Annotated in this window: 69 protein-coding genes and 2 tRNA genes (2 of these 71 running past the window's edge); 8 read left to right on the plus strand and 63 right to left on the minus strand. The window is 69.4% G+C overall.

From position 1 onward, the window contains the following. The 4 genes from IFU40_RS06145 to IFU40_RS06160 all read right to left on the minus strand — a co-directional run. Positions 1-77, minus strand: partial view of a DNA modification methylase gene (locus IFU40_RS06145; RefSeq protein ID WP_342343491.1) — the 5' end (the start) only. The gene continues 1240 nt to the left of window position 1, outside the view; 77 of the gene's 1317 nt are visible here — the first part of the coding sequence; the start codon lies at positions 75-77; the stop codon falls past the left edge of the window. 137 nt (positions 78-214) lie between these two features. After that, positions 215-568 carry a hypothetical protein gene (locus tag IFU40_RS06150; protein WP_191925750.1) on the minus strand — a complete coding sequence of 118 codons (354 nt, stop codon included), beginning with the start codon at positions 566-568 and terminating at the stop codon, positions 215-217. Then, entirely contained in the window at positions 565-924 is a 360-nt protein-coding gene (locus tag IFU40_RS06155) for a hypothetical protein (protein ID WP_191925751.1), read from the minus strand. Before IFU40_RS06155 ends, IFU40_RS06150 begins: the two co-directional genes overlap by 4 nt. Then, positions 921-1265, minus strand: coding sequence for a hypothetical protein (locus IFU40_RS06160; protein WP_191925752.1), 345 nt, complete (start codon positions 1263-1265; stop codon positions 921-923). The genes IFU40_RS06155 and IFU40_RS06160 overlap by 4 nt, the downstream gene beginning before the upstream one ends. Before the next feature lie 70 nt (positions 1266-1335). Here IFU40_RS06160 and IFU40_RS06165 point away from each other — a divergent pair, with 70 nt between their 5' ends. Beyond that, positions 1336-1614, plus strand: coding sequence for a SinR family protein (locus IFU40_RS06165; protein WP_191925753.1), 279 nt, complete (start codon positions 1336-1338; stop codon positions 1612-1614). A gap of 16 nt (positions 1615-1630) precedes the next feature. Here the strand turns inward: IFU40_RS06165 and IFU40_RS06170 are convergent, their stop codons facing one another. Together IFU40_RS06170 and IFU40_RS06175 are read right to left on the minus strand one after the other, a co-directional pair. Next, positions 1631-1987 (minus strand): hypothetical protein, encoded by a 357-nt coding sequence (locus IFU40_RS06170; RefSeq protein WP_198424678.1) that lies wholly within the window; start codon positions 1985-1987, stop codon positions 1631-1633. A 200-nt stretch (positions 1988-2187) separates the two neighbouring features. After that, positions 2188-2532: a hypothetical protein gene (locus IFU40_RS06175; protein WP_191925754.1), complete on the minus strand. Its 345-nt coding sequence runs from the start codon at positions 2530-2532 to the stop codon at positions 2188-2190. 101 nt (positions 2533-2633) lie between these two features. On the opposite strand from IFU40_RS06175, the gene IFU40_RS06180 reads away from it, so the two are divergent. After that, positions 2634-3143, plus strand: coding sequence for a hypothetical protein (locus tag IFU40_RS06180; RefSeq protein WP_191925755.1), 510 nt, complete (start codon positions 2634-2636; stop codon positions 3141-3143). Between the two features lie 108 nt (positions 3144-3251). Here the strand turns inward: IFU40_RS06180 and IFU40_RS06185 are convergent, their stop codons facing one another. The 31 genes from IFU40_RS06185 to IFU40_RS06335 all read right to left on the minus strand — a co-directional run bounded on the left by IFU40_RS06185 (position 3252) and on the right by IFU40_RS06335 (position 19720). Beyond that, on the minus strand, positions 3252-3509 hold the full coding sequence (locus tag IFU40_RS06185) for a hypothetical protein (protein ID WP_191925756.1): 258 nt from the start codon (positions 3507-3509) through the stop codon (positions 3252-3254). Positions 3510-3803: 294 nt separating this feature from the next. Next, positions 3804-4145, minus strand: coding sequence for a hypothetical protein (locus IFU40_RS06190; RefSeq protein ID WP_191925757.1), 342 nt, complete (start codon positions 4143-4145; stop codon positions 3804-3806). Further along, the gene (locus IFU40_RS06195) at positions 4138-4419 is read right to left on the minus strand and encodes a hypothetical protein (RefSeq protein WP_191925758.1); all 282 of its coding nucleotides are present in this window, start codon (positions 4417-4419) and stop codon (positions 4138-4140) included. The genes IFU40_RS06190 and IFU40_RS06195 overlap by 8 nt, the downstream gene beginning before the upstream one ends. Continuing rightward, a complete protein-coding gene (locus tag IFU40_RS06200) occupies positions 4416-4628 on the minus strand; it encodes a hypothetical protein (protein ID WP_191925759.1) in 213 nt (70 codons plus the stop codon). Before IFU40_RS06200 ends, IFU40_RS06195 begins: the two co-directional genes overlap by 4 nt. Further along, entirely contained in the window at positions 4625-4771 is a 147-nt protein-coding gene (locus IFU40_RS06205; RefSeq protein WP_191925760.1) for a hypothetical protein, read from the minus strand. The genes IFU40_RS06200 and IFU40_RS06205 overlap by 4 nt, the downstream gene beginning before the upstream one ends. Next, complete coding sequence (locus tag IFU40_RS06210; RefSeq protein ID WP_446724820.1) at positions 4768-5043, minus strand: WhiB family transcriptional regulator; 276 nt, start codon at positions 5041-5043, stop codon at positions 4768-4770. The genes IFU40_RS06205 and IFU40_RS06210 overlap by 4 nt, the downstream gene beginning before the upstream one ends. After that, a complete protein-coding gene (locus tag IFU40_RS06215) occupies positions 5043-5261 on the minus strand; it encodes a hypothetical protein (RefSeq protein WP_191925761.1) in 219 nt (72 codons plus the stop codon). Before IFU40_RS06215 ends, IFU40_RS06210 begins: the two co-directional genes overlap by 1 nt. Further along, positions 5258-5863, minus strand: a complete 606-nt coding sequence (locus IFU40_RS06220) for a hypothetical protein (protein WP_191925762.1) — start codon at positions 5861-5863, stop codon at positions 5258-5260. The genes IFU40_RS06215 and IFU40_RS06220 overlap by 4 nt, the downstream gene beginning before the upstream one ends. Beyond that, a complete protein-coding gene (locus tag IFU40_RS06225; protein ID WP_191925763.1) occupies positions 5860-6099 on the minus strand; it encodes a helix-turn-helix domain-containing protein in 240 nt (79 codons plus the stop codon). The genes IFU40_RS06220 and IFU40_RS06225 overlap by 4 nt, the downstream gene beginning before the upstream one ends. Continuing rightward, entirely contained in the window at positions 6096-7967 is a 1872-nt protein-coding gene (locus tag IFU40_RS06230) for a DNA cytosine methyltransferase (protein WP_191925764.1), read from the minus strand. Before IFU40_RS06230 ends, IFU40_RS06225 begins: the two co-directional genes overlap by 4 nt. Continuing rightward, positions 7964-10594, minus strand: a complete 2631-nt coding sequence (locus tag IFU40_RS06235) for a DNA methyltransferase (RefSeq protein ID WP_191925765.1) — start codon at positions 10592-10594, stop codon at positions 7964-7966. Before IFU40_RS06235 ends, IFU40_RS06230 begins: the two co-directional genes overlap by 4 nt. Then, positions 10591-10869 (minus strand): glutaredoxin domain-containing protein, encoded by a 279-nt coding sequence (locus IFU40_RS06240; RefSeq protein WP_191925766.1) that lies wholly within the window; start codon positions 10867-10869, stop codon positions 10591-10593. Before IFU40_RS06240 ends, IFU40_RS06235 begins: the two co-directional genes overlap by 4 nt. Next, positions 10866-11366, minus strand: a complete 501-nt coding sequence (locus IFU40_RS06245) for a hypothetical protein (RefSeq protein WP_191925767.1) — start codon at positions 11364-11366, stop codon at positions 10866-10868. Before IFU40_RS06245 ends, IFU40_RS06240 begins: the two co-directional genes overlap by 4 nt. A gap of 170 nt (positions 11367-11536) precedes the next feature. Then, on the minus strand, positions 11537-11797 hold the full coding sequence (locus tag IFU40_RS06250) for a hypothetical protein (RefSeq protein ID WP_191925768.1): 261 nt from the start codon (positions 11795-11797) through the stop codon (positions 11537-11539). Further along, positions 11794-12012 (minus strand): hypothetical protein, encoded by a 219-nt coding sequence (locus tag IFU40_RS06255; RefSeq protein ID WP_191925769.1) that lies wholly within the window; start codon positions 12010-12012, stop codon positions 11794-11796. Before IFU40_RS06255 ends, IFU40_RS06250 begins: the two co-directional genes overlap by 4 nt. After that, on the minus strand, positions 12012-12398 hold the full coding sequence (locus IFU40_RS06260) for a single-stranded DNA-binding protein (protein WP_191925770.1): 387 nt from the start codon (positions 12396-12398) through the stop codon (positions 12012-12014). The genes IFU40_RS06255 and IFU40_RS06260 overlap by 1 nt, the downstream gene beginning before the upstream one ends. Beyond that, complete coding sequence (locus IFU40_RS06265) at positions 12389-13726, minus strand: replicative DNA helicase (RefSeq protein ID WP_191925771.1); 1338 nt, start codon at positions 13724-13726, stop codon at positions 12389-12391. Before IFU40_RS06265 ends, IFU40_RS06260 begins: the two co-directional genes overlap by 10 nt. Continuing rightward, on the minus strand, positions 13719-14087 hold the full coding sequence (locus IFU40_RS06270; protein WP_191925772.1) for a hypothetical protein: 369 nt from the start codon (positions 14085-14087) through the stop codon (positions 13719-13721). Before IFU40_RS06270 ends, IFU40_RS06265 begins: the two co-directional genes overlap by 8 nt. Next, positions 14084-14857 carry a hypothetical protein gene (locus IFU40_RS06275; protein WP_191925773.1) on the minus strand — a complete coding sequence of 258 codons (774 nt, stop codon included), beginning with the start codon at positions 14855-14857 and terminating at the stop codon, positions 14084-14086. The genes IFU40_RS06270 and IFU40_RS06275 overlap by 4 nt, the downstream gene beginning before the upstream one ends. After that, positions 14854-15261, minus strand: coding sequence for a hypothetical protein (locus IFU40_RS06280; RefSeq protein ID WP_191925774.1), 408 nt, complete (start codon positions 15259-15261; stop codon positions 14854-14856). Before IFU40_RS06280 ends, IFU40_RS06275 begins: the two co-directional genes overlap by 4 nt. Further along, on the minus strand, positions 15261-15743 hold the full coding sequence (locus IFU40_RS06285) for a hypothetical protein (protein ID WP_191925775.1): 483 nt from the start codon (positions 15741-15743) through the stop codon (positions 15261-15263). The genes IFU40_RS06280 and IFU40_RS06285 overlap by 1 nt, the downstream gene beginning before the upstream one ends. Next, positions 15740-16114, minus strand: coding sequence for a hypothetical protein (locus tag IFU40_RS06290; RefSeq protein WP_191925776.1), 375 nt, complete (start codon positions 16112-16114; stop codon positions 15740-15742). The genes IFU40_RS06285 and IFU40_RS06290 overlap by 4 nt, the downstream gene beginning before the upstream one ends. After that, entirely contained in the window at positions 16111-17175 is a 1065-nt protein-coding gene (locus tag IFU40_RS06295; RefSeq protein ID WP_191925777.1) for a hypothetical protein, read from the minus strand. Before IFU40_RS06295 ends, IFU40_RS06290 begins: the two co-directional genes overlap by 4 nt. 1 nt (position 17176) lies before the next feature. Next, positions 17177-17521 carry a hypothetical protein gene (locus tag IFU40_RS06300; protein ID WP_191925778.1) on the minus strand — a complete coding sequence of 115 codons (345 nt, stop codon included), beginning with the start codon at positions 17519-17521 and terminating at the stop codon, positions 17177-17179. 91 nt (positions 17522-17612) lie between these two features. Then, positions 17613-17921, minus strand: a complete 309-nt coding sequence (locus IFU40_RS06305; RefSeq protein WP_191925779.1) for a hypothetical protein — start codon at positions 17919-17921, stop codon at positions 17613-17615. Continuing rightward, positions 17918-18394: a RusA family crossover junction endodeoxyribonuclease gene (locus IFU40_RS06310; RefSeq protein ID WP_191925780.1), complete on the minus strand. Its 477-nt coding sequence runs from the start codon at positions 18392-18394 to the stop codon at positions 17918-17920. The genes IFU40_RS06305 and IFU40_RS06310 overlap by 4 nt, the downstream gene beginning before the upstream one ends. Further along, positions 18391-18588: a hypothetical protein gene (locus IFU40_RS06315; RefSeq protein ID WP_191925781.1), complete on the minus strand. Its 198-nt coding sequence runs from the start codon at positions 18586-18588 to the stop codon at positions 18391-18393. The genes IFU40_RS06310 and IFU40_RS06315 overlap by 4 nt, the downstream gene beginning before the upstream one ends. Positions 18589-18691: 103 nt before the next feature. Beyond that, a complete protein-coding gene (locus IFU40_RS06320; protein WP_191925782.1) occupies positions 18692-18946 on the minus strand; it encodes a hypothetical protein in 255 nt (84 codons plus the stop codon). Next, complete coding sequence (locus IFU40_RS06325; protein ID WP_191925783.1) at positions 18943-19218, minus strand: hypothetical protein; 276 nt, start codon at positions 19216-19218, stop codon at positions 18943-18945. Before IFU40_RS06325 ends, IFU40_RS06320 begins: the two co-directional genes overlap by 4 nt. Beyond that, the gene (locus tag IFU40_RS06330) at positions 19215-19463 is read right to left on the minus strand and encodes a helix-turn-helix transcriptional regulator (protein ID WP_191925784.1); all 249 of its coding nucleotides are present in this window, start codon (positions 19461-19463) and stop codon (positions 19215-19217) included. The genes IFU40_RS06325 and IFU40_RS06330 overlap by 4 nt, the downstream gene beginning before the upstream one ends. Continuing rightward, complete coding sequence (locus tag IFU40_RS06335) at positions 19460-19720, minus strand: helix-turn-helix domain-containing protein (protein ID WP_191925785.1); 261 nt, start codon at positions 19718-19720, stop codon at positions 19460-19462. The genes IFU40_RS06330 and IFU40_RS06335 overlap by 4 nt, the downstream gene beginning before the upstream one ends. An 89-nt stretch (positions 19721-19809) precedes the next feature. Between IFU40_RS06335 and IFU40_RS06340 the strand changes: the two genes are divergently transcribed. The 3 genes from IFU40_RS06340 to IFU40_RS06350 all read left to right on the plus strand — a co-directional run bounded on the left by IFU40_RS06340 (position 19810) and on the right by IFU40_RS06350 (position 21992). Next, a complete protein-coding gene (locus tag IFU40_RS06340; RefSeq protein ID WP_191925786.1) occupies positions 19810-20313 on the plus strand; it encodes a hypothetical protein in 504 nt (167 codons plus the stop codon). A 19-nt stretch (positions 20314-20332) separates the two neighbouring features. Continuing rightward, positions 20333-20758, plus strand: coding sequence for an ImmA/IrrE family metallo-endopeptidase (locus tag IFU40_RS06345; RefSeq protein WP_342343503.1), 426 nt, complete (start codon positions 20333-20335; stop codon positions 20756-20758). A gap of 61 nt (positions 20759-20819) precedes the next feature. Continuing rightward, positions 20820-21992, plus strand: coding sequence for a tyrosine-type recombinase/integrase (locus IFU40_RS06350; RefSeq protein ID WP_191925788.1), 1173 nt, complete (start codon positions 20820-20822; stop codon positions 21990-21992). Between the two features lie 50 nt (positions 21993-22042). Here IFU40_RS06350 and IFU40_RS06355 read toward each other — a convergent pair. The 3 genes from IFU40_RS06355 to IFU40_RS06365 form a co-directional block, all read right to left on the minus strand. Continuing rightward, positions 22043-22116 (minus strand) — tRNA-Ile (locus IFU40_RS06355). Positions 22117-22192: 76 nt separating this feature from the next. Next, positions 22193-23173: a methyltransferase family protein gene (locus tag IFU40_RS06360; protein ID WP_191925789.1), complete on the minus strand. Its 981-nt coding sequence runs from the start codon at positions 23171-23173 to the stop codon at positions 22193-22195. Positions 23174-23178: 5 nt separating this feature from the next. Next, positions 23179-24141: a DMT family transporter gene (locus tag IFU40_RS06365; protein ID WP_191925790.1), complete on the minus strand. Its 963-nt coding sequence runs from the start codon at positions 24139-24141 to the stop codon at positions 23179-23181. 41 nt (positions 24142-24182) lie between these two features. Between IFU40_RS06365 and def the strand changes: the two genes are divergently transcribed. After that, positions 24183-24749, plus strand: coding sequence for a peptide deformylase (gene def, locus IFU40_RS06370; RefSeq protein WP_082509726.1), 567 nt, complete (start codon positions 24183-24185; stop codon positions 24747-24749). A gap of 15 nt (positions 24750-24764) precedes the next feature. Here the strand turns inward: def and IFU40_RS06375 are convergent, their stop codons facing one another. The 12 genes from IFU40_RS06375 to recO form a co-directional block, all read right to left on the minus strand. After that, positions 24765-26069, minus strand: a complete 1305-nt coding sequence (locus IFU40_RS06375) for a glutathionylspermidine synthase family protein (RefSeq protein WP_055940380.1) — start codon at positions 26067-26069, stop codon at positions 24765-24767. Further along, entirely contained in the window at positions 26069-26443 is a 375-nt protein-coding gene (locus tag IFU40_RS06380) for a tRNA-dihydrouridine synthase (RefSeq protein WP_191925791.1), read from the minus strand. The genes IFU40_RS06375 and IFU40_RS06380 overlap by 1 nt, the downstream gene beginning before the upstream one ends. A gap of 116 nt (positions 26444-26559) precedes the next feature. Beyond that, on the minus strand, positions 26560-27489 hold the full coding sequence (gene glsA, locus IFU40_RS06385) for a glutaminase A (protein ID WP_191925792.1): 930 nt from the start codon (positions 27487-27489) through the stop codon (positions 26560-26562). Positions 27490-27526: 37 nt separating this feature from the next. Continuing rightward, a complete protein-coding gene (locus IFU40_RS17175; RefSeq protein WP_191925793.1) occupies positions 27527-29875 on the minus strand; it encodes an acyltransferase family protein in 2349 nt (782 codons plus the stop codon). A 207-nt stretch (positions 29876-30082) separates the two neighbouring features. Further along, positions 30083-30155, minus strand: a tRNA-Asn gene (locus IFU40_RS06395). Between the two features lie 62 nt (positions 30156-30217). Further along, the gene (locus tag IFU40_RS06400; protein WP_055837073.1) at positions 30218-30991 is read right to left on the minus strand and encodes an ATP-binding cassette domain-containing protein; all 774 of its coding nucleotides are present in this window, start codon (positions 30989-30991) and stop codon (positions 30218-30220) included. A gap of 45 nt (positions 30992-31036) precedes the next feature. Continuing rightward, positions 31037-32890, minus strand: a complete 1854-nt coding sequence (gene dnaG, locus IFU40_RS06405; RefSeq protein WP_191925794.1) for a DNA primase — start codon at positions 32888-32890, stop codon at positions 31037-31039. Beyond that, positions 32890-34212, minus strand: a complete 1323-nt coding sequence (locus tag IFU40_RS06410) for a deoxyguanosinetriphosphate triphosphohydrolase (RefSeq protein WP_191926043.1) — start codon at positions 34210-34212, stop codon at positions 32890-32892. Before IFU40_RS06410 ends, dnaG begins: the two co-directional genes overlap by 1 nt. A 1-nt stretch (position 34213) precedes the next feature. Then, positions 34214-35380, minus strand: a complete 1167-nt coding sequence (gene dusB, locus IFU40_RS06415) for a tRNA dihydrouridine synthase DusB (protein WP_070407940.1) — start codon at positions 35378-35380, stop codon at positions 34214-34216. A gap of 80 nt (positions 35381-35460) precedes the next feature. Further along, on the minus strand, positions 35461-36144 hold the full coding sequence (locus tag IFU40_RS06420) for a DsbA family oxidoreductase (protein ID WP_191925795.1): 684 nt from the start codon (positions 36142-36144) through the stop codon (positions 35461-35463). Between the two features lie 57 nt (positions 36145-36201). Next, a complete protein-coding gene (locus IFU40_RS06425; RefSeq protein WP_191925796.1) occupies positions 36202-37005 on the minus strand; it encodes an isoprenyl transferase in 804 nt (267 codons plus the stop codon). Beyond that, the gene (gene recO / locus IFU40_RS06430; protein WP_055837054.1) at positions 37002-37730 is read right to left on the minus strand and encodes a DNA repair protein RecO; all 729 of its coding nucleotides are present in this window, start codon (positions 37728-37730) and stop codon (positions 37002-37004) included. Before recO ends, IFU40_RS06425 begins: the two co-directional genes overlap by 4 nt. 328 nt (positions 37731-38058) lie before the next feature. On the opposite strand from recO, the gene IFU40_RS06435 reads away from it, so the two are divergent. Further along, positions 38059-38763, plus strand: a complete 705-nt coding sequence (locus IFU40_RS06435; protein ID WP_191925797.1) for a trimeric intracellular cation channel family protein — start codon at positions 38059-38061, stop codon at positions 38761-38763. A gap of 25 nt (positions 38764-38788) precedes the next feature. Here the strand turns inward: IFU40_RS06435 and IFU40_RS06440 are convergent, their stop codons facing one another. The 3 genes from IFU40_RS06440 to leuA form a co-directional block, all read right to left on the minus strand. Then, complete coding sequence (locus IFU40_RS06440; protein WP_191925798.1) at positions 38789-39571, minus strand: MOSC domain-containing protein; 783 nt, start codon at positions 39569-39571, stop codon at positions 38789-38791. A gap of 90 nt (positions 39572-39661) precedes the next feature. Continuing rightward, positions 39662-40450 (minus strand): methyltransferase domain-containing protein, encoded by a 789-nt coding sequence (locus IFU40_RS06445; protein ID WP_191925799.1) that lies wholly within the window; start codon positions 40448-40450, stop codon positions 39662-39664. Between the two features lie 23 nt (positions 40451-40473). Continuing rightward, positions 40474-42234: a 2-isopropylmalate synthase gene (gene leuA / locus IFU40_RS06450; protein ID WP_191925800.1), complete on the minus strand. Its 1761-nt coding sequence runs from the start codon at positions 42232-42234 to the stop codon at positions 40474-40476. Positions 42235-42471: 237 nt separating this feature from the next. On the opposite strand from leuA, the gene IFU40_RS06455 reads away from it, so the two are divergent. Further along, positions 42472-46545: a hypothetical protein gene (locus tag IFU40_RS06455; RefSeq protein WP_206754870.1), complete on the plus strand. Its 4074-nt coding sequence runs from the start codon at positions 42472-42474 to the stop codon at positions 46543-46545. A gap of 263 nt (positions 46546-46808) precedes the next feature. On the opposite strand, the gene IFU40_RS06460 is transcribed toward IFU40_RS06455, so the two are convergent. The 8 genes from IFU40_RS06460 to dnaJ form a co-directional block, all read right to left on the minus strand. Beyond that, positions 46809-47756, minus strand: a complete 948-nt coding sequence (locus tag IFU40_RS06460; RefSeq protein ID WP_191925802.1) for a quinone oxidoreductase family protein — start codon at positions 47754-47756, stop codon at positions 46809-46811. Positions 47757-47833: 77 nt separating this feature from the next. Continuing rightward, positions 47834-48727 carry a GTPase Era gene (era, locus tag IFU40_RS06465; RefSeq protein WP_055837036.1) on the minus strand — a complete coding sequence of 298 codons (894 nt, stop codon included), beginning with the start codon at positions 48725-48727 and terminating at the stop codon, positions 47834-47836. Next, positions 48724-50034 (minus strand): hemolysin family protein, encoded by a 1311-nt coding sequence (locus tag IFU40_RS06470; protein ID WP_070407932.1) that lies wholly within the window; start codon positions 50032-50034, stop codon positions 48724-48726. The genes era and IFU40_RS06470 overlap by 4 nt, the downstream gene beginning before the upstream one ends. Next, positions 50031-50498 carry an rRNA maturation RNase YbeY gene (gene ybeY, locus IFU40_RS06475; protein WP_055939972.1) on the minus strand — a complete coding sequence of 156 codons (468 nt, stop codon included), beginning with the start codon at positions 50496-50498 and terminating at the stop codon, positions 50031-50033. Before ybeY ends, IFU40_RS06470 begins: the two co-directional genes overlap by 4 nt. Further along, on the minus strand, positions 50495-51517 hold the full coding sequence (locus IFU40_RS06480; protein WP_194716928.1) for a PhoH family protein: 1023 nt from the start codon (positions 51515-51517) through the stop codon (positions 50495-50497). The genes ybeY and IFU40_RS06480 overlap by 4 nt, the downstream gene beginning before the upstream one ends. A 49-nt stretch (positions 51518-51566) precedes the next feature. Next, the gene (locus IFU40_RS06485; RefSeq protein WP_070407930.1) at positions 51567-51914 is read right to left on the minus strand and encodes an HIT domain-containing protein; all 348 of its coding nucleotides are present in this window, start codon (positions 51912-51914) and stop codon (positions 51567-51569) included. Positions 51915-52124: 210 nt separating this feature from the next. Beyond that, positions 52125-52859 (minus strand): 16S rRNA (uracil(1498)-N(3))-methyltransferase, encoded by a 735-nt coding sequence (locus IFU40_RS06490; protein WP_191925804.1) that lies wholly within the window; start codon positions 52857-52859, stop codon positions 52125-52127. Between the two features lie 2 nt (positions 52860-52861). After that, on the minus strand, positions 52862-53882 hold the 3' portion of the coding sequence (gene dnaJ, locus IFU40_RS06495) for a molecular chaperone DnaJ (protein WP_055939967.1). 107 nt of this gene lie beyond the right edge of the window; the window shows 1021 of its 1128 coding nt (coding positions 108-1128); its start codon lies beyond the right edge, outside the window; its stop codon occupies positions 52862-52864.

Genomic DNA, 53882 nt, shown 5'->3' on the forward strand with positions numbered 1-53882 from the left:
TGGAACAGCGACAGCTCCCCCACACCGAACTGGACGACCTGCAGGCGGCTCAGCGTCGATTCGTCCACCCAGATCACCGCCCTTTCGAAGTCTCGTGCGTGCGCGCGTGCGCGATGGGGGTACCCGCAACCCCAGGGGAGAGAGGAAGCGAGTCCGGAGGTCGCGTCCGTCCCTGGTCGGGATGCTGGATTTTCTGAGGGGGGCGGTTTGGTGGTCAGGAGCGGATGATCTCGGCGTGCTGGGAGCCGTTGAGGGAGGCGCACAGGGACTCCCACGCGTGCGTGTCGCGTACCAGGGCGTCCACTCCCTCGTCGAGGTACAGGACGTAGGCGCTCATACCTCGGGTGCCTTGACGGTAGGAGCGGATGATGACCTCTCCCCCGGTGGTGGGGTAGCTGACTCTCTCTGCGCCGTTGGCTCGGCGGACGGTGACGTCGACGCCGAGGGGTGCGGCCTGGGCGATCTGGTCGAGTGCTTCTCGCGAGAGCGTCGTGTCTTGGGTGACGACGATGATCCGCTTCCCCTTGAAGGCGTCCGCGTTGATCCCTGCGGCGGCGTATCGGTTCATCGGTTCCTCTTCTCCTGGCCGCAGCGTTCGCAGCGGATGGTGGCGGGTGCCTGGGTGTAGGCGTTCCCGGAGTACCCCCATCGGTGGATACCGAGCGCGCAGCGGAGGCCGAGCGTGTTGGGCTTCGTCCACCGGCCGCCGTACTCGCGTCGCCATGAGGGCTCAGGTGTCACCCGCACGGGCAGGCGGTCCCACTGCTTCGCCTCGTGCGGGCCGGCGGGATACGCAGGCTCGGGAGGCCAGTTCAGCATCGTGCGCTGCTGCGGCGGCAGATACAGCGCGTGGGCAGCCTGCTCCCACGGGTGCTCGGCATGGTAGCTGTCCGTGCCGTCAGGCTCGAACTCGCGGCCGCTCATGAGAACCAGGCATCCCCTGCAGGCCCGTCGAGATGCATGACCTGGACGGCGTTCTCCTTGGTCGCGTGCTCCTCGCACAGCACGGCCATGCTGTACCCGTCGCCCGCGATCTCGAACACGCGCTGCGCGGGCCGATCGCAGCCCTTGAGCATGCAGCTCGTCCACCGGGCACGGCCGCGCTCGCGCACCTGATCACGCTGATACCGACCGAAGCACTCGCGCGCTTCCGCCTCGGTGGCGTGCGGGTCGTGGTCAGCGCAGTAGCCCACCGGGTGGCGGCCGTTGACGACCATGTGGAAGCCCGAGTGGTCTGCGCGCTCGCGCACCGTGCGGTGGTTCATGACATGTCCTCCTGGTCTAAGGCCGGGTACCGGTGCCAGACTCAGGGCACACGAAATTGGGGGGAAACCTGTGGCGAAATATCTGCTGTCCTACGATCTGTCCAGCCCGGTGCGGAACTACGACGACCTGATCAAGCACCTGGAGAGCACCTATGGTGCGGACGGACACGTGCTTGAGAGCGTCTGGCTCATCGACTCGCAGGACTCCATAGGGGATGTCCGCGACGCGGCTAGGGAGTTCATCGACGCAAACGACAAGCTCATGGTGGTTGCGTTGAAGGAGAATGTGGGCCACCGATGGGCCACGGCAAATCTTGACAGCGTTTCCCGCTGGTTCAAGGGACACTGACCCACCTGCGACGCGTTCACCACCAGTCGGGGACGAGCTCGCCGAGCCCTCCCCCGTCGATCGCGCCGTTGCCTCTGGTCTTGTTGCAGAGGTCGTGGCTGTGGCGGAAGTTGTCCCAGTCCTCGTACAGCTCGGGGTGCGTCGAATACGCGTGGTAGTGGTCGAGGTTGTGGGACTCGGGTGTCGTGCCCGCGCCGGCGTCGTAGTCGATGCGGCCCTTGCAGATGTGGCAGTTCGCTTCCGGGTCGCCCTCAGCGTCGAGGCGCTTCCCCTCTTCGAAGAACTGCTGGCGCAGCTCGTGCATGCGGCGGCTGTCGCTGCGGGCCCTGACGGCGCCGGGGCCGAGGGTGGCCGTGTCGGAGTACTCGTCCATCAGCACCTCCGAAGATGTGAGGGGCGCCGGCGCCGTGGTCGGTCCATCGGCGCCCCTCAGATGTGGCGCAGGTACCCCGCGGGGGTCCTTCGCGGCAGGCAGCTCCGCGTTGACGCCAGTCAGACACCGGCCGGAAGGAGTGGGAGGCGCGTCCCGATCATGCGCGCCTGCTCCGAAGTCTCGAACTCCCGGCCGGTGGATCAGATGGCGACGTGGTCGCCCAGGTTCGTGGTGGCCGTGTGGCCGTCCAGGTCGATCACGACGCCCTCGAGCGGGTAACCGTCGCGTTCGTACCGGAGGATGTCGCCGACTCGAATGCCACGCGCGTCGCCCACGGTGAGGGTGCGGGGTGCGGTGGCGTCGAGCCAGTCGACGGCGGCGCGGGCCTCCCGTGCGAGGGCGGGCCCGTCAGGGTGGGGCGACGTGTCGAGCACGTCGGCGAGTTGGGTGAGCCCGGCGCGGTCTCGCTCTTCCTGCAGGTGGGTCAGGTTGGCCCGGTTGATGGAGGCGAAGATGCCATGTCGGGGGTCGCGGATAGGCTCCACGGCAGCCCTCCGATCGATTGCAGTCGATGGTCGGGTTAGGTCCCGGCTGGCGTTGCAGCGCTGGTCGGGACCGTCTGAAAAATGAACGGAAGCGGGAGAACATGATCGAGATTGTGGTGACGACCGGTGGGGAGAGCGGAGCGACCGTTCTGGACTGGTTGCCCATTGTCATCTCCGGTGGCGCATTCGTCGTGGCGCTGAGCGCGCTGATGTACACGGTTGTCGCTCGAGCGGTGCCTGTCCTCGACGCTTTCGACAGCGTGGATGAGGACGGAGTTCTGGTCGCGCATGGTGTCCACGTCTACAACGTGGGTAGACGGACGCTTGCGCTCCGCCGGATAGGTCTGGTCCAGCCCGACGGCAAGTTGCGGTACGCAATCGATGACCATCCCGACGGTCTGGCCTCAGCAAATCCCGAACTTCCAATCACGATCGCGCCGGGAGAGGTGAAGGTCTTCGTCATGCCCCTATTGATGCTCGTCGACCCTGCTCGCACCTCCTGGACGTACAGAGCTCTCTATGTGACCGGCCGACGACGCAGTGGAGAGCCGAAGGTGGGGCGGATCGAAGCAACCCGTCGGAAGCCCGATGACGTCAAGATGCCCTGGTAGCTCGAAGGCCCCGGACCGGATGTGCTCGGCGGGGCCTTCGGGGTGGTGTCCGTGTCAGACACCTTGCTAACCATGAATGTAGGGGCGGCCAACGGGATGCTGTCAACATCAGCTCGAAATTGGTTCTGGGGAGTCCTGTCCGGCTGTCTCCGCGGCTCGTTTCGCTCGGAGGCGCTGCTGGTGCACGGGGTCGTTCTTGAGCCTCTGTCGCCACCAGGCGAGCAGCACGGCCAGCTCGACGACGCGCACCCGCTGGCCGTCTCGGACCTCCCACCCCATGCGCATGCCGTTGAGGTGCCAGCGGCGGATGGAGCGGCGGGACCGCTTCACCCGTGCGGCGGCCTCACGGTAGGTGAGCTTCGTCATGGCTCCCGTTCGATTGCGAGATGCCATCGGTCGTGAGCAACCGCATCGAACACGACCGCTGCGCACCTGATGCACACGTCGACATCGATGCGATCACAACTACCGCGGAAGTGCCCCGGCACCACCTCCAGTGCCTTGCGCTCCGTGATCAACTCGACCTTGATCTTGTTACTCGCCATCACGACTCCCGTTCGCTCGATCCGGGAGGGCAGTCGCCCTTACCGTTGTGGGCGGCCAGCGCGTCGGACAGATCGCACCGCGGGCACCCGGTCAGGTGCGAATCACTCGATCCGGTCACCGCGACACGACCGTCAGCGGGAAGCGATCCGCGTTCTCCTGGTGCTCGTCGGCCCACGAGATGTACCAACCCTCAGGGCCGTCAGGCGGCGAGGTGACGACCGCCCACACGTGCTGAACGTCCTTCGCCGCGTACGCCAGGTCGGGATCGTCGTATCCGCCCATCTCCCGGTCGTAGTCGTTCACGACGGCCGCGTAGGTCTCGGGGTCGATGTGGCCGTGCGCGAAGACGTACGACGCGCTCTCGTCCTCCACGATGGGCACGTCGCGGTAGCTGTAGCCGGAGCCGAGGGCGAATTCCTCGGCGGTCAGCGGTTCGTAGATCATCTCGTCAGACATCGGTCGTGCTCCTGTTCGTGTGGTCCTGTGCGCTCGATCCGGTGCGCTCCCGCTCCTGCTGCCACCAGGTATTCCAGTCGAATGCCCTGTCGCGGTGGTCGGGGCAGAAGTCCTGCAGGACGACACGGTAATCGGGGCCCATGCGGTGCACGGTGTTGACCCAGCCCGCCTGACTCGTCAGCGATCGCGCGGTGGTCAGACCGACTCCGCTCGTGATCGATGCCGAGCAATCGAAGTCGTCGCACGACACCTTGACGCGCTGCTCGACGCTCATGCCCACCCCGATGTGAGGCCCCAGAGCACGGCGACGAACGCGATGATCACGACGAGCACGAGGCCGACGAATAGTCCCCGCGCCGCGGCGACCGCGGGCCCGGACGTGATGCCGCGCGGTTCGGCCCACAGGGCGATAGCGAAGACGGCCACGACGACGGTGACCGCGATGACGCCGCAGGCGATGAGCAGTGCGAGGGGCGCGCTCACGGTCGCCCCCACACGCTCAGCAGGGTGTCCCATCGGCGGAGCGAGCGGTACGCCCGACGCTCCGCCGACGACTTGGACGCCGACAGCGGCACCCAGCGGTCCGCGGCCGCATCCCTCCGACGGATCAACCAGCGTTCGATCATGATGTCCTCCTCAGCAGTGCGCCCCGCTCTCGAGGCGACTTCCCTCCCCAGATGCCACTGGGCTCTTTCGTTCTCAGCGCGTACGCCAGACACTCCGGCTGCACCGGGCACGAGCGGCAGATGCGCTTCGCGTCGACCGTCGAGTCGCCCCGCTCCGGGAAGAACGCCTCCGGGTCCATCTCCGCGCAGGCAGCCTCCGCCACCCACGGCTCGGGCGTCAGCATCCCGCCGTCGGACCATGCGCGCCGCGGCTGCCCCTCGGTGGCGAACATCAGCGGGGCCCCGCCGCCAGGTCGGCGCGGCGCGCGGCCTCGCAGTCGGAGCACGAGACCGCGCCCCACTCCGAGGTCGACTTCGCGGGTGTCGTCTTGCGGCCGCAGTAGCCTCGCCCCGTGTCCTTCACGCGGACGCACACCCGCGCGTTGTCCGCCGTCGACGAGAACGCCACGGTGTGCGCGCGCCGATCCTGCGCGATCGGCCCCGCGCTCACGCGTCGCCCCCGGGGCGGTGGTGGCACACCTGGCACGAGCGGAGCAGCACGGGACCGTCGGGGCCTTCCTCCCAGTCGACGGTCACGCCGGCCTCGCCGCAGAGCTCGCACACGGCAGGGCGGGCGCGGCGGACGGTGCCGGTGTCGAGGCGGGTCCGCGCGCGGCGGATAAGGCGGAACAGCTCACCCTCCTTCTCGGCGAGGTCGGGCCAGCTCAGGATGTGCTCGACCCACGCCGCCATCCACTCGTTCGCAGCGAAAGCCCACTGACGCGCGAGGTCCGGTTCGTCCGGGAGCGACGGCGGCAGCGCGGGCGCCTCCACGCCGAGTCGGGATGCTGCGACCGAGAGGTAGGCGCGGAGGGCCTGCCAGACCGCGGCCGCGTTGCGGGACTCCGGGCCGTCGACGACCGGCATGTTGTCGATGAACCCTCCGCCCGAGACACGCTCGCGGAGCTGCGCTGCTCGAAGACGCTGCGGCGCCATGGCGACGGTTCCGACGGCCTGGACGACGTTGGGAAGCTGGTCGACGTGCCAGAGGTACTGCTCGACCCACTGGCGGTATCCGGCTTCCGGGTCGATCGCGTCGAGGGGGATGGTCATGCGTTTCCTCGCTTCGCTGGCGCGATCTCACAGTGGAGTTTGAACAGCTCCGCGTTGCGTCGGATGTGCTGGAAGTCGGCGCGCCACGCCGCGGCCTGAGCGGGGTTCGCCGCCACGGCCAGCCGGATCGTGTTCGGGTGCACGCCGAGGTCTTCCGCGATCCACGTCGCGGGCATGCCCTCGGCGCGGAGTGCTTCGATTCGGGCGCGGTCGGCGTCCGTCAGGTGGCGGCTCATGCTGCGAGCGCCAAGGTCGAGCGGACGTCGTAGCCGAGGGACTCAACGCACGCGGCGATGATGTCGCGGGCGGCGTTCGGCGTGACCGCGTTCCCCGCCATGCGAACCTGCTCGCGCTTATTACCGAGCAGCACGTACCCCGAAGCGAAGGCCATGCCGCGCTTGATCTCGTCGGGCTCGAGCATGCGGAACTCGGCGTCGTAGACGAGCTGCCAGATCTCGTCGTCGGTCAGCGTCGTCTCAACGACAGGCGGGTGCTCGGTGTCGATGAGCGACTGGTGCCCGCCGGTCGTGAGCGTACGCAGCGGCTCCGCGGCCGCCGTGGTCTGCCAGCCGGACTCGGCCGGGCCACCGTTGTTCCGCATGACGAGTGCGTGGTGGTTGCCGGATGCCGCGACGGTGTCGATCGGCTCGGCGGCGGTCTTGGCGGTGCCGTGGTTCCGGAGCGGGACGACGAGCGACTGCGACACGGTGCCCGCGACGACCGTCTTCATCGGGTCCGATGTCGGCGCCGCGGTGCCGTGGGTGCGCAGTGGCACGAGCAGACCCGTCTCGTTCCTCGTCGACTGCGTGCGCATGGGCCCGGATGCCAGACGTGCGGTCTTGCCGTCGCGACCTTCCATCGGAATCAGCAGCGAGTGGACGCCGGACGCCGTGAGCGCGCCAATCGGCTCGGTGACCGGCTTCGACATCTGGCCTTGATCGCCGCGGGCCGTCATGTTGCGCATGATGAGCGGTGGGGCCGCGAGGAACTGCGACCCGGCCGCCGTGATGGCGCCGATGGGCTCCTCGACGGCGCGCGCGGGCGTCGTATTCCCCTCCCCACGGACGATGAGGCCCTTCGACGACGTCGTGTGCAGGGTGCGGAGCGGCTCGTCGGCGGGCCAGGCGCGGTAGTAGGCGTCCGGGTCGAGGTGCTGCGGGTGCCGCGGGCTCGTGGCGTCGTACGTGTTCCCGGCGGCCTCGATGACCATCGGCTGCGCCCAGTGGCGGCGCACGCCGTGGAAGGTGCGGAGCATGGTCTTCTCCGCGAGCTCGTCCATGCCGCGCGTCTTGCGGTCGCCGATGCGGATGCCACGCTTCGACCAGTCGATGATCGTGTCAGCTCCGGCGACGGCGGGGAACACCTCGGTATTGCAGGCGACGTTGGGGCAGCGCAGCGTGTACTGCGCGCCGTAGGTCTTCATGGGCGACCCCTTCGGCTTCAGCACCTGGGCCGAGCGGATCAGGCCGTGCTCGGGGCAGATGGCCTCGGGGCGGATCCAGCCGTCGAAGTCGGGGCGGCGGTTCCCGGCCTTCCAGAAGACGATGTAGACGCGGTCGCGGGACTGCGGCGCGGCGGGACCGGCGCCGGCGGCGTGCATGCTGTTGAGCCAGATGACCTCGTGGAGGTAGCCGAGGTCGTGCATGCTGCGGAGCCACGCGCCCCACTGGACGCCCTTGACGACGCGGGGCACGTTCTCGACGATGACGATCTCGTATCCGTGGTGCGCGGTGAAGCGGGGCACGTCCCACATGCCCATGCGGGAGCGGTCGGCGGCCTCGTTCGGGACGCTGTCGCCGAAGAAGTCCCACGCGAGCTGCCCGTCGGGGAGCTTCTCGCCGCGCGCCTGCGACCAGTAGGTGCACTCGGGTGAGAACCAGCCGATGGTGGTGCGCGGGTAGCGGGCGGGGTCGGCCTTGTTGATGTCGGCCTTGTCGTGGTCGGTGTCGGGGTGGTTGGTGTTGTGCGTGGCGATCGCCAGGTCCCAGTGGTTGACGGCCATGGCGACGCGGACGCCGACGGCGACGGCGCCCGTCGACGATCCGCCGGCTCCGCAGTAGTAGTCCGACATGGTGACGTCGCTGGTGCCGATGCGCGGGGTCATGCTGCAGTCCATTCCTGGTCGAGCAGGTCGAACAGGGTCGGGACGCCCTGCTCGCGGTCGTGGCGCTCGAGGTAGACGAGCGAGTCGGCGACGGATGCCGGGTTCAGCTCGGACCCGTAGCCGCGGCGGCCCTGGCGCACGGCTTCGAGCACGGTCGACCCGAGCCCGCTGAACGGGTCGTAGACCAGGTCGCCTGGGTTCGAGTACGTGCGGATCAGACGCCGTGGGATGTCGAGCGGGAACGGGCAGATGTGGTTCTCGACGGCGCGGCGCTTCTGCTCCCCGTTGAGGGTTTCGATGCGGAGGATGTCGTGCCAGACGTTCGGCGCCGGCGAGCCGGGCACGAGCGCGGCGAAGGTTCCGGGCAGCGCGTTGACGGCCAGCATCCGCTCGGCGAGGGCGACGTGCTGCTCGTGGTCATAGACCGACCGGAGCGACTGCTCGGTGAAGAGCTTCGTGCGCGCGCCGGGCGACAGCGCGGCGATCTCGTCGAGGGTGAGCAGACGGTCGCCGGATACACGCCAGTCCGCGGCCGCGTCGATCTGCCACCGGCCGACGGAGTACTGCGCGCGTTCCTTGACGACGCGGACGTCGCCCCAGCCCTTCGAGCGGTCGCTCTGCGGCTTGTGGAACAGCAGCACGTACTCGGGTGAGCCGACGCCCATCGGCGTGTGGTCCTTCAGCATCTTCGAGTACGCCAGCCGGTAGGTCTGGTTGTTCTCGCGGACGACGTCGGTGGTGACGGTGATGGCGCCGTAGTAGTCGAACCCGTGCTGGCGGTAGTGCGCGATCGCTTCGGCGTGCAGCTCGCTGACGGTGTAGACGCCGGCGCCGGTGACGGAGCCGAAGAGCTGTCGGTCCTTGACGTGCACGGCGAGGATCCGGCCGGGCATGAGCGCGCGGTAGAGCGACGGGGTGAGGTAGTCCATCTGCCACCAGAAGTGGGCGTTGTCGTCGGTGTGGCCGAAGTCGGCGTAGTTCGGGGAGTACTCGTAGTGGTTGCCGAACGGGATGCTGGTGACCATCAGGCCGACGGATTCCGCCTCGAGGTGGTCGCGGGCTTCGACGACGGAGTCGTTCAGCGCGATCGTCCAGTCGTTGCCGGTGTGCGCCTGGCGCTCGACGCCCATCGCGCGGGTGAGCTCGGCGGAGATCGCGGATGCCGACAGGCCAAATTCGCGGAGGACGTCGGACATGGTGTCGGTGAGGCGATCGTCCTCGACCCACTTCGTCTCGAGCACGGCGCGCACCTCCGACTCGGTCTCGGCGTAGATCAGGTGCACGTCGCACTCCTGGATCTGGCCGAAGCGGTGGATGCGGTGCACGGCCTGGACGACCTGCTCGTACTTGTGCGTGATGCCGACGAACACGGCGGTGCTGCACTGCTGCAGGTTGAGTCCGCGGCCGAGCTGCACGGGCTTGCCGATGAGCGCGTACGTCTCCCCCGCCAGCCATGCGCCGAGCTGCTGCTCGATCTGGTCATCGGTGAGGCCCCCGTGCACGGACGAGTAAGTGAGGCCCTCGTCGGCGAGCGCCCGCTCGAGCGCTGTCTGCTCGTCGTTCAGGTCGCACCAGAGCAGGATCTGACCCGGCAGGGGTCGCCCGAAGTGCTCGCGCACGATCGTCATTGCCCGGGCGACGCGGGCGTCGAGGGTGCGGCGCTTCTCGCGCGCGGCGTCCACGAGCGACATCGCGCCGCCGCGGACGAGCACGCCCTGCCCGTCGCGGTCGACCTGATCGGAGAGGATGCCGACCTGCACCTCGTCCCAGTGCACACGCAACTCGGGGAGCGCGTAGCCGGCGTCGGAGTAGCCGAGGTCGGACGGCCGCTGCAGGAAGCATGCCCAGGTGTTGAGCCACAGCCAGAACTCGCGCTTCTTGTGCGGGTAGAGGGTGAGGTTCCCGGCCTTGGACGAGTCGCGCTGGAAGAACCGGGTGAGGGCGGCGCCGGTGTCCATGATGCCGAGGAACCCGGCGTAGTGGATCAGCTCCTTGTGCCGGTTCGGTGACGGGGTGGCGGTGGCTACGAACCGGAACGGGGTGTCGGCGAAGAGGACGAGGAACCGCTGGTAGGTCTCGGATCCGAACGAGCGGAGTACTGCGGCCTCGTCGAGGGAGACGGCGGTGAACAGGTCGACGTCGAGCTTCCCGTCGCGGACCGACTCGTAGTTCGTGACGTATAGGCCCGACCAGGTGGGGTCGACCTCGGCGGTGGTGCGGACGAAGCGCACCTCGACGTCGAGCAGGTCGCGGCCGTCGCGCACGATGTCGAAGCGGACACCGAGCGGCGCAACGATGAGGCCGCGGCGCACGAGCCGCCCGAACGCGTCAGGGGTGCCGTGATCTGTGGCGTGCTCGACGATCAGGCGGAGTACTTCGAGCTGCATGACCGACTTGCCGAGCCCGTAGCGGGCGAAGATCGCGCGCCGGCCGCCCTCGACGGCCCAGTGGACGACCGCGGCCTGGTGCGGCTGGTAAAGCGGGTGCTCGGGCTGGAAGATCGGCGACAGCGCGTCGTCGGGCACGGTGAAGCCGTACGACCGGTCGAAGCGGACCTTCTCGCGGAGGAAGCCGTCGTAGTCGAGGGAGCCGTCGTTTCCGGTGTCGAGCTTGAGGAGGGTGTTCATGTCTGCTCCACGGGGTGGTCGGATCGCCACAGGTCGATGACCTCGCGGATCTCGGTGGGGAGGAAACCGGGCACGGCCTTGTCGCCGTACTCGGTGATGGGCGCGGATGCCAGGCCGATGCTGCGGAAGTACTTCAGGTCGTCGGCGGCATCCGGCGCAGTGAGGTCGCGCTCGACGAACGGGACCTTGGCGGTGGTGAGTGCGGCCTTCACTGCGGTGCACGGCCCGCAGATGGGCTTGGTCCAGACGGTGACCACCTTCGCGGCGACGCTCACAGCAGACCCGCTTCTCGCAGCTTCGCCTCGGCGAGCGACACTCGCTGGAACGTCGCGTCGTCTCCGCCGTGGTCGGGGTGTGCCTTCCGCTGCGCGCTTCGGAGCAGCACCTTGGGCGTCACGGTGGCGGCGCCAGGCACGTTCGGATGGAAGCTCGCGAGGAAGCGCAGAGCCTCGTTTGCGTCAGCGAACCCAGCCGGTGCCGCGGTCGCTTCGAGTGCGAGGAACCCGCGGTACTGCTCACCGCGTTTCGTCACGCCGTAGCGGTCGACCTTCCGAAGAGCTTCGAGCGCGAGCGCCACGGCCCGCAGGTTCGATTCCCACGTCGTGAACGTGTCGCACGGGTACGACACCGTGCCCACCTCCGGGATCTCGAAGGTGAGGATCACGCCGGGGTGCGCAGCCTTGGCGTTCGCGTAAGGGCGGCCGTCGATGCGGAACTGCGCAGCGTCGATCGCCACCAGCAGCTCGACGTTCTTCGCGCCGAGCTCCCTCAACTCCCGATCGAGATCCCGAAGGGTCTGCCCAAGCGGTACGGGGGTGCCAGGGACTCTTCTCCCGTCGACGTACTTGGGTGGGCGATTGAACGGGGACGAAGTGCGCGAGGTGCTCAGCTTCCCCGGCCATTCCCGGATCGGGCCGACCTCCATCGTCGAGGGCCAGTCGCTCATGACTGCACCGGCCAATCGATATCGAAGCCGTGCGTCGCCGTGGCGTCCACCCGCGCGACGTCGTCCACCGCGCGCGCCTCGTTCGCCGTGGCCGCGGTCAAGCGCAACTCGTCCGCGAGCTCCCCCGCCTGGGCGGGCGTCAGCGAGATCGTCGCCTGATCGCCCGTCAGCGGGTCCGTCGTCGTCAGCTCGACGTCGTAGTCGTCGCCGACCTCGACCTTCGCGAGCGTGACCGTGATGTCGGTCTCGATGCTCATGACTGCTCCCATCCGAGGGCGGCGCGCACGTCAGCGCGACGCTGGTTCTTCTCGTCGACCGCGGTCTGCGTGACCGGGTTCGTGTACGTCTTCGGGTCGTGCTTCAGCACCGCCGCGGGGAGGGCAAGAGCGTTGAGCTGGTTACTGAGACGGATCTGCGCGGTGAGATCGTCGAGCGCCTCGACCTGTGTACGGCGCGGCTTCGCGGCGGCCATCAGAACGGCTCCCCCGAGTTCGTCGGGGTGTTCCATCCGCCGCCGGCGGGGGCCTGCTGCTGCGCGGCCTCGCGGACCACGGTGCCGACGCTGGTCGCGCGGACCACGGTCTTGCGGACCTGCTTGCCTTCGCGGTTCTCGTACGACGCGTCGCGCTCTTCCCCGAGAACGATCACGAGCGTCCCGCGTGCGAGCTGCGCGAGAGCGTTCGGCGCAACCCACGACTCGACGTCGTGCCAGATCGTGAACTCGTCCTCCCAGTCGTTCTTCTCGCGGCTGAAGCGACGCTTCGTCTCCGCGACGCTGAACGTCGCGACGTGCTTGCCTCCGGCGGCCCGGACCTCGGGGACTCCCCCGAGACGGCCGACGATCGTCTTCACTGCCATGTGCTTGCTCCTCCGTTGTCGTCGACGAGCGTCGACGGTGACCATGCGCGCGACACCACGCGGGAGAAAGTGCCCTCCCACTGCAGCGACATGCGCCCTTGCTGCCCCTGCCGGTTCTTGGCGATGTCCAGGTCGAGCCGGGACGGGGAATTCTGTTCGTCGCGGTGCAGCAGGATCACTGCGTCCGCGTCCTGCTCGATGGCGCCCGACTCGCGCAGATCCGCGAGCGTCGGACGGTTCGACTTGCGCGTCGTGGACCCGCGGTTGAGCTGCGACAGCGCGATGACGGGCACGCCGAGCGACTGCGCCAGCAGCTTCAGCGCGCGGGAGAACCCGGCGACTTCGATCTGGCGGGACTCGACCCGCTCCCCTGACGTGAGCAACTGCAGGTAGTCGACGACGACGCCGGCGAGACGCTGCCCCTTCGGTGCTCGGCGGGCGACGGACCGGGCGAACGCGCGGACCTGGGTGATCGTCGAGACCTCGTCGGACGTCGACACGAACAGCGGCGTGTCCGCGATCTGCGAGCGCACCATCGCGAGGTTCTGCCACGACGTCTTGGACACCTCGTGGTTCACGAGGGAGTGCAGCGACACCTGGGCGAGCTGCGCGACCCAGCGCGACATGATGTCGTCCTTCGACATCTCCAGCGAGCAGAACGCGACGGGCCCCTCCTTCGCGAGACGCAGCGCCATCTGAAGGCCGAGGATCGACTTGCCCTGGCCGGGGCGCGCGCCGACGACGTACAGGCCGCCCGCGCGGAGGCCGCCGAGGTGGTTGTTGACCTCCCACCACGGGGTGGGCACGTACTTCGGTTTCTCATCCAGGCCCTGGACGTAGGACGCGAGGTAGTCACCGAACTGTCGGACGTCGACCGCGGCGTTGGCGCCGATCGCGTCGACCTTCTCGCGCGACAGCTCGACCGCTTCGAGCGCACCGATGCCCGTATCGGAGGCGATGTGCGCGATGTTCGTGCCGACCTCGAGCAGGCGCCGGCGGATGGCGTGCTGGTGCACGATGTCGCCGTAGTAGCCGCCGTTCGCGGCCGTGGTGACCTGCGACGTCAGCTCGTGCACGTACGCGGCGTCCAGGGTGCCCTTCACGTCACCTGCGCGGAGCAGGTCGTCCACGACGGCGACGACGTCGGTCGGCGCGTTCGAGTCGTGCAGGCGCCGGATCGCGGCGAACACCGTCTCGTGCTTCGGGTCGTACATGTCGCCCGGCTCGACCACCGAGAGCACGTCGTCGAGCACGGCCGTCGACAGCATCGCCGCGCCGAGTACTGCGCGCTCCGCCGCAAGGTCGTAGGGCACCGACACCTCACTCATCGCCCACCCCCGCGCCGAGCTCACGCAGAATGCGCGTCGGACGCTCACCCGCCGCGAGACGCGCCTGGAACCGTTCGGCGTCCACGCCGTGCGCGCGGAGCCACTCGGGGCCGTCTGCGAGGCGCACAGCGACATCCGGGGCCATGTCGTCGGTAATGGCGCGCACGTCGGACGGCATGATCATCTGCGCGCTGGCGCGGTAGTGGATCCGCAGAGCGTCGATCGCCGGGCCGAGGTGCACGTCGCCGAGCACCAGCGACCACTCGATCGACATCTGCGCGAGATCCTCGGGCGCGCGACGGAACCGGCCGTCGAGCAGCGCCGCCTTCGTCAGCAGCACGTTCGCTTCCTGAGCGTTCATGCGCTGACCGCCAGACGGTCGTGCTCAGCGATCAGCTCGGCGGCGCGGCGCCCAGCATCGACTGCGCCCAAGCGCTCAGCTCGAGGCTGCGGCAGCTCGTCGTTCCACCCCTCGCGGTTGATCCACGTGGCCGGATGCGGGATGAACTGCGTCTCGGGACGACCGGGGTTGTCGCGGTAGGCGACGGCCGCCGAAAGCACGACCTCACCCGAGACCTTCGCCAGCGCGCGGTCCCACGCCCGACGAGCATCCGGCTTCGCGACCTTCCGCGGCCACACCGCCCAGAACTCGTCGAACGACACCGCCGCCACCAGCTCGATCGCACCTTCTGAGAGATGGTCTTCTTCCAGATGGTCTTCTAGAGGACTGGTGTTCTTATAGGCTGCGGATTTTCCGCTAGCGGTTGACCCGTCAGCGGGTGACCCGTCAGCGGACAATCCGTCAGCGGTGCCACCGTGGGCGGATAATCCGTCACCGGTCGCCGGATCGTGCAGCTCGTACTCGACTTCCTCGAACCGGCCACGATCACCGCGACCCTGAGCCACCACCAGGTAGCCGTGGTTCTTCAGCTCGACCAGGCCCGACTTGATCGCGTCGCGACCCTCGACGCCGGCCTCTTGCAGGCCCGAGATAGACACGCGCCAGCCGACGCGGTGCGACATGATCTCGACCAGCAGCCCGCGCGCCTTCCGCGACAGCTTCTTGTCGCGCGCCCAGGCGTTCGGGACCTGAGTGAACTGCCCCTCGAACTCGAGGTGCGTACGCCTCACGCCCATGACTTCTCCACTTCTTTCGCCAGGCCGCTCTCGTCGAGCAGCCACCAAGTTCTGTCGTTCCTCTGCACCCGCACCCGCGGCGGGTCGAACTCCTCGCCGCGACCGAGACGCGAGATCAGCACCCCGCGCTCGAGCGCGACGTCCCGGTTCTTCTCGGCGTCGCCGTGGCATCCGGTCGTCCCGGATCCGCAGAGCGTCAGCGCGTTCGCGGGGGACGCGAACACCTCGGCCCCGCGGCCCTTCACACCGCCCGCGCCGCGCGGCTTCCGGTGGTGCATCGACCACCCCTCGCCGCGGTCCTCGAACCGGAGATGCCGACGGCACAGGAAGCACGCCTCTCCGTCCCGCTCGAAGAACACCTGGCGCACCGTGGCGTCCGTGAACTCACCCGCGACCATCAGGAACCCCCGCCGAAGCCCTGCGCGGTAGCCCGGTCGACGGCGCGCGAGTCGGCGCGGTCCGTGCGGTGGTTATCGAGCGCCGCGTCGAGCGCGTCCAGGAACTTCCGCATCGCGCGCTCACGCTGCTCCGCCACCAGGTACGTCAGCTTCAGCTCGTACAGCTCGGCCTCGGCCATGTGCTCAGCAAGCCCGAGCGTGACCTTGCGGCCCTCCGCGATCGCCGTCTCAGTGATCTCCACGACCCGCCGCGACCGCGTGCCCTCGTAGTCGCCCTTCGCTTCGCCGTACACCTTCCCGGCGTCACGCAGCTCCCACACGAAGTCGAAACGCAGCGCCACAATTCGCTGCCCGTACGTCGCCCCAGGACCGAGGTCCGTGATCGTCGCAGCCAGCTTCTGGTGCAGGGCGTCCGTGGCGTCGACTTCGAGGCCGATGATGGCGCGCAAGGTCGCGGCCACGACGGGGTGGATGTCGTTCACGCTGCCGTCGCCCCCAAGATCACGTGCACGCGCTCCGTGGAGCGGAACTCGTGCACGACCTCGGCGCCACCGTCGGTGCGGGTGCCGATGTAGACCGAGCCGGGACGGCCGTGCTCGCGCTTCGTGATCACGGTCGCCTCGCCGTGCACGACGCGCACACGATCGCCGATGCGCAGCAGACGAGCCTCGACGGGCCCCGGGATCAGCCCGGCCAGCACGCGACCGTCCGTATGCGCCTGCCCCCACTCGACGCCCGCGCGGAACGCGTCTGCCTCAGCGAGACGCTGCTTCTCGGTGTCGGTGCCGAAGTTGATCGGCGTCCGCAGGTAGTCGCGCACACCATCCTCGACGGGCGCGGTCAGGGCGCTCACGCGGGCACCTCCGCGGTGGGCCACGCCGCGACCTTGTGCTCGTCGGCAACCTGGGCATGAATATCGTGCAGGCTGCCGGATGCTGCGGTCTGCTCGGTGGGCGCCCACGCATCGGCGTCGGCCGTGCCGAGCTCAGCCCTCCGCGCCTTCATCGCGTCGACGAAAGCTGCAACACCGTGGATGCCGAGTGACGCCGCGTGCGCCTCGATCTCGTCCAGCTTCGCGGCGTCCGCTGCCTTGCCGATGGCGGTGACCGCGGCCTTCACCTTGTCAACGCCGGTCGTGCGTGGCGCTTCAGTTCCGGAGCGGTCGGCGACGACCGTTGCGTGGGCTCGGTCTCCCGTACCGTCTGCAATGCCGAGGTCGTTCCACAGCTTCTCGACCGTGAAATTCGGGTACTGGCGCGGCCCCTCGAGCATCATCCGGATCGACTTCAGCTTCGTGATGAGGAACTGTCCCCGCTCCCGCATCTCGATCACGCCGGCTGCATCGAAGACGAGCGACTTATGCGCCTGGACCTTCCAGTCCTTCGCGCCCGTCGGCTGGCCGTTTTCCATCACGGCGACCGGGTCGAGGCGCGCGGTGAGAATGGCCGGTCCCTGGTGCAGACGGAGCGCGTTCATCACGTCGTTCCACTGATCCGCCGCGAGGTTCCACAGATCCATCGAGATCGTGAAGTCACCGTTCGGGTTCCGGCGGCCCTTCGCGCGCTTGTTCGCGATCGCCTGCACGTTGTCCTGGATCAGCGTCCACAGCCGCGACATCGAGTCAACGACGATTAGCGTCGGCAGGTCGCCCGTGGGCTCTTCCACGGCCGCCGTGATCGCCGCCAAGATGCCTGGGTACGTGCCGTCGTGCACGACGATGTCGAACTCGACGCCTGGGATCAGGCTGTACTCGTCCGGGTCGTCTTCTCCGATGCCGATGTACAGCACCCGGCCCACGAGCGGCGACGTCGACGCCGACAGCGCCGCGAACGTCTTACCAGCTCCCTCTCGACCCGCCAGCAGCAGAATCGGCCACGACGGGCGCCCCGTCGGCTTGCGCGTAGTCAGCGCCATGTCAGTTCCCTTCCTCGAATTCGTGCGTGCACGTAGGGCAGAGCCCCTGCTTGTCGATGAGGACCTCCACGCGACAGCGCGGACAGTCCGCCCAGAACGTGGGGTCGGCGGCCAAGAGCGGCCAGTAGACGGACCCGGCCTCCTTGCGCAGCTCAGCGAGCAACTCCCCGGTCGTGAGGTCGTCGATCGCCTGCTGGGTGTTGAGCACCCACTGCACCGCCGCCCACCAGCCGGCGCGGTAGCCCTGCTTCGCGGAGACGCCCAGACGCTCGTCACCCCAGCCGGACCACCACGCCGACTCCTGCTGCGCCTCCGCCAGACCGTGGTCGTCGCGGATCCTGTTCATGTCCGCGACGACGGGCGCAGCGGACGCCGTCGCGCACATCACGCTTCCCTCGTCCAGAAGTCGACGTCGTTGGCGGGGCTGATGTCGCCCATCAGCCGTCCACCTCAGCGATCTCGAGCGCGTCCTGGCCGGTGCGCTTCTTGTACGCCGAATCGCGGAGCTTGATCGCCGCCGACGACGACTTCTCGTCCCACAGAGGCTCGAGGTGCTTCATCGCGACGACGGGCCACTCCTCCCCTGCGCGGCGCTTCTCCATCACCTCGTCGACGGAGAACGTGACGACGGCGACGATCTGGTCGCCGGGCGCCATCTCGATGAGCCGGTCCTCGACGCCGTAGAGGCCGTTGGCCTGCTCGGCGGGGACGCCGCGCTTGAACGCGGTGGGCTTGATCTCGGTCATGCTGCTGTTCCTTCCTCGACGACGGGAGCCGTCTCACTGACCGACGGCACGAGGACCGTGACGCCGGAGATCGGGGTGATGGTCACGTGCACGCCGGGGGCGACGCCGTAGACCTTGGAGGTGTGCGCCTCGACGACGCGCGAGTCATCCGGCCAGACGTTCCCGGCCTGCGTGATGCCGTCGAACACGGCGCGCAGGAGCTTGTCCAGGTCGGGCGGGACCGCGGGCAGGTCCCGCTTCACCGACGGGGGCTTCGGCAGCACGAACGCCGCGTCGACCCGGCAGGGCCCCTCCACGACGCCGCGGAACGCAAAGACACTGAACGCGACGCGGGCGACCTGGTCACGCCACGGGTGCAGCAGGGCCTTGTTGTCGTCAACGATCTGCACCAAGGACGAGTTCTTCCGCGAGAAGCCCTTCTTCGAACCCTGCGGGATCGGGATGCCAGCGACGAAGAACGACGTCGGGGTCATGCGATCACCACCAGCGCGACAATCAGCTCGACGACGACGAGCAGGGCGAGGACCGTGGCGACGATGACGAGCGCGCGGGGCGCCGCTCGCTCGGTCGAGTACTCGAACGGCACGTGGATCACGGCGGCGACGCGGCGGGCACGGTACGGGCGGCGGCGAAGCGACTTCGGGGCGCGCAAAAGAGGACGGTTCAACGGGTGCTCCTGAGAGAAGTGAGGGTGGGTGGGAGGGCCGCCGGGGATGCCATCGGCGACCGTCGCCGGCATCAGAGAGGGGGCAGACACCCCCGGCGGAAGATCAGGGGGTGAGCGGGATGTGCGGGCAGTGGGCGCACCAGCAGCCGTCGCACGCGGAGTGACGGCCGTCGTGGCAGTCGAACGAGATGTAGAGGGCGAGGCCCTCGACGATGTAGACCACGAGCAGCGCGAGCCCGATGATGCAGGCGACGATGAACGCGAGCAGCGGCGAGACGGACATGAGCAGGATCAGTGCGTAGAGGGTGGCGATGAACACGACGAGGGCGCCCACGGGGTGCTTGGCGATGGCAGTCACAGCGACACCACCCGGTAGACCTCGTCGAACTGGCTCCGCACGTACGGGGTGCCGCAGGTCGCGCAGAGGAACGCGTTCTGCTCGATCCGCATGCGTGCCATGCGGAGGTGTCGATCGCAGACGAGGTAGGACGCGCCACAGCACCTGACGACGAGGCTGGCGACGGCAGCGGCGTCGCCCCTGTTGCAGACGGCCTCGTCGTCGGACTCGATGAGGGCGCTGAGGTCAGCCTCAGGCTCTGCGTTCGATGGCCGGGTATCGAGCACGCTCATGACTGCTCCCGGGTGGTCTGGCGCTTCGACTGCACCCACGCGCGGACATCCGCTTCGAGGTACACGACCTTCCGCGGGGTCGGACGCGAGTAGGCGGGACCGGTGCCGTTCGACCGCATGTCCTCGAGGTCACGGACGGTCAACACCGGGACGACCTCGCACACCTGCGCGGGAGACAACCACACCGGCACCTCGGCGGAGGGCTTAGCCGATCGGATCGGCGTGACGGGAGCAACCGCGCTCACGATGCCACCGACACGGGCTCAGCAACCTCCGCCTGAACGGGCTCCGTCACCTCTCCGAACGCAAGCCCGAATGCCTGCATGATGCCGAGCACGGTACGAAGCGAAGGCTCGTCGCCCGCCTTGATGCGAGCCAGAGTGGCGCGCGTGATTCCGATGGTTCGAGCGAACGCGTCATCACTTCGGATACCCGCGTTCGACTTGAGTCGGTCGAGCAGATCAGGACGGATTCTCACCGTCGTACCAAGTGGTTCAGTCATGAAACGATGGAAACATGGCTAAGACAAATGGTCAACCCGACTGCACCAAATGGTTTGACACTGAGACTGTTGTGTCTCATGATTGAGACATGCCCACCCCCCATGAATGGCTCAAGGCCATCGGTGCTACTGAGTCCCTGCGTGAAACGGCAGAGCAAGCTGGCCTCAGCCACGCGACGCTTTCGCGGCAGATCACGGCGGGCCGTTTCCTGATCGAGACAGCGATCGCGCTCGCCCGTGCGTACGGCACTTCACCTGTGGCCGCGCTCGTGGCCAACGGGCACCTGACAGAACAAGAGGCCGGCTTGGACGGCATTCAGGTCGCGCTGGCCGCAGCGTCTGATGAGCAACTCGTTATCGAGGTCAGCAAGCGAATGGGCATCGAGGGCGCATCTACCCTCTTCGACGCTCCTGCTAGCCAGGCCGCCAAGGCCGCCGAGAACGTCGTGCGGGGACGATTCCCGAGCAATGTCGGTACCCCCGCTGATGATGAAAGCCTGGGCGAACCGTCCGTGAAGCAACCGCCCTCGCGGAAGCGCACCGCGGCTCGCAAGGGGACACGAAAGGCGGACCAGGCTCCGCACGCAGACTGAGGGGTCGGGTTTGAAGTACGTGTTGCGGTACGCCGCGAGATTGGGGATTACGGTTCACGCCGCGCACCTCGAGGATGGGGTCCTCGGGGAGTGGTACGAGGAAGAGCGCGAGATTTACGTCGATCTGAAGCTCACCCCGGACGAGACGGTCTTCACGATCGCGCACGAGCTGGGGCACGCGCACAACGGCGACCGGTGCGAGGGTGAGCCCGAGGTTGAGGAACGCGCAGACGTCTTCGCGGCGCAGCTGCTCATCGAGCCAGCACGGTACGCGCAACTCGAACGCGATGGCATCCATCGCCACGACATCGCCGAAGAGCTGGGCGTGGCACCTGAGGCACTCGATCTGTGGCTGCGCTCGAGCATGCTCAAGCTGCGAGGGATCACGTACGTGAAAGCCCGAATGGGTGTGGGCCAATGGTTGCACCGGGAGCAGAGCGCATGACGCCGCCCGCAACGCTGTGCGCCTCACCGGCGCCCGAACACAAGTCGAAGGGGTCGCGGTAGTGGCCGGGACGATAACGCCGTACGACACGGCGAAGGGGAAGCGCTACCGGGTCCGGTACCGCAAGCCTGACAAGCAGCAGACCGACAAGCGCGGCTTCCGCACGAAGCGCGAGGCCGAACTGTTCCTGGCCTCCGTCACCATGTCAAAAGCCACCGGGCAGTACGTCGACCCGACCGCGGGCCGCGTCACTGTGGCACACCTCGGCCCGACCTGGATCGAGAAGAAGGCAGGGCTCAAGCCGTCGTCATACCGGCCCCTCGAGATGTCCTGGCGCGTGTACGTCGAACCGAAGTGGGGCCGCGTCCCGGTCGCCGACGTGAAGGCATCCGACGTCGAGGCGTGGATCACGCAGCTCGGGAACGGCAAGGCCCCGGCAGAACGTCTCGGCAACCGGAAGAACGGCCGGGAGCTGTCAGCGTCCAGCGTGCTCCGCGCCGTGGGCGTGCTCGCCGGGATCCTGGACGACGCGAAGCGCGACGGCCGCATCCACAGCAACCCCGCGCGCGGCGCCGAGAACCTCCCGAAGAAGACCGGCAAAGCCCACCGCAGGTATCTCACGGATGCCGAGGTCATGAGCCTCGCGGGGGCGATCGCGGACCCGACCCGATCCACCCTCGTCGTCGTGCTGGCCTACACCGGCCTGCGCTGGAGCGAAGCGGTCGGACTCCGCGTCCGCGACCTCAACATGCTCCGCCGACGCCTAAACGTGCGGCGCCCCGTCGTCGAGCTCGACGGCATCTTCCACGAAGGCGAACCGAAGTCGTGGGAGCGCCGGACCGTCGCCTTCCCCGCGTTCCTCGACCACGCGCTCGCTGCGCTCTGCGTCGGTAAGGGCCCCGACGACACGGTCTTCACGGACGGGCCGAACTACCTCCGCCAGCCGCACACCTCGAAGTCGTGGTTCCTCACCGGGCTCAGGACCGCCGGCATCGAACGCCTCACACCTCACGACCTCCGGCACACCGCGGCATCCCTCGCCGTCTCGGCCGGCGCCAACGTCAAGGTGCTGCAGAGGATGCTCGGCCACAAGTCCGCGGCCATGACGCTCGACACCTATGCCGACCTGTTCGACGACGACCTCGACAACGTCGCGACGCTGCTCGATGCGCGCGCCACGGCCGCCGCGGATGTGGGCAAAGTGTGGGCAGGCATCGGCATCCGAGCGTCCTGAGGCAACAAAAAAAGCCCTCCGACCTGGCGTAACCAGTCGGAGGGCTTGAGTAGGGCGGGTGGGACTTGAACCCACGATCGTCGGGTTATGAGCCCGCTGCCTTGACCAGCTTGGCCACCGCCCCCAGCGACGACGAGCCTACCGGCATCCGTCGTCCGGCGAGAAAGCGGGGCCCGGTATGACGTGCCCGCTCGATCTGCTCAGCGCGGTGCCCTCAGGCGAGGAACCCAGCACCGCACCGCGTGCCGGTAGCGGGCGTACTCGTCGCCGAAGGTCGCGGCGAGGGAGGCTTCTTCGTGCGGGCGGATTGCGTAGTTCCACACGAGAGAGCCGGCGAGGGCGTAGGCGACGACCATCCACGAGGACAGCATCAGCCCGACGCCGACCCCCTGGGCGATACCGGCGACGGCCATCGGATTGCGGATGATCCGGTACGGCCCGACGACCACCAGACGGTTCGGCATCGCTGACGGCAGGGGCGTGCCGTCGCCCCGCGTCGTCAACGACGCGGCAGACCAGAGTCCGAGCGCACTGGCGGCCACCACGACGACCACGCCGGCCGCGACCGTGCCCTCCAGCGTCGGGACCGCCAAGCGCCATCGCTGTTCGAGCGCCGAGATGACGAGGGGCAGTACGACGAGGCAGACGCCCCAGAACACGACGATCTGAGCCGCCGTCGCTGCAATGTGCGCCCAGGGTGTGCGACGCGTGCGTGCCGGACGAAAGGCGAACGGTCCGATCAGAATCCACGTCGTGGGGATCCGCCCGAGAACGAGCAGGAACCACGCGCCCACCGACCCGGTGGATGCCGCGATCATGAGGACGACTCCCCCGCCCGCGTGAGTGGTGACGGTGGCGTAGACGAACAGGAGGACGGTCACGACGAGCGTCCACGTCGTCGCGATGCTGGCCGCCCACCGGGATCCTCGACTGGGTATCACCGCGGCGGCGGAGGAGGCGACCACGAAGAGCGGAACGTCGAGGGCCGCCACTGGAACGGGGTCGAGGCCGCCCAGCGTCGCCTGCCTCACGAGGGGGACGGTGAACACGCTCACCCACCAGGCGGCACCGCCAGCGGCTTGCAACGCGAAGTACGCCCGAGCCAAGGCCGTGGCCGGGGTGCGCACGTCGCCCGCACGGCCCGCCACGACAGTAGCCGCGGCCCGGCGAAGGCTCACCATCCCGCTCAGCGCACGCGCGGCTTGGCGGGCTTACCGTCGCCGGCGATCTGCGGGTGGTGCTTGGTGAGCTGGATGACACCCCACGTGGCGATCGCGCCGGCGATGACGAAGCCGATCAACGCCCACGCGGGGGCGGTCGACGCCTCGCCCAGCACCAGCAGGCCGATCAGCACGGCCACGATCGGGTCGATCACGGTGAGCCCGGCGATGACCAGGTCGGGCGGGCCGACCGAGTAGGCGGTCTGCACGAAGTAGGCGCCGACGGCGACGGCGGCGACCAGCGCGACGACGCAGAGAAGGGTGAGCCACTCGAAGTTGCCGGCCTGGATGCGACTGATGATGACCTTGGCGAGGGTGGCCACGAAGCCGTAGATGACGCCGGCGGCCATGATGTAGAACAGGGCCTGCGCGCGGCGGCGCACCAGCATCCAGAAGGCACCGAAGACCACGACGACCACGGCCAGGATGCCGAGGATGATCAGCAGCTCGCGCTCGGTGACCACGTGCTCGGTGGCGAAGAACGCCGCGATCGTCACGAAGATGAAGATGCCGCCGACGCACAGGGCGATCGCGATGAGTGACTGCCGGGTGGGCTTGTGGTGAGAGACCCGGGCGTTCAGCACCGTCGTGATGACGAGCGCGATCGCACCCAGCGGCTGCACCAGGATGAGCGGTGCGACCGAGAGCGCCCCGAGCTGGCAGACGATGGCGAGCGCGAGCATCACGGTGCCCGCGACCCACGACGGACGCGTCAGCAGCGAGGTGAGCTGCTTGCGCGAGAGGCCGCCGGTGGTCTTGCCCGAAAGGCGCTCCACCTTCTGCACGCCCCGGTGCTGGTACTGCGCTCCGAACGACATGAACACCGCGCCGAAAAGGGCGAGCGGGATGCCGAGAAGGATGCGCGGATCGCGGAAGATGCCGACGAGATCGTCGATACCGTCGGTCAGGGAGACATCGAGCGGGATCACCCCTCGACGATAACGGTCCGCCCGCTGGTTAGGCTGGAGACGTGGCCGTACTCCCGATTCGCATCATGGGCGATCCCGTCTTGCACGCCCCCGCTGCCCGCGTCGACGAGATCACCGACGAGGTGCGCACCCTCGTGGCCGACATGTTCGAGACCATGGACGCCGCCCCCGGTGTCGGGCTCGCGGCTCCGCAGGTGGGTGTGGGCCTGCGCATCTTCACCTACACGTACGAGGACGACGAGGGGCTCCCCTGGCGCGGCGTGGTCATCAACCCCGAGCTCTGGATCCGTCCGACTGAGCCGGGGTACCCCGATCCCGACGACGAGTCGGAGGGGTGCCTGTCGTTCCCCGGGGAGCGCTTCCCGCTGCGACGGTCCGAGGCCGCGCTGATGACGGGGACCGATCTCGACGGGCATTCGGTGCGCGTCGAGGTCACCGGGTGGCGCGCGCGCATCCTGCAGCACGAGTTCGATCACCTCGACGGCATCCTGTACGTCGACCGACTCGACGACGAAGACAGCCGGGTCGTCGCGAAGATCGCGAAGAAGCGCAAGTGGGGCAAGCCCGGCGTCTCGTGGATGCCGGGCGTCGACGATATCGACGCCTGAGCGATCCGGCCGGTCTCAGCCCTCGATGATGTTCGGGGCGAAGCGGCAGTAGTAGTCGGTGATGGGTCCGTCGGATTCGCGGATGCCGACCCCGTACGCCTCGTCGTCGACCACCCACGACCCGAGCACGGGGTGGTTGCTGCCGTGCGACCCGCGGAAGTCGGGCAGCTCGTGGTATTGCTGCCACACGCGCTCGCGCCCGGTGCCTTCGCGTCGGTATTCCTGACCGTTCGAGGCGACGCTGCCGTCGGCGCGGTGCACCCGGATGCCGTCGCCCTCGCGGCCGAAGACGGGTTTGACCACGAAGTCGGTCATGCCGTTCGGGCCGTCCGCGTAGGCGGGCAGCAGGTTCGGGTGCCCGGGGTACATCCGCCACAGCGCGACCAGCAGCAGCTTGTTCGAGAGGAACATCTTCCACGCCGGTTCGTACCAGCGGCCGAACAGTCCGCGTCCGGCGATGAGCAGGGCGCCGAATTCCTGGTCGCCGATGACCCGATCCTCACCCGAGACCAGGTCTTCCCACGGGTACAGCTTGAAGAGGTTGCGGATGACGGGGTACTGGGTGCCCGGGGTGTCGCCGGGCAGCGCGGCGATGCTGCGCGACGACCCCCACGCCTCGGGAACGCCGACGAACTGGCGCGCGCCGTGGTGCCAGCCGATGTCCTTCATCTCGATGCCGGTGTGCTCCCACCCCGCCTCGGCGGCGAGATCGCGCATGTAGGCGACGGTGTCCCAGTCCTCGCCGTAGATGTCGGCATCCGAGTGCGCGACGAACAGGCGACCGCCCTCGCCCTCGTTCAGAGAGCGGTGCAGCAGCGTGCGCCACCGGGCGACGAGCGCTTCGTGCAGGCCGTTCCACTGGTCGGTGTCGGCGGGGAGCGCACCGGTCCTGATGCGGTCCTGCAGCCAGAACCACTGCGTGAGCGAGGCCTCGATGAGTCCGGTGGGGGTGTCGGCGTTGTACTCGAGCATCTTGGCCGGGGTGCCGTCGCCGGCGTACGCCAGATCGAAGCGGGCGTACACGTCGGGTTCGTCCTGCTCGAGCGACCACTGCGCGAGCTCGAACGCTTTCGGGGTGAGCCCGAGCGAGCCGAGTTCTCCGGATGCCAGGTACCGGGCCGCCTCACGGCACATGCGGTGCAGCTCCTCGGTCTGCCGCTCCAGTTCCTCGACCTCGGCAAGGGTGAAGACGTAGGCCGCGCCGTCGTTCCAGTACTCGACCGCCGTGCCGTCGTCGCGCAGGGAGCGGGAGTAGATGAGGCCGGACTGCTTGATCGTGCGTTCCCAGTCGGGGCGCGGCTCGAGCTCGATGCGGCGCATCAGCCGCCGTGGCTTCCGTCGGACCCCGAGCCGCCGAACCCACCGCGCGAGACGCTCGCGCCGTCGCCCGAGATGCCCTTGGCCGCGGTCTTTCCGCCCGGCAGGGTGTCGACGCCGCCCGCGACGGGTTGGCCGACGGCCGGGACCGTGCGACTCCCCGACCCGAGGGGCAGGAAGTACCAGTGCGCGCCGCCGCCGTGGTTGTTGCAGTCGTCGTCGGGCAGGCGCTTCTCGGTCGCGTTGTCCTGACAGATCTGGGCGTAGTCCTCGGAGACGTTCGTCCCCTGCCCGCAGCCCGTGAGGGTGGCGGCCAGGGCGGCGACGACGCCGACGGACACGCTGCGTGAGGCGCGGCGGCGCGCGACGGGGGGCATCGGTTCTCCTGCGAGATCAGGCGGGGATCGGGGGTCACGCCGATGCTCTCACACGTACGGGCGGTGCAGGTCGAGATGCACGGGCCGCGCCCTCCGGCGTCGGTGGAGAAGCGCGTTCAGACCGCGAAGCTGTGCAGCTGCAGGTCGTCGCTGAGCATCTCGCTCGCCCGGCGGCCGCGCACGCTCGTGCCCTGATCGTCGAGGGGCGGACTGACGACCGCGGCTCCCAGACGCCCCGGCGCCGACAGCACGATCGCCCCCGACACGCTCGACTTCGCGGGCACGCCGACCGCGCGCATCCACCGCCCCGACCCGTCGTACACCCCGCAGGTCGCCATGACCGAGACGACGTCGCGGGCCACGCGTGCGGAGACGACGCGTTCACCGGTGCGGGGGTTCTCGCCGCCGAGCGCGAGGGTCGCGCCCATGACCGCGAGGGTCTCGGCATCGACGAGGGTTGCGCACGCGCGGGCGTACACGGCCACCGCGTCGTCGGCCGAGGGCTTCAGCGCGCCTTCGGCCCGCATGAGGTGGGCGAGGGCGTGGTTGCGGTCGCCGAGCAGATGCTCGTTGTGCGCGACCTGCTCGTCGACGAGCAGGTCGCGGCCGGCGAAGGCCGAGAGGCCCCGGGCGATCCGCGCGCTGCGCTCGTCGGGGCCGTCTCCCCCGACGAGCGAGGCCGTCAGCAGCGCCCCCGCGTTGACCATCGGGTTCGGCGGCCGACCGGTGCCGCTTTCGAGCTTGATCGCGTCGAAGGCCTCACCGGTGGGTTCGATGCCCACGAGATCGAGGGCTTCTCCGTCGGTGTCGACGAGGGCGAGCGCGAAGAGGAACGGTTTGACCGCCGACTGCACGCTGAACGGCACATCGGCCTGGGCGCTGGTGCGCACGGTGCCGTCGGGCAGCGCCAGGGCGAGAGCGCACAGGTCGGGATCGGCGTCGGCCAGCTGCGGGATGCTGTCGTCGACCGTGCCACCGCGCTCCGAGAGCAGGCGCGATCGGAGCGGGTCGAGGTCGAGGGAGCGGGGATCGGGGGGCGAGGTCACTCCCCCAGCCTGTCAGCCGAGCGAGCGCGCGGGGCCGTCAGTACAGTCCGCGGGCTGAGAGCTCGTCGCGCAGGATCGGCGCGAGGCGCTCGGAGAACGCCGGTGTCAGGTGCATGTCGTCGTACCGCACGGGTGTGTCGCCGGCGAACGCGGGGCAGACTCCCTGCCAGCACGAGAACGGCAACGCGTCGATCGCCGCCTCGCCGGTGGCGGCCGCCTGCGCCTCGGTGGCGGCCTGCATCTGCGTCCACACGTCGTCGACGGCGGCGAGGCACGCCGCCGGGCCCGTGAGCGGGGAGTAGCAGCGTCCCAGGTCGGCGCCGTGCGGCGGAGGCGCGAGGAACACGGTGTGCCCGGCCGGCGCCCACCCCGAGACCTCGTTCGCGACCCCGGATGCCAGCTCCGCGGCGTTGAGGTCCCGCCCGTCGACCGTGCGGGCGAGCGTGTAGGCGTTCGACACGACGAGCAGGTCGGCGGGGCCGGCGGCGACCATCGCGGCGATGTCGGACTTGCGCCCGGCGCACCCGGCCGTCACCGCGGGGTCGCGGCTCTCGACGAGGACGTCGGTGAAACGGCATCCGTACATTCCGACGGTCGTGACGCGCCACGCTCCGCCGCTCGCGTCGGCGAGGGCTCGGAAGGCGGGCGCGTAGGCCATCGCGCTGGAATCGCCCACCAGGTACAGGTGCCGCGGAGCGTCGGCGTTCCCCCACGTGCAGCGGCCGGCGTCGGGAGCGACGTCGGGGGTGAAGCAGTCGTGCGCGGGATCGGTGGCCGAGGTGGCGCGCATCACCTCGTCGAGCGAGGGATGCAGATCGGGCCAGCTCGATGCCGTCGTCGCCGCGGCGAGCTCGCTCTGCAAAGCGGCGAGGGCGGCGCCGGCGTCAGCCACCGGAGCGGCGGCGACGGGTGCGGCGGGCGCCACGATGACCGGCGCCCCGTAGGCGACGAACACCGCGAGCACGGTCGCTCCGGCCCCGATCGCCAAGGTGGCGCCGGCCAGGGCGATGCGCGGGGCGAAGCGCGTTCTCCACTCGGCCCAGGAGTCGCCGGAGCGCCGGGCCGGCGCCGGGGTGGGCACCGGCGCGGGCTGGGGCGGGGTGATCTCTGCAGCGGGGGCCGGTTCCGGAGCGACCGCCTCGGTGGTCGCGCTCTCGGTCGCTCGCCGTCCCGGGTAGTACCGCTGCCCGGGCACCCATCCGGCGGGGCGAGACGCGAGCGCGGCGGCCCGTGGCGTCGGCACCGCGACATCGGCGAGGGCAGGGGTCGAGGCGGCCGTGACTTCGTCGGCGGTCGGAGCGCCCCCGTTCGGGCGGACCAGCCACGGCGAGCGGTGCAGCGGCTGCTCGACGCCGAGGTAGGTCGCAACGGTGAGCACGACCATCACCAGCACGGTGATGCCGGTGGCCGCGGGCCCGGGCGCCAGCAGCGCCCCGGCGAAGACGATGACGGGGAGGTGCCAGAGGTACAGCGAGTACGACGCGTTGCCGATCGCGACCGCCAGCGGATTCGAGACCACGAAGAGGGAGCGGTGACGCGGGTCTCCCCCGGTGCCACCCGCGATCACCAGCACCGCGCCCGCGACGGGCATCACGGCCCAGGGGGCGGGGAACGGCGCCGTCGGATCGACGACGAAGAACGACGCGACGACGAGCGCCACCCCGGCCCACGAGAGCAGAGCGCGCAGGGGGCTCGGCATCCGGAGCAGGAGCGGCACGAGGGTCGCGACGACGGCGCCGGTCGCGAGTTCGCCCGCGCGGGTTCCGGTCGAGAAGTACGCCACGCTCGGGTCGAGCGGGGTCTGCATCCAGGCGAGAGCAGCGGATGCCAGAACCACGGCGCTCGACAGCAGGCCCACCGCGACGCGCGCCCCCGTGCCCCGCCGACGCGCGTCGGGGAGCACCAGCACGAGCAGCATGACGAGGAGGGGCCAGAGGAGCGAGAACTGCTCCTCGATCGACAGCGACCAGAAGTGCTGCAGCGGTGAGACGGCGATGGTGGAGAAGTAGTCGCGTCCCTCGAGCGCGAAGCGCCAGTTCGAGACGAGGCCGACCGCGGCGAGAGCGTCGCCCACGATGCTCTCGGCGCGGGTACCGGGGAACACCACGAAGGCGGCGCCCACGGTGGCGGCCAGCACGACGAGGGCAGCGGGCAGAAGGCGTCGGAGGCGTCGGGCGAAGAACGCCGACAGGCGCACGGTGCCGGAGGCGTCCAGATCGCGCAGCACGATACCGGTGAGCAGGAACCCCGAGAGCACGAAGAACACGTCGACGCCGACGAAGCCTCCGCGCGGCCATCCCGTCAGGTGCGTGGCGACCACGGCCACGACGGCGAACGCCCGGAGCCCCTGGAGATCGCGGCGCGCGGGGCCTGCGGGTGCGGTCACGGGGGCGTCCTCTCCGGCCGCCGAGCGACGGCCGGAGCGAGTCTAATGGAACCGCTCCCATACGCCGCGCAGGCGGCCGCTGTTCAGATCGCGAGACGTGCGACTCGCCCGTCCCGGGCCCGCGATGGTCGCCCGGAAAAGAGGAAAGGCCCGGGGTGGAAGCCCGGGCCTAAGGTGAGAGCCACGTTAGATGACGCGGTACTCTCGCTCCCCGGCTTGGACTCGAACCAAGAACCTGTCGGTTAACAGCCGACTGCTCTGCCAATTGAGCTACCGAGGATCATGCGCACCTTGCGGTGGGCAACCCCACGATACTAACAGCACGCGGGGGCGTGCGAAAAATCAGCCCGCCGAAAGACGTCGCTCGGGCGTGCCGTCGGGTGTCCACTGCAGAGCCTCCACACTGTGGCCGAACGCGACGGCGTGCCCGGCGTGCAGAACCAGCACGTCGGCGTCGAGGTCACGGGGGGCATCGGCGTCGTTCGTGACGACCAGTGTCGCCATGCCGCGCTCGTCACGACGGCGCAGGATCGAGGCACGGGCGGCGGCGCGCACCTCGACATCGAGGTTGGCGTACAGATCGTCGGCGACGAACAGCCGCGGTTCGAGCACGAGGGCGCGGGCGAGCGCGACGCGCTGCCGCATCCCCGCGCTCAGCTCGTACGGGTACTTCGGAGCCGTGCCGAGCGGGAGCTCCATCTCGTCGAGCAGGGTCGCGACGCGCACCGCCAGCGCCCGGGTGTTGACCTTGCGATCGCGGCTCGTGATCGGCTCGGCGATGACGTCCTGCACGGTCAGGCGCGACGGGAGCCCCGCGCCGGCGCCCTGCGGCAGGTAGCCGGTGTGGAACGTCCACTCCCGGCGGGCGCGCCCGGGTCGGCGCGCCGAGATCCCGTGCACGCGGGCGTCGCCCCCGACCACGGTGAGCCCGTCGTCGGGGTGGCCGGCGAGCAACGACACCAGCGAGGTCTTGCCCGACCCCGTGGCGCCGCGCACGACGAGGGTCTGGCCCGCGCCCAACGAGAACGTGATCCCGTCGATGACGCGGACGCCGCTGCGAGCGAGCGAGAGGTCGTCGGCACGGAGGGCGACGTCGGTGTCGTGGGACCGGGGCATTCCTTCATCCTCGCCCACCACGGGGGCCGATGCCAGCAGCGCGCCCTACTGCGCGACGAGTCGTTGGCGGTCGCCGTCGAGTTCGCGCAGTCGGATGCGCAGGCGGCGGCCCTCTTCGGAGTCCGCGGGAACCCGCTGGATGCCGCGCAGCAGCTCGTTCTTCTCGCGCTCCAGTTCGCGCACGAGGAGTCCTCGCGCCAGGTCGTTGGCCGAGGCGACCGCGCCGTCCTCGGTGCGGGCCGGGAACTCGGCCGTCAGCAGCTCGGCGGCCAGGGTGCGGAAAGGCTCGCGCACCGCCTCGACGGCGGCCACGGCCCACCCGGGCTGCGACAGATCGGTGGCGGCCAGCGAGCTGCGCACGGCCTCGAGGGCGGGGTGTCCGAACGGCGACTGCAGGGCGCGCAGGAACAGGTCGGGCTCGATGCGATGCCCGTACTGCAGGAAGGCCATCATCGCGCCGCGTTCGAGGGCGACGTCACGCGTGTTGGGCAGCGAAGCCAGGCTCACCGACTGCGCGATCACGGGGCGCTCCGTCTCGCCCGCTCCCCCGCGCTGCGTCTCGCGCTTCTCGGCACGGTCCGCGCCGCGCGCGGCACGCTCGACGGCGCTGCCGACCTCGGGCAGGTCGAGGCCGAGGCGTCGGGCGAGCACGCGGACGTAGCCGGGGCGCAGCGCCGGGTCGCGGATGTCTGCCACGATCGGGGCCGCGGCGCGCAGGGCACCGGCGCGCCCCTCGACGCTCGACAGGTCGAAGTCCTTGAGCCGCTGGTCGATGACGAACTCGAACATCGGCGCCTTGTTCTCCATGAGCGCGCGCACGGCACCGTCGCCGCGCTGCAGGCGCAGGTCGCACGGATCGAGGCCCTCGGGGGCCACGGCCACGTACGTCTGGGCGGCGAAACGCTTCTCGTCGGCGAAGGCGCGCAGCGCCGCCTTCTGCCCCGCGGCATCCGGGTCGAAGGTGAACACGACCTCGCCCGAGGCGCTGTCGTCTCCCATGACGCGGCGGAGCACCGTGATGTGGTCGCTGCCGAAGGCCGTTCCGCACGAGGCGATCGCGGTGGTGATGCCCGCGAGGTGGCAGGCCATCACGTCGGTGTAGCCCTCGACGACGACCACGCGGTGCGAGCGCGAGATGTCGCGCTTGGCCAGGTCGAGGCCGTACAGCACCTGGGCCTTCTTGTAGACCGGCGTCTCGGGGGTGTTGAGGTACTTGGGGCCCTGGTCGTCGTCGTAGAGCTTGCGCGCCCCGAACCCGATGACCTGACCGGTGATGTCGCGGATCGGCCACACCAGCCTGCCGCGGAAACGGTCGTACACGCCCCGCTGCCCCTGCGACACGAGTCCGGATTGCAACAGCTCGTCGCGGGTGAACTTCTGGGCGAGCAGGTGGTCCATGAGGTGCGACCAGCCCTTCGGCGCGTACCCCACGCCGAAGTGCGCGGCGGCCCCGGCGTCGAACCCGCGGTCGCCGAGGAAGCGGCGCCCGGTCTCGGCCTCGGGCGTCATGAGCTGGGCGCGGAAGTACTCGGCGGCGGCGGCGTTGGCCGCGTACAGGCGCGACCGCCCGGTCGTCTCGGGAGCCGGCCCGCCGCCGTCTTCGTAGTGCAGCGTGTAGCCGACGCGCGCCGCCATGCGCTCGACGGCCTCGGTGAACGAGACGTGGTCCATCGCGCGCAGGAACGAGTAGACGTCGCCCGATTCCCCGCATCCGAAGCAGTGGTAGTAGCCCACCTGCGGCCGCACGTGGAAGCTGGGGCTGCGCTCGTCGTGGAACGGGCAGAGGCCCTTCATCGACCCGACGCCCGCGGACTTCAGGGCGACGCGTTCACCGACGACGTCGGCGATGTTGACCCGCCCCTTGACCTCGTCGATGTCGGACTGGCGGATGCGCGCCATCAGGCATCCGCTCCGCGGGGTGCGCGGGTGCCCGGCGCCCAGACGCCCAGCTCGGCGGCATCGACGTCGCCCACCAGGCGGTTGTGCCAGGCGATCGCGAGCTGGTCGGTGAGGCTCGCGACCTGGTCGACGACCACCCGGCGACGCGCGGTGTCGTCGGCGGCCGCCTCGAAGTCGGGGGCGTGCAGGGCGTCGAGCGCGCCGGGGTTCTCCCAGAGGGCGGATGCCAAGCGCTTCAGCACGTGGCGCTGCTCACGGTAGAGCACCTTTCGGCCGTCGATCGACACGACGGTGGCACCGATGATGCCCTTCAGCACGGCCATCTCGGTCTCGACCTCGGCCGGGACGATCACGTGGGCGCGGTAGCGGGTGAGCTCGTCGGCCGGGTAGGCCTCGCGCGTCGCCGCGGTCGCCGCGCGCGCGAAGCGGCCGATGAGGTCGGAGGTGAGGTTCTTCAGGCGGGCGAGGGCGGGGCGCGTGCCGTCGAACGAGGGGATCCACTCGGGCATCGACATGAGTCGCTCGAGCCCCTCGGCGAGGTCGTCGCGCGCGAAGTCGTAGCCGACCCATCGCTGGATCGCGTCGAGCAGACCGTCACGGCCGACCCTGGATGCCAGGCGGGCGGGGTCGATGTAGCGGTTGACCATCGCGTCTTCGAAGTCGTGCACCGAGTACGCGATGTCGTCGGAGAGGTCCATGACCTCGGCCTCGATGCAGCGCTGGCGCGCGGGCGCTCCCCCGCGCATCCAGTGGAAGACGGGCTCGTCGTCGGGGTAGACGCCGAACTTGAGCCGCCCGCCCGGATCGGGGACGGGTTCGTCGACCGTCCAGGGGTACTTGCAGGTCGCGTCGAGGCTCGCGCGCGTCAGGTTGAGCCCGAACGGCTCGCCGTCGGCGCCGAAGGTCTTGGGCTCCAGGCGCGTGAGGATCCGCAGCGTCTGCGCGTTGCCCTCGAAGCCGCCGATGTCGGCCGCCCAGTCGTTGAGGGCGCGTTCGCCGTTGTGGCCGAAGGGCGGGTGACCGAGGTCGTGGCTGAGGCACGCCGTGTCGACGACGTCGGGCGACAGCTGCAGGGCCGTCGCCAGCTCACGGCCCACCTGCGCGACCTCGAGCGAGTGCGTGAGTCGGTTGCGAGCGAAGTCGGCGGGGCTGGCCGGGCTCAGCACCTGGGTCTTCGCCGCGAGGCGCCGCAGCGCGGCGGAGTGCAGCACGCGCGCACGGTCGCGGGCGAAGTCGTCGCGCTGCGAACGGTGCTTCTCGACGTGGAACCGGGCGGCGTCGGCATCGGCATAGCCGAGGGGACGAGCGGTCGCCGTGCTCAGCTCAGCCACCGCTGTGGTCCAGTTCGGCGTCGGCGAGGGCGCGGCCGGCGGCGTCGCCGATCTCGCGGGAGTCGAGCCATCCGTCGGGCAGGGCCGGGCGCTTGGGCGTGCCCGCCCGCCCGCGCTGCCCCTCGGCCGGGGCACCGGGGTACGGCGCGTCGAGCTCCATCGTGGCCAGCAGCTCGTCGATCTCGTCGAGGGTCGAGGCCGTCGCGAGGCTGGCTCGCAGCTCGCCGCCGACGGGGTAGCCCTTGAAGTACCAGGCGACGTGCTTGCGGATGTCACGGCATCCGCGCCCCTCGTCGTCGAAGAACTCCACGAGCAGCTCGGCGTGACGGCGGAAGGCGCGCGCGACGAACCCGAGGGTGGCGTCGACGGGGGCTCCGTGGGCGGCGTCGGGGCCGCCGAGGGCCCGCGCGAGATCGCCGAACAACCAGGGACGCCCGAGGCAGCCGCGGCCGACGACGACGCCGTCGCACCCGGTCTCGGCCATCATGCGCACGGCGTCCTCGGCCGACCAGATATCGCCGTTGCCCAGCACGGGCACGCCGGTCACGGTCTCTTTGAGCTTCGTGATCGCGCTCCAGTCGGCGTGACCCGAGTAGAACTCCGATGCCGTGCGGGCGTGCAGGGCGATGGATGCCACTCCCGCGCCCTCGGCGATGCGTCCGGCCTCGAGGTAGGTGAGGTGGTCGGGGTCGATGCCCTTGCGCATCTTGATGGTGAGCGGCTTGTCGCCGGCGGCGCGCACGGCGCGCTCGACGATCTCGCGGAACAGCGAGAGCTTCCACGGCAGGGCCGCTCCCCCGCCGCGGCGGGTGACCTTGGGAACCGGGCAGCCGAAGTTGAGGTCGATGTGGTCGGCGTGGTCTTCGTCGACGATCATCTGCACCGCCGCTTCGACCGTCGCGGGATCCACGCCGTAGAGCTGGATCGAGCGGGGGGTCTCGGACTCGTGATGGCGGATGAGGCGCAGGGTGGTCTCGTTGCGCTCCACCAGGGCGCGCGTCGTGATCATCTCGCTGACGTACAGGCCGGCGCCGTACTCGCGGCACAGTCGACGGAACGCGGTGTTCGTGATGCCGGCCATGGGGGCGAGCACGACGGGGGCGTCGAGTTCGATGTTGCCGATGCGGAGCGTCCGCGCCGGAGCCAATGCCGTGTTCACTCGTTCATTCTCCCAGACCTCATGAGACAGCGGTGCCCGGTCCGGTCAGACGCCGGGACGGGCACCGCTGTGGAGAAGCTTCACGCGTCGGCGGTCTCCGACGCCTCGCGACGCTCGCCCCAGACCTGGCGGGCGATCTGTGTGAACGCCTCGACCGGCTGCGCACCGCTCACGCCGTACTTCCCGTCGATGACGAAGAACGGCACGCCGGTGATCCCGAACTGCTGCGCCTGGTCCTGGTCGGCGCGCACGGCCGCGCGGTACCGCTGCGAGGCCAGGGCCTCGCGTGCGGCGTCGCCGTCGAGGCCCGCCTCGACCGCGAGGTCGACGAGGTCGTCGTCGCGGCCGACGTGGCGACCCTCGAGGAAGTACGCCGACATGAGCAGCTCGGCGAGCTCGAGCTGACGCCCGTTCTCTTTCGCGAAGTGCAGGAGTTCGTGCGCCTTCACCGTGTTGGTGTGCTTGAGGATGTCGAAGCGGTAGGTCAGCCCCGCGTCGGCAGCGACGCCGGTGACACGGTCGAGCATTTCCCGCGCGGACTCGGGCGAGATGCCCTTGTGCTGCGAGAGGTAGTCGACCTCGCCGCCGTCGAAGTCTTCGGGGGTGTCGGGCGAGAGCTCGAAGGAGTGGTACTCGATCTCGACCACGGGGGCGTCGTCATCGGCGGCGGTCGCGGCCAACCCGTTCTCGAGGTTGCGCTTGCCGATGTAGCACCAGGGGCAGGCGATGTCGCTCCACACGTCGATCTTGATGGCATCCGTCATATCGCGTGCAACCTTTCGGGCGGGTGATCTATTCCGTTGGCGGCATCTTCGCCGGGATCAGGCAGTGGGGGTGTCGATCGCGCCGCCGAAGCGACGGTCGCGCGACAGGTAGAGCCCGATCGCGTCCCACAGGTGCGTGCGTCGGAAGTCGGGCCACAAGGTGTCGAGGAAGACCATCTCGGCGTACGCCGACTCCCACAGCAAGAAGTTCGACGTGCGCTGCTCGCCGCTCGATCGCACGAACAGGTCCACGTCGGGCATGTCGGGCTGGTAGAGGTTCTTGCGGATCAGCTTCTCGGTCACCGCCGAGGGCTTGAGGCGACCTGCGGCGATGTCGTCGCCGATGCGCCGCATGGCATCCACGATCTCGATGCGCCCGCCGTAGTTCACGCACATGGTGAGCGTCAGCGTGGAGTTGCCCTCGGTGAGGCGTTCGGCGTGCTGCAGCTCCTTGATGACCGAGCCCCACAAGCGTGGCTTGCGGCCCGACCAGCGGATGCGCACCCCCCACTCGTTGAGCTGATCGCGACGGCGGTGCAGCACCTCGCGGTTGAAGCCCATGAGAAAACGCACCTCGTCGGGAGAGCGCGACCAGTTCTCGGTCGAGAAGGCGTACACCGACAGGTGCTTCACCCCGGCCTGGATGGCGCCTGCGACGACGTCGAGCAGCGCCGCTTCGCCCGCCCGGTGGCCCTCGACGCGGGTGAGACCCTGCCGGTTGGCCCAGCGGCCGTTGCCGTCCATGACGATGGCGACGTGCTCCGGCACCGCGCCCTTCGGATAGGCCGGCGGGTACTGCTCCGTCCAGTCGAGGGGACGGTAGGGCACGGCGTCGCGGTGGGTGAAGGGCTTCGGGGTCACGGATGCGCCTCCAGGTGCGAGAGGGAACGGATGCCCCGTTCGAGGTGGAACTGGGCGTAGGCGGCGACGAGCCCCGACGCGGCGGCGGTGGTGCGCCCGGCGGCGGCGTCGACGGCATCCCACTCCCCCGCCATGAGGGAGCGAAGCAGGTCGACCGTGTCGCGGGCGACCCGGGGAGAGCCGGCCGGCGCGCACGTCGAGCAGATGACGCCGCCGAGCTGGGGAAGGAAGTAGTCGTGCTCGCCGACGGTGCCGCAGCGCGCGCACTCGCCGAGTCCGGGTGCCCAGCCCGACAGCGCCATGGCCCGCAGCAGGTACGAATCCAGCACGCTCCGTGCCGCGTGGTCGCTGCGGGCGAGCGAGCGCAGTCCACCCACAAGCAGCAGATATTGCTGCGGGGTCGCCTCGGCCTCGTTCAACCGATCGGCGGTCTCGACCATCGCGCTGGCGGTGGTGTAGCTGTCGTAGTCGGCGACGATGTCGGCACCGTACGAGCCGAGCGACTCGGCCTGCTGCACGATGTCGAGATTGCGGCCGGTCGCCAACTGCACGTCGGCCACCATGAAGGGCTCGAGGCGCGAGCCGAACCGCGACGAGGTGCGCCGCACGCCCTTCGCCACCGCGCGGATCTTGCCGTTGCGGCGGCTGAGCAGGGTGAGGATGCGATCCGCCTCCCCCAACTTCTGGGTACGCAGGACCACGACTTCATCGCGGTAGGTGGGCACAGTCCATTATCGTTCGGCGATCCCGTGAGAGGCCTGCGCGGCGCGCACGCGGCCGGGTCTGCGGCGCGGAATGGTGCGTCTGTCGGACCGCCACGCGTTGCGGTGGCGCACACGCCCCGGTAGGCGTCACCAGCCCCACCGGTCAGACAGATGGACCGCGTCCCCGGCGGCGAGACCGGCCGAGCGGGAGAACCCATCCGCAGCGCGGAATGGTCCGTCTGTCGGACCACCACGCGTTTCGATGGCGCACACGCCCCGGTAGGCGTCACCAGCCCCACCGGTCAGACAGATGGACCGCGTCCCCGGGCGGCAAGACCGAAGAGGGAGAATGGATGCCGTGAACTCGGTCTTCGTCATCCCCCTGTGGGCGGATCTCACCGCCGTCGCCCTGGGCGGCGTGCAGGGGGCGCTGTTCGCGTCGGGCTTCCAGGGGCAGCGGCGCCTCGATCTGCTCGGTGTCGCGATCATCGGCATCCTGCTCGGGATGGGCGGCGGTCTGATCCGCGACCTGCTGCTGGGGCTGACGCCCGCGACCCTGCAGAGCAACTGGTATCTCATCACCGCGACGCTGGCCTCGATCGTCGGCATGCTGCTGTCGGGGATCTTCCAACGCCTCAACCGCGCGATCGTCATGCTCGACGCGGTCGTCATCGGTCTGTTCGGCGCGTTCGGCACGTCGAAGGCGCTCGCCCTGGGTCTGCCTGCCGTGCCCGCGATCTTCGTCGGCGTCGTCGCCGCCGCGGGCGGCAGCGTGCTGCGCGACGTGCTGATGGGCCTGCCGGTGGCGATCATGCACGTCGGTTCGCTCTACGCCGTCGCCGCGGGTGGCGGCTGCGCGGTGCTCGCCGTCACGGCCGCCTTCGGGCTGCCCCTGCCCCTCGCCGCGGTGATCGGCGTCGTCGTGACGACCGTGATCCGCGTGCTGGCGGTGCTCTTCGACCTCTCGCTCCCGGAGCAGCGCAAGCTCTACCGCCGCAAGGTCGCGGTCGAGACCACCGGCATCCCGATCATCCGCACCGACGACCCCGCCTGAACCGCACCCGAGCCCGCCTGGCGACTCACGCGACGGCGACGACCTCGTCGCCCTCCCGGATCGTGCCGCCGCCGGCCACGGGCAGGAGCAGGATGCCGAGGGTCGGCTCGTCCTGAGCGAACTCGGTCGTGAGCACGCGCAGCAGTCGCGCGTCGCGCACCCCGGTGTCGGGGTTGGCCGCGATCGCGGCGCAGCGCTCGATCGGCTTCTGCACCTCGAACTCCACCTCGCCGATGCGTACGCAACCGCGCCAGTCGAGCTCGGCCCAGGCCGCGGAACCGCCGACGACGATGTTCGAACGGAATCGCCGATCGTCCACGGGCGCCGGCACCGTGGCGTCCAGGGCCTCGACCGAGGCGGTGCCGTGCAGAGAGACGTATCCGCGCGGGCGATCCTGGAACCTCGCGGTGCGGCCGTCGCCCAGCAGCCCGAGCGGAAGGATGCCGTCGGCGTCGAGCAGCTTCGCGTCGCTGGTCGTGCGCAGGTACGCCGTCACGGCATCGGCGAGGCGCGTGCGCCCGCTCTCGCTGAGGTCGGCCTCGATGTCGATGTCGTCGACGCGCAGGCGCAGGGTTCGAGCCTCGTCGTCGTAGGCGAGGTCGACGCGCGCCAACGTGGGGAAGGTCATCAGCGCCAGGCCGCGACTCTTCGGGAAAGTCGCGTCTTCGGGCTCGAGCGCGTCGGCGAAGCGGAAGACGAGGGCGCGGTCGCCCTGCACCCGTCCGTCGTCCTGGATGACGAGCTGCGCCCGGCGTTCGGGCGTGAAGCCTTTGACGGGATAGCGGTACAGGGCATCGACGCGGATCACCCTCTCATCCTCGCACCGCCCGCCGGCCGTGCACGCGCCCTCGCTCTGCCCTCCGGCCCCGCCGTGTCGGCCGGGGCCGGAGAGGCCCTGTCACCCCCGGGCGAGCACCTCGCCGTGCGGCAGCAGGATCCACCCGTCGGGGTGCGCCGCCCACTCGCGCCACGCGTCGGAGATGCGCTGCAGCGTGGCGTCGTCAGCGAGGCCGAGCCTCTTCGCGTGCCCCGCGAAGGCCGAGGCGAGCGCGCGGTCAGCCCACATGCCGCCCCACCACGCGCGCTTCTCGTCCGTGTCGAAGACCCACACGCTGGCGCTGGCCTCGACACGGGCGAATCCGGCTTCGCGCGCCCAGGCCTTGAGCCGCCGGCCCGCGTCGGGTTCGCCCGACACCCCGCGGTGCACCCCGTGGTAGATCTCGAGCCACTCATCGAGGGCGGGGATCCGTGGATGCCAGATCACCCCACCGTAATCGACGTCACGCACCGCGACCAGGCCCTCGGGGCCCGCCACGCGGCGGAACTCGCGCAGGGCGTCGATGGGCCGGGCCAGGTGCTGAAGGACCTGATGCGCATGCACGATGTCGAATGACCCATCGCGGGCATCGAGGTCGTACGCGTCATCGGTGCGGAACTCGACGTTCGTGCGCTCCCCCGCGGTGGCGCGGGCGACCTCGACGACGTCGGGCGCGGCATCCACCCCCACGACACGCCCCGGGAAGACCCGGTCGGCGAGGTCGACGGTGATGGTGCCGGGGCCGGCGCCCACATCGAGGATGCGGGCGCCGGCGAACAGTGAAGACACCAGGTACGCCGCCGAGTCGGCGACGGTGCGTGCGGCGTGGGAACGCAGCACGCTCTCGTGGTGTCCGTGGGCGTAGGCCACGGCCGTGTTCTTCGGCGTCGAGGTCAGACGCCGGCGAGGGCGTCGGCCGACTGACGGGTGCGGATCGCGCGGTTCACGCCCGAGACGATCGCCTTCAGCGACGCCGTCGAGATGTCACCGTCGATGCCGACGCCCCACAGGCGCTGGTCGTCGACCTGCAGTTCGACGTACGCCGCGGCCTGGGCGTCGCCGCCCGAGCTCAGGGCGTGCTCGACGTAGTCGTAGAGCGTGACGTCGAAGCCCTGCGCGCGCACGATCTCGAGGAACGCGGCCACGGGGCCGTTTCCGACGGCCGAGGCGGGGTGGGTCTCGTCGCCGTCGCGCAGGGCGACGTCGAGGTGCACGTCGCCCGACATGTCACTCGACGAGCGCGTCGACAGCAGCTCGAAACGCCCCCAGCGCTGGTCGTGGTCTTCGGCGGGCAGGTACTCGTCGGTGAAGATGTCCCAGATCTGGGCGCTCGATACCTCGCCACCCTCGGCGTCGGTGCGGGTCTGCACGACGCCCGAGAACTCGATCTGCAGCTTGCGCGGCAGGTCGATCGCGTGGTCGGCCTTCAGCAGGTAGGCGACGCCGCCCTTGCCCGACTGGGAGTTGACGCGGATGACCGCCTCGTACGAGCGGCCCAGGTCTTTCGGGTCGATCGGCAGGTACGGAACCGCCCACTCGATGTCGTCGATACTCTTGCCTTCGGATGCCGCGCGGGCCTCCATCGCCTCGAAGCCCTTCTTGATGGCATCCTGATGCGAACCGCTGAAGGCGGTGAAGACCAGGTCGCCGGCCCAGGGGCTGCGCTCGGGCACGGGCAGCTGGTTGCAGTACTCGACCGTGCGCTTGACCTGGTCGATGTCGCTGAAGTCGATCTGCGGGTCGATGCCCTGTGTCAGCAGGTTGACGCCCAGGGCGACGAGGTCGACGTTTCCGGTGCGCTCCCCGTTGCCGAACAGGCAGCCCTCGATGCGGTCGGCGCCGGCCATGTACCCGAGCTCCGCCGCCGCGACGGCCGTGCCGCGGTCGTTGTGCGGGTGCAGCGACAGGATGACGTTCTCGCGGTGGTTCAGGTGACGCGACATCCACTCGATCGAGTCGGCGTAGACGTTCGGGGTGGCCATCTCGACCGTGGCGGGCAGGTTCAGGATGACCTTGCGCTCGGGCGTCGGCTGGAAGACCTCCAGCACCTCATTGCAGATGCGCAGGGCGAACTCGAGCTCGGTACCGGTGTAGCTCTCGGGCGAGTACTCGTAGTAGACCTCGGTCTGGGGAATGGTCGCCTCGTACTGCTTGCACAGACGGGCGCCCTCGAGCGCGATGTCGACGATCCCCTGCTGGTCGGTGCGGAACACGACCTCGCGCTGCAGCACGCTCGTGGAGTTGTACAGGTGAACGATGGCCTGCTTCGCGCCGGCGATCGACTCGTATGTGCGGGCGATCAGGTGCTCGCGCGCCTGGGTCAGCACCTGGATCGTGACGTCGTCGGGGATCAGGTTCTCTTCGATCAGCTGGCGCACGAAGTCGAAGTCGGTCTGGCTGGCGCTGGGGAAGCCGACCTCGATCTCCTTGTAGCCCATCTTCACGAGCAGGTCGAACATCACGCGCTTGCGCTCGGGGCTCATCGGATCGATGAGGGCCTGGTTTCCGTCGCGCAGATCGACGGCGCACCAGCGCGGGGCGACTTCGATGCGCTTCGACGGCCACGTGCGATCGGGTATGTCGACCCGGATCTGCTCGTGGAACGGACGGTACTTGTGCACCGGAGCGGACGTGGGCTTCTGGGTGTTCTTCATGATGTGTCGCTTCTTTAGATTCGTTCGGTGGGGCCGACGACGATCTCCGCGACGAGGAAGGCCCTTAGAACGAGGACTCGTCGCGGCAGCTAAGAAGAAGAAGGCCACCGAAGCGCATGGAGCGATCGTAGCAGCCCCGTGAGCGGGGCCTTCGCCTCTCTTCGGCGTGAGTGCGGGCGACCCGGCGCGGTCGACTCGATCTGCCGGGTGACGGTGACCTGAGGGGCGATGTATCGGGTGAACCGCTGCGCGGTGTGCCGCGGATTCCCGCTCGCTCAGGAAAGGGGCGAATCGGGCCAGGCTCCGGGATGTCACGGTGTCGAGCAGAAGTGGCTGGCGCTGTCGCGCCCTACCTGGAGGTTGTTCATGAAATCTCGCACCGTGACCAAGGAGCCGATGGCTCCTGCGGGTGTGTCGCGTCGCACCGTGGTGGGCGCGGCGGCGTGGGGTGTCCCCGCGATGAGCCTGGCGACCGCGGCCCCCGCCTGGGCGGCGACGTCGGATGCCACTCAGGTGTCGCTGTCGGTGCCGAACAACCAGCTGCCGGCCAGTGGTGCGACGCCGGTGGTCGTGACGGTACGCGATCACCTGGGAAGTCCGCTCGCGGGTCAGGTGGTGAGTCTGCTGGGTCCGGATGGGAGCGTGTTCGCCGACACGACGGGGATGACGGACGGCGCAGGGCGGTTCTCCACCACGATCGATCTCGGCACTCCCTGGGCGACGCCGGGCAAGACGGTCACTCTCACCGCCCTGTCGGGGGGTACGTCGGCGTCGGCGTCGGCGACGATCTTGGGATCGAACCTCCTGGTGGGGTTGTCGCAGACTCCGCGGGTGTTCCCCTCTCCGGTGGTGGATTACTCACCGCTATGGGGCCTGGCGGTGTTGGCAGACGGGTCGGTGTGGAAGAACGACCCCAATTGGGTGGTCATGCCGGAGATCACGAATGCGGCCCGACTGGCCACCTCCAATTCCGTTCATGTTTTGAAGAAGGACGGCACGGTCGTGGGGTGGGGAGTGAACGACAATGGGCAGTTGGGAGATGGCACCACGACGGATCGAACGTCGCCGGTGGTGTTCCAGGGGCTAAGCGACGTCACACAGATCCGGACGACCTTAGGCGGGCTGCACGCGCTCAAGAGCGACGGCACTCTCTGGTACCAGGGCAGGAACACGGGTGGGCGAGCTGGCGTGGGCTCGACGATGACTCCGGTTCCGTTGACTCAGGTGCCTTTGTCTGCTCGTGCGGTTCAGGTCGTGAACTGGGTCGGGTTCACGGCGGGCGTCGTGCTCGAGGACGGCACGGTGTGGACGTGGGGCCGCAACGATGAAGGTCAGCTGGCCGATGGGACGACCACGCAGCAGAACTCCCCCGTGAAGGTTCTCGGACTGTCGGGCATCACGGCGTTGGCGGGGTCCAATACCTTCCAGGATTACAACGGAGCGAACTACCTGGCGTTGAAGAACGACGGCACCGTGTGGTCGTGGGGTCGCAACGAGTACGGTCAGCTGGGGCGCAACGGCACGACGAACTCGTTCGTCCCGACGCAGCTTGCCGGAGTCGACAACGTCACCCAGATCGCGATGACACCGTCCGGGTCATACGCGCTGAAGAGCGACGGCACCTTCCTCGCCTGGGGACGCACAGGATTCAGCGGTGTTGGCACGGTGCCGACACCGACCGTCGTGTCGGTGTCCCGCCCGATCTCGGAGCTCCTCGGCAGCGAGACCTACGACGGGTGCCCCCTCACCACGGCGGAGACGACGACGACCGTAGATGTGGTGGAGACGACCCTCACGGCGGGTGTGGCGGGGACGGTGAACGCGAAGGTCGCCGCGGGTTCTGTGGGGCTCTCGGGAGCTGCCGTCTCACTTTCGTCCACCAGCGGGGCCATCTTGGGTGCGGCGTCGGGGACGACGGGTCCGAACGGGGTGTTCAGCACGAGCGTCACCGCGCCGCAGTGGAGCACACCGGGTACCCAGGTGCGGATCTCCGCCACCAGTGGTGACGGTTCGGCATCCGAGACGGCGCCGGTGTTGGGGTCGAACCTGGTGGCCTGGATGTTGCAGACTCCGCGGGTGTTCCCGTCGCCGGTGGTGGACTACTCCCTGTTGTGGGGGTTGGCGGTTCTGGCGGATGGCTCAGTGTGGCAGGCCGACGGTCCCAATTGGGTGGTCAAGCCTGAGATCACCAACGCTGCTCGAGTGTCGGGCTCTCAGACCGGCCCAAACTCCGTCTTCATCCTGAAGAAGGACGGCACCATCGTCGGGTGGGGAACCAACGGTGATGGGCAGTTGGGTGACGGCACCACGACGGATCGAACGTCGCCGGTCGTGTTCCAGGGACTGGATAACGTCACGCAGATCCAGGCGGGCCAGTACGGACTGCACGCCCTGAAGAGCGACGGCACCGTCTGGTACCAGGGCCGAAACCTGGAGGGACGCGGTGGCGTGGGCTTGACGACGAGCCCGGTCCCGTTGACCCAGGTGGTGCTGCCCGCTCGCGCGGTTCAGGTCGTGAACTGGGTCGGATACACAGCGGGTGCTGTGCTCGAAGACGGCACCGTATGGACCTGGGGTCGCAACAACGAAGGTCAGCTGGCCGATGGAACGACGACGCAACAGAACACCCCGGTAAAGGTCCTCGGATTGTCCGGCATCACCGCGTTGGCGGGGTCGGCAACGTATGTGGACTACGGCGGAGCGAACTACTTAGCCCTCAAGAACGATGGCACCGTATGGTCCTGGGGTCGCAACGAGTACGGTCAGTTGGGGCGCAACGGCACGACCGCGTCGTACCTCGCGGCAAAGGTTCCGGGGCTGTCCAACGTCGCGCAGATCGCGACGTCACCGTCCGGGTCATACGCGCTGCAGAACGACGGCACCTTCCTCACCTGGGGACTCACGGGAGCCGGCGGCAACGTGGCGAGATCGACACCGACCGCCAGGCCGGCACCCCGCCCCATCGCGAAACTCCTCGGCACCCACGGCCACTCGTACAACATCCAGGACTGCCCCTTTATCACCGCGGAAACGACGACAACCTTGGACGTGGTCGAGACGAACCTCACGGCGGGTGTTGCGGGGACGGTGAACGCGAAGGTCGCCGCGGGCTCTGTGGGATTCGTGGGAGCCGCCGTTTCCCTCTCGGCAGTCGGTGGCGACTTGGGTGCGGCGTCGGGGACGACGGGACAGGACGGCGTGTTCAGCACGAGCGTCACCGCACCGCAGTGGAGCACGCCGGGGGCCCAGGTGCGGATCTCCGCCACCAGTGGTGACGGTTCGGCATCCGAGACGGTGTCGGTGTTGGGATCGAACCTTCTGGTGGGTCTGGTGCAGACTCCGCGGGTGTTCCCATCACCGGTGGTGGACTACCACCCGCTGTGGCAGATTGCAGTGTTGGCGGATGGGTCGGTGTGGCATAACGGCCCCAACTGGGTGCTCATGCCGGAGATCACCAACGCTGCGCGAGTGTCGGGCTCTCAGGCCGGCCCTAACTCCGTCTTCATCCTGAAGAAGGACGGCACGATCGTCGGCTGGGGAACGAACGGTGACGGACAGCTGGGCGATGGCACCACGACGGATCAAACCTCGCCGGTGGCGTTCCAGGGACTGGACAATGTCACCCAGATTCAGGCGGGCCAGTACGGACTGCACGCGCTGAAGAGTGACGGAACTTTGTGGTTCCAGGGCAGAAACACGGAAGGCCGAGGTGGTGTGGGCCTGTTCACGAGCCCGGTCCCGTTGACCCAGGTGGTGCTGCCGGCTCGTGCGGTTCAGGTCGTGAACTGGGTCGGATACACGGCGGCCGCCGTGCTCGAAGACGGCACCGTGTGGACCTGGGGCCGCAACAACGAAGGTCAGCTGGCCGATGGAACGACGACCCAGCAGAACACCCCCGTGAAAGCTCTCGGACTGTCCGGCATCACCGCGTTGGCCGGGGCTGCCACGTTTGAAGACTACAACGGAGCGAATTACCTGGCGTTGAAGAACGACGGCACCGTGTGGTCCTGGGGTCGCAACGCGGCCGGTCAACTCGGACGCAACGGCACGACGAACTCGTTCGCCCCGGCACAGGTTCCCGGGTTGTCCGACGTCACCCAGATCGCGACGTCACCGTCTGCGTCATACGCGCTGAGGAGTGACGGCACCTTCCTCGCATGGGGACGCACCGGATTCAGCAGCATCGGGACGGTGTCGACACCGACCGTCGTCACGGTATCGCACTCGATCGTGACACTCATCGGCGTCCACGGCCACTCCTGGGGCGACGGCTGCGCACTCGTCCTCGGTCCCATGTGGACAGGGGGCTGACCCCCCGTCCTGATCACCGTCATTGCGTCGAGCACGGCGGAATGACGGTGTCCAGGCCGGGGAAGATCTAAAGATCTCGGGCACCTCCGCCACCGGCGGGGTTCCCGAGATCTCATGATCGAGTCGGCGCACGTGGCCGTCGCGACCGTGTCGAGACCTCAGCAACCACAGCTGTCGGTGCGGCCCGCTCGTTCCTCACCGTCAGGGAGTTCGACGACGGCCATGCGGATACCCCGCCTCCCCCACCGAACCGTAAGCGCTGGTTACGCCAGCAACGCCACCTTGCCGCCCGGGTGGCCGTCCATGACGAAGCCCACGGCTTCGATCGCGTCGGCGAGCGGGTAGGTACGCGCGACCGGCACCTCGAGAGCCCCCGATGCCGCGAGCTCCAGAACGCGGGCACGGGCGATGTCGCGGAATCGGGCGCTCTCGGGCCGCGAACCTGCGATCCACAGGAACCCGTCGGCCTCGGCGCGGTCGGGGCGAACGATCGTGACGATGCGGTCGCGCTCCGACACCGACGCGAGCGAGACGTCGATCGCCTCGTCGGTGCCCGCGGCATCCCACGCGGCGACGACGGGAGCTCCCTCGGCGGCGGTCGCGACGCGCTCGGCGAGGCCGTCGCCGTAGGCCACCGGGATACCGCCGTAGTGGCGGACGCGTGCCGCCGACTCGTCGGCATCCGGTCCCACCGTGCCGATCACGCGCACACCGAGCTCGCGCGCCTGCTGCAGCAGGCTCACGCCGACGGCGCCCGAGGCGGCGTGGAGCAGCACCGTGTCACCCGCGGTCACCCGCGTGACCTGAATCATCTCGGCCGCCGTCGTTCCCGCCAGAAGCAGATTGGCCGCCTCGGCGTGCGAGAGCCGTGCGGGCTTGGCGAAGACGTCGCGGGCGGGCACCGTGAGCTCGGTCGCGTATGCGCCCTGCACGCGGAACGCCACGACCTCGTCGCCGACGTGCAGCGCGCCGGAGCCGCCGACCGCGTCGGGACCGACGGCCGATACCTCGCCGGAGAGCTCGTAGCCGATCGCGACGGGGAACTCGGCCCCCGGGCGCGCCTGGGCGACGTGCTTGGCATCGGCGGGGTTGATGCCCGCGGCGTGCACGCGCACCGTGACCTCCCCGGCGCCGGGCGGAGCCACCTCGACCTCGTCGAAGACCCACGTCTCGATCGGTCCTGCGGCCGGAGCCGTCCACCTCATCGCCATGGCTGCACCTTTCGTCGTGTCGTTCGTCTCATGTGCGCCCGGAAACGCGGCGCGGGTGCGGCGCGGCCGGGTGGGGGTCAGAAGCCGAGGCGTCCGAGCTGCTTGGGGTCGCGCTGCCATTCCTTGGCCACGCGGACGTGCAGCGAGAGATACACCCGGCTGCCCACGAGGGGCTCGATGCCCGCGCGCGCACGCGCACCGACGTCGGCCAGGCGCGAGCCCTTGTGGCCGATGATGATGGCCTTCTGACTGTCGCGTTCGACGACGATGTTCGCCCACACGTCGGTGAGGTCGCTGTTCTCGCGCGCGGCGACGTCATCGACCGTGACCGCGATGGAGTGCGGGAGCTCGTCGCGCACGCCGTGCAGCGCCGCTTCGCGGATGATCTCGGCGATGCGATCTTCGAGCGTCTCGTCGGTGACGATGTCGGCGTCGTACAGCGCGGGCCCCTGGGGCATGAGCGCGAGGAGCTCGTCGCTGAGCACGTCGAGCTGGTCGTGGGTGATGGCCGAGAGCGGGATGACCGCGGCCCAGTCCTCGCGCAGCGCGTCGACCTCGACGAGACGCTGCGTGATCTGATCGCGCGAGGCGGCGTCGGTCTTGGTGACCAGCGCGACCTTCTTGGCGCGGGGGTACCCCGACAGCGACTCGGCGATACGACGGTCGCCCGGGCCGACCTTCTCGGTCGCCGGAACGCAGAAGGCGATGACGTCGACGTCGCCCAGCACCTGTTCGACCAGGTCGTTCAGACGTTGTCCGAGCAGGGTGCGCGGGCGGTGGATGCCGGGGGTGTCGACGAGCACGAGCTGACCGCCGGGGCGGTTCACGATGCCGCGGATGGCGCGACGCGTGGTCTGCGGCTTCTCGCTGGTGATCGCGACCTTCTCGCCCACGAGGGCGTTGGTCAGGGTGGACTTGCCGACATTCGGCCTGCCCACGAAGGTCACGAAACCGGATCGGGTGTCGGTCATCTGTCGTTCCTCTCACGCGCGGGGCCATCGGCCTCGGCGTTGTCGTCGTTCGGAGTCTCGGCGCGCTCCACGATCACCGTGGCGATGCCGCGGTTGCGGCCGCGCGATGCCCCGCCGGTCATGACGAGACCGGAGTGTTCCGCCGTCGCCCCCGGTTGGGGGATGCGGCCGAGCGCCTTGCCCAGCAGCCCACCGATCGAGTCCACGTCTTCGTCGTCGAGCTCGAGACCGAAGAGGTCGCCGACCTCGTCGAGGCCCAGGCGCGCGTTCACGCGGTACCGGTTGTCGTCGAGCTCGACGATCTCGCTGGTGGGCGCGTCGTACTCATCGGCGATCTCGCCCACGAGCTCCTCGATCAAGTCTTCGAGGGTCACGAGGCCGGCGACGCCGCCGTATTCGTCGACGACGAGGCACACGTGCACGGCGTCTTTCTTCATCTGCTGCAGCAGGGTCTCGGCCTTCATCGACTCCGGCACGAACACCGCCGGACGGGCGATGCGGCGGATCGGCGCGTCGCGCCACCCCGCCTCGTCGCGGAAGCCGAACTGCACGAGGTCTTTGAGGTACAGCATCCCCACGACGTCATCGGCCTCATCGTCGGCGAGGGGAACGCGCGAGACGCCCTTCTCGAGGAAGAGAGCGAGGGCCTCACGCGAGGTGGCGCCGGCCCCGACGGTCACCATGTCGGTGCGCGGGACCATGACCTCGCGGACGTAGCGGTCGGTGAAGTCGAACACCGAGTGGATGAGCTCGCGGTCGTCCTGCTCGATGAGTTCGTTCTCGGCGGCCTCGTCGATGATGCTGAGCAGCTGTTCCTCTGACGCGAACGACGTCGAGTGCGGTACTCCGGGGGTCACGCGGTTTCCGACGGCGACGAGGCCGTGCGCGAGAGGCCCGAGCAGAATGCGCATGCCCCGGATGACGGGCGCCCCGCCGCGCAGCAGACCGCGGGCGTGCTGGCGACCGACCGAGCGGGGGCTCGCCCCGACGGCGACGAACGAGATGCCCGTCATGAGCACGGCGGCGGCCGCGACGGCCAACCAGATGTCGTCGAAGAGCAGCATGAACGCCGCGGTCACGAGCACCGCGGCGGTGGTCTCGGCGAGCACGCGGATGAACACGACCGCTGTCACGTGCGCACTGGTGTCGTCGGCGATGCGACGCAGCGACGTGGCGTTGCGCCCCGAGGCGCCCAGCTCGAGCAGGTCGGTGCGCGAGGTGACCCCGAGCGCGGCCTCGGACGCCGCCATCAGCCCGCCGAAGGCGACGAGCAGCACGGCGGCGACGAGAAGGAGCGCTTCGGTCATGCGCGGCGCTGGCGCTCGACGGCCTGGAAGCCGGCGATGAGCTCGCGCTGAAGACCGAACATCTCGCGCTCCTCATCGGGCTCGGCGTGGTCGAAGCCGAGGAGGTGCAGCAGTCCGTGGGTGGTGAGCAGGATCAGTTCGTCTTGCGTGGAGTGCTTCGCCGCGACCGCCTGGGTCTCGGCGACGGCGGGGCACAGCACGATGTCACCGAGCAGACCCGCGGGGGTGGGCGCGTCTTCCGAGCCGGGGCGCAGCTCGTCCATCGGGAAGCTGAGCACGTCGGTCGGGCCGGGTTCGTCCATCCACTGCACGTGCAAGGACTCCATGGCGCCCTCGTCGACGAGCACGATGGCCACGTCGGCGTCACCGCTGACGTGCAGCTCGGCGAGGTTGTACTCCATCAGGCGCAGCAGCACCTGCTCGTCGATCTGGTGGTCGGATTCGTTGTTGATCTCGATCGTCATGAGCGGTTTCGTCTCGGGAGGTGATCGCGGGGACCGGCGGCACTCGAGCCGCGTCGCTCCGCACGGGTGGCGAACTCGGAGGCCTCGTCACGCTCACGGCGGGCGACGAGACGCTTCTCGTCGTACTCGCTGTACGCGTCGACGATGCGACCGACGAGGTTGTGACGCACCACGTCTTCGCTGGTGAGACGCGAGAAGTGGATGTCGTCGATGTCGTCGAGCACGCGGGTGACCAGACGCAGACCCGACGCACCCTGGGGCAGGTCGACCTGGGTGATGTCTCCGGTGACGACCATGCGCGTGCCGAAGCCGAGGCGCGTGAGGAACATCTTCATCTGCTCGGGCGTGGTGTTCTGCGCCTCGTCGAGCACGACGAACGAGTCGTTCAGCGTGCGTCCGCGCATGTACGCGAGAGGAGCGACCTCGATCGTGCCCGTCGCCATGAGCTTCGGCACGATGTCGGGGTCCATCATCTCGTTGAGCGCGTCGTACAGCGGCCGCAGGTACGGATCGATCTTGTCGGTGAGCGTGCCGGGCAGGAAGCCCAGACGCTCGCCGGCTTCGACGGCGGGGCGGGTGAGGATGATGCGGGCGACTTCTTTGCGCTGCAGCGCCTGCACGGCCTTGGCCATGGCGAGGTAGGTCTTTCCGGTACCGGCCGGGCCGATGCCGAACACGATGGTGTTCTCGTCGATCGCGTCGACGTAGGCCTTCTGCCCGGCGGTCTTGGGGCGGATGACCTTGCCGCGCGACGACAGGATCGCTTCGCCCATGACCTCGGACGGACGGGGACCGCCGTCGGAGAGCATGCGGTTCGAGCTCTTCACGTCGGAGGGGTCGAGGCCGTGACCCGAGCGGGTCATCGCGAGCAGCTCGTCGACGAGGCCCCGCGCCGCGGCGACGGCGGAAGCGGTGCCCGACAGCGTGATCTCGTTGCCGCGGACGTGCACGTCGACCTCGGGGTGCTCTTTCTCGAAGACGCGCAGCAGGCGATCCTGCGGTCCGAGGAGCTGCACCATGGCCACGCCGTCGACCTCGATGCGGTCGACGACGGATTCTTCGGCGGAGTCAGACACCCACGCTCTTTTCGTTCAGGCCACCCGCGAGGACGTGGGCGTGCACATGGAAGACGGTTTGGCCGGCGCCCTCGCCGGTGTTGAAGATCAGCCGGAAGTCGCCGTCGGCATGCTCGGCGGCGACGCTGTTCGCGAGCCCCACGACCTCGGTGAGCAGGTCGGGGTCGCCCGCCGCCAGCTCGACGACGTTGCGGTACTGCTGCGTCTTGGGGATGACGAGCAGGTGCACCGGCGCTTGCGGGGCGATGTCGCGGATCGCGAAGGCGTTCTCGGTCTCGGCGACGATCTCGGCGGGGATCTCGCCCTGCAGGATGCGCGTGAAGATCGACGGTTCGCTCATGGCATCCAGTCTAGTGACGGGCTCCGACACGCAGGTCGGGCGGTCCGGGCTCGACGGGCGAGATGGCGCGTCGAGCCGTGCGACTCGTGGCCGGGGCCTGAACCGTGCATCGGGGCGGTTGGTGTGCGCCCCGCTGCACATCCCGCGCCCCGGACGGGCGGGTCGGGACGTTTCGCGCCCCGAACGGGCGGATCGGAACGCGGCGGGAGGTCACCAGCGCCCGTGCGCCGCCGAGAGCACCGAGATCGCCGCCGCGCCCGCGGTCGAGGTGCGCAGCACCGTGTCGCCCAGGCGCACGAGTCGAGCGCCGCCCGCGACCAGCGCGTCGAGCTCGTCGGAGGCGATCCCGCCCTCGGGCCCGACCACCAGAACCACGTCGCGATCGTCGGAGGCTTCGACGGCGACCGCGGTGAGGCGATCGGATGCCGAGGGCTCGAGCACCAGCACCAGGTCGGTGCCGGCGCGGCGCACGAGGTCGGCCGTGCGGGCGACGCCCTCGACGTCGGGGATCCACGCGCGGTGCGCCTGCTTCGCCGCTTCGCGCACGATGGTGCGCCAGCGGGCGAGACCCTTGTCGGCCTTGGCATCCCAGCGCGAGACGCTCCGCGCCGCCTGCCAGGGAACGATCGCGTCGACGCCGAGTTCGGTCGCCGCCTGCACCGCGAGTTCGTCACGGTCGCCCTTGGCGAGCGCCTGCACGAGCACGAAGCGCGGCGACGGGGCCGGATGCTCCTCGCGGCCCGTCACCCGCACGTCGACCTGCTTCGGCGTGGCGGCCGTGACGAGGCCCGACAGCCACGCCCCATGACCGTCGCCGAGGGTGACCGCCTCGTCGACCCGCACCCGGCGGACCGCTGCGGCGTGGTGCGCCTCTGCTCCGGTGAGCGTGACGGTGTCCCCCGGCTGAGCGGATGCCGCCTCGTCGGTGACGAAGTGCAGCGCCACGGTCAGTGCCGGAAGCGGTCGCGGAACTTCGAGAACATGCCCTGCTGGTGCTCGGCCAGGCGCGGCTGGGGGGCCTTCGTGCGCTTGGCGAACTCCTCGATGAGGGCGCGTTCCTTGTGGTCGAGGCGCGTGGGCGTCACGACGTGCACGCCGACCTTCAGGTCCCCGCGCTGGCTTCCGCGCAGCGGCGTGATGCCGCGGCCCTTGATGGTGAGCACGTCGCCCGACTGCACGCCCGGGCGCACCTCGAGCTCGACGGCACCATCGAGGGCGTCGATCGTCGTGGTGGTGCCGAGGATGGCATCCGGCATCGACACCTCGAGGGTGGCGAGCAGGTCGTCGCCCTCGCGGCTGAAAGCCTCGTGCGCGTCGACGGTGATCTCGAGGTACAGGTCGCCGTTGGGGCCGCCGGCGGGGCCGACCTCACCCGAACCGGGAAGCTGCAGGCGCAGGCCCGACTCGACGCCGGCGGGGATGTCGACCGACACGGTGCGGCGGGCGCGTACGCGTCCCTGTCCCTGGCAGGTGCCGCAGGGGTAGGGGATGGTCGTGCCGTGTCCGTGGCACACGTTGCAGGGCTGGCTGGTGACGACGTTGCCGAGAAGGCTGCGCACCGTGCGCTGCACGTGACCGGAGCCGTGGCAGATGTCGCAGGTGACTTCGCTCGTGCCGGGCTGCGTGCAGGCTCCCTGGCAGGTCTCGCACAGGACGGCGGTGTCGACGTCGAGGTCGCGGTGCGTGCCGAAGACGACGTCGCCGAGATCGAGCGTGACGCGCACGAGGGCGTCCTGCCCGCGCTCGCGACGCGAACGCGGACGCGGTCCACGCCCGCCTCCGCCGCCCTGGGCCCCGCCGAAGAACGTCTCGAAGATGTCGCTGAAGCCGCCGAAGCCGGCCGCTCCCCCGCCCCCGCCGAAGGGGTTCTGGTCGCCGCCCATGTCGTAGCGGCGACGCTGCTCGGGGTCGCTGAGCACGTCGTACGCGTGCGTGACCAGCTTGAAGCGTTCGGACGCGTCGTCACCG

This window comes from Microbacterium sp. CFBP 13617, assembly GCF_014839445.1.
Lineage (GTDB): Bacteria > Actinomycetota > Actinomycetes > Actinomycetales > Microbacteriaceae > Microbacterium.

Bases quoted from the DNA above. Each gene is read 5' to 3' on its own strand.
- IFU40_RS06420 (WP_191925795.1), bottom strand. From the start codon at position 36,144: ATGACGGATGCCATCAAGATCGACGTGTGGAGCGACATCGCCTGCCCC.
- IFU40_RS06300 (WP_191925778.1), bottom strand. From the start codon at position 17,521: ATGAACAGGATCCGCGACGACCACGGTCTGGCGGAGGCGCAGCAGGAG.
- era (WP_055837036.1), bottom strand. From the start codon at position 48,727: ATGACCGACACCCGATCCGGTTTCGTGACCTTCGTGGGCAGGCCGAAT.
- IFU40_RS06325 (WP_191925783.1), bottom strand. From the start codon at position 19,218: ATGAGCGTGCTCGATACCCGGCCATCGAACGCAGAGCCTGAGGCTGAC.
- IFU40_RS06400 (WP_055837073.1), bottom strand. From the start codon at position 30,991: ATGCCCCGGTCCCACGACACCGACGTCGCCCTCCGTGCCGACGACCTC.
- IFU40_RS06185 (WP_191925756.1), bottom strand. From the start codon at position 3,509: ATGACGAAGCTCACCTACCGTGAGGCCGCCGCACGGGTGAAGCGGTCC.
- IFU40_RS06265 (WP_191925771.1), bottom strand. From the start codon at position 13,726: ATGAGTGAGGTGTCGGTGCCCTACGACCTTGCGGCGGAGCGCGCAGTA.
- IFU40_RS06260 (WP_191925770.1), bottom strand. From the start codon at position 12,398: ATGGCAGTGAAGACGATCGTCGGCCGTCTCGGGGGAGTCCCCGAGGTC.
- IFU40_RS06310 (WP_191925780.1), bottom strand. From the start codon at position 18,394: ATGACCCCGACGTCGTTCTTCGTCGCTGGCATCCCGATCCCGCAGGGT.
- IFU40_RS06155 (WP_191925751.1), bottom strand. From the start codon at position 924: ATGAGCGGCCGCGAGTTCGAGCCTGACGGCACGGACAGCTACCATGCC.
- IFU40_RS06220 (WP_191925762.1), bottom strand. From the start codon at position 5,863: ATGACCATCCCCCTCGACGCGATCGACCCGGAAGCCGGATACCGCCAG.
- IFU40_RS06305 (WP_191925779.1), bottom strand. From the start codon at position 17,921: ATGACCGAGATCAAGCCCACCGCGTTCAAGCGCGGCGTCCCCGCCGAG.
- leuA (WP_191925800.1), bottom strand. From the start codon at position 42,234: ATGAAGAACACCCAGAAGCCCACGTCCGCTCCGGTGCACAAGTACCGT.
- IFU40_RS06480 (WP_194716928.1), bottom strand. From the start codon at position 51,517: ATGGTGCAGCTCCTCGGACCGCAGGATCGCCTGCTGCGCGTCTTCGAG.
- IFU40_RS06335 (WP_191925785.1), bottom strand. From the start codon at position 19,720: ATGACTGAACCACTTGGTACGACGGTGAGAATCCGTCCTGATCTGCTC.
- IFU40_RS06170 (WP_198424678.1), bottom strand. From the start codon at position 1,987: ATGGACGAGTACTCCGACACGGCCACCCTCGGCCCCGGCGCCGTCAGG.
- IFU40_RS06340 (WP_191925786.1), top strand. From the start codon at position 19,810: ATGCCCACCCCCCATGAATGGCTCAAGGCCATCGGTGCTACTGAGTCC.
- IFU40_RS06195 (WP_191925758.1), bottom strand. From the start codon at position 4,419: ATGAGCGTCGAGCAGCGCGTCAAGGTGTCGTGCGACGACTTCGATTGC.
- IFU40_RS06295 (WP_191925777.1), bottom strand. From the start codon at position 17,175: ATGGCGCTGACTACGCGCAAGCCGACGGGGCGCCCGTCGTGGCCGATT.
- ybeY (WP_055939972.1), bottom strand. From the start codon at position 50,498: ATGACGATCGAGATCAACAACGAATCCGACCACCAGATCGACGAGCAG.
- IFU40_RS06225 (WP_191925763.1), bottom strand. From the start codon at position 6,099: ATGAGCCGCCACCTGACGGACGCCGACCGCGCCCGAATCGAAGCACTC.
- IFU40_RS06235 (WP_191925765.1), bottom strand. From the start codon at position 10,594: ATGAACACCCTCCTCAAGCTCGACACCGGAAACGACGGCTCCCTCGAC.
- IFU40_RS06460 (WP_191925802.1), bottom strand. From the start codon at position 47,756: ATGGCGATGAGGTGGACGGCTCCGGCCGCAGGACCGATCGAGACGTGG.
- IFU40_RS06160 (WP_191925752.1), bottom strand. From the start codon at position 1,265: ATGAACCACCGCACGGTGCGCGAGCGCGCAGACCACTCGGGCTTCCAC.
- IFU40_RS06250 (WP_191925768.1), bottom strand. From the start codon at position 11,797: ATGAGCATCGAGACCGACATCACGGTCACGCTCGCGAAGGTCGAGGTC.
- IFU40_RS06150 (WP_191925750.1), bottom strand. From the start codon at position 568: ATGAACCGATACGCCGCCGCAGGGATCAACGCGGACGCCTTCAAGGGG.
- IFU40_RS06280 (WP_191925774.1), bottom strand. From the start codon at position 15,261: ATGGTCGCGGGTGAGTTCACGGACGCCACGGTGCGCCAGGTGTTCTTC.
- IFU40_RS06485 (WP_070407930.1), bottom strand. From the start codon at position 51,914: ATGAGCGAACCGTCGATCTTCACGCGCATCCTGCAGGGCGAGATCCCC.
- IFU40_RS06205 (WP_191925760.1), bottom strand. From the start codon at position 4,771: ATGATCGAACGCTGGTTGATCCGTCGGAGGGATGCGGCCGCGGACCGC.
- IFU40_RS06435 (WP_191925797.1), top strand. From the start codon at position 38,059: ATGGATGCCGTGAACTCGGTCTTCGTCATCCCCCTGTGGGCGGATCTC.
- IFU40_RS06380 (WP_191925791.1), bottom strand. From the start codon at position 26,443: ATGCCCCCCGTCGCGCGCCGCCGCGCCTCACGCAGCGTGTCCGTCGGC.
- IFU40_RS06270 (WP_191925772.1), bottom strand. From the start codon at position 14,087: ATGAACGCTCAGGAAGCGAACGTGCTGCTGACGAAGGCGGCGCTGCTC.
- IFU40_RS06470 (WP_070407932.1), bottom strand. From the start codon at position 50,034: ATGACCGAAGCGCTCCTTCTCGTCGCCGCCGTGCTGCTCGTCGCCTTC.
- IFU40_RS06230 (WP_191925764.1), bottom strand. From the start codon at position 7,967: ATGACCCCGCGCATCGGCACCAGCGACGTCACCATGTCGGACTACTAC.
- IFU40_RS06180 (WP_191925755.1), top strand. From the start codon at position 2,634: ATGATCGAGATTGTGGTGACGACCGGTGGGGAGAGCGGAGCGACCGTT.
- IFU40_RS06375 (WP_055940380.1), bottom strand. From the start codon at position 26,069: ATGCGCCGCATCGAGCTCGAGCCGCGCCCCGACTGGGAACGCACGATC.
- IFU40_RS06190 (WP_191925757.1), bottom strand. From the start codon at position 4,145: ATGTCTGACGAGATGATCTACGAACCGCTGACCGCCGAGGAATTCGCC.
- IFU40_RS06210 (WP_446724820.1), bottom strand. From the start codon at position 5,043: ATGTTCGCCACCGAGGGGCAGCCGCGGCGCGCATGGTCCGACGGCGGG.
- dnaG (WP_191925794.1), bottom strand. From the start codon at position 32,890: ATGGCGCGCATCCGCCAGTCCGACATCGACGAGGTCAAGGGGCGGGTC.
- IFU40_RS06255 (WP_191925769.1), bottom strand. From the start codon at position 12,012: ATGGCCGCCGCGAAGCCGCGCCGTACACAGGTCGAGGCGCTCGACGAT.
- IFU40_RS06360 (WP_191925789.1), bottom strand. From the start codon at position 23,173: ATGGTGAGCCTTCGCCGGGCCGCGGCTACTGTCGTGGCGGGCCGTGCG.